Origin of the sequence: Streptomyces sp. NPDC005485 (assembly GCF_040606085.1) — a bacterium.
GTDB lineage: Bacteria > Actinomycetota > Actinomycetes > Streptomycetales > Streptomycetaceae > Streptomyces.
The window spans coordinates 56,926-111,614 of the sequence record NZ_JBEXDZ010000005.1 but is presented as its reverse complement, the minus strand read 5'-3'; the positions used below and the strand labels follow the sequence as shown (position 1 = coordinate 111,614).

General features: G+C 72.2%; 45 protein-coding genes and 1 tRNA gene (1 of these 46 running past the window's edge). 34 read left to right on the top strand and 12 right to left on the bottom strand.

The features are described 5' to 3' along the window. Both ABZS97_RS03820 and ABZS97_RS03815 read right to left on the bottom strand, forming a co-directional pair. Positions 1–200: hypothetical protein (locus ABZS97_RS03820; protein WP_356133163.1), on the bottom strand; the 200-nt coding region annotated here is incomplete at its 3' end. Further along, the gene (locus tag ABZS97_RS03815) at positions 201–431 is read right to left on the bottom strand and encodes a hypothetical protein (RefSeq protein ID WP_356133161.1); all 231 of its coding nucleotides are present in this window, start codon (positions 429–431) and stop codon (positions 201–203) included. A gap of 265 nt (positions 432–696) precedes the next feature. On the opposite strand from ABZS97_RS03815, the gene ABZS97_RS03810 reads away from it, so the two are divergent. The 6 genes from ABZS97_RS03810 to ABZS97_RS03785 all read left to right on the top strand — a co-directional run bounded on the left by ABZS97_RS03810 (position 697) and on the right by ABZS97_RS03785 (position 8,325). Continuing rightward, a complete protein-coding gene (locus tag ABZS97_RS03810; RefSeq protein WP_356133159.1) occupies positions 697–3,879 on the top strand; it encodes a beta-N-acetylglucosaminidase domain-containing protein in 3,183 nt (1,060 codons plus the stop codon). Positions 3,880–3,964: 85 nt separating this feature from the next. Then, on the top strand, positions 3,965–4,543 hold the full coding sequence (locus ABZS97_RS03805; RefSeq protein WP_356133157.1) for an RNA polymerase sigma factor: 579 nt from the start codon (positions 3,965–3,967) through the stop codon (positions 4,541–4,543). A 5-nt stretch (positions 4,544–4,548) separates the two neighbouring features. Beyond that, positions 4,549–5,505, top strand: a complete 957-nt coding sequence (locus tag ABZS97_RS03800; RefSeq protein ID WP_356133155.1) for a zf-HC2 domain-containing protein — start codon at positions 4,549–4,551, stop codon at positions 5,503–5,505. Next, positions 5,502–6,332, top strand: a complete 831-nt coding sequence (locus ABZS97_RS03795) for an ABC transporter ATP-binding protein (protein WP_356133153.1) — start codon at positions 5,502–5,504, stop codon at positions 6,330–6,332. Before ABZS97_RS03800 ends, ABZS97_RS03795 begins: the two co-directional genes overlap by 4 nt. Beyond that, complete coding sequence (locus ABZS97_RS03790; RefSeq protein ID WP_356133151.1) at positions 6,329–7,714, top strand: hypothetical protein; 1,386 nt, start codon at positions 6,329–6,331, stop codon at positions 7,712–7,714. The genes ABZS97_RS03795 and ABZS97_RS03790 overlap by 4 nt, the downstream gene beginning before the upstream one ends. Beyond that, positions 7,711–8,325 carry a hypothetical protein gene (locus tag ABZS97_RS03785; protein ID WP_356133149.1) on the top strand — a complete coding sequence of 205 codons (615 nt, stop codon included), beginning with the start codon at positions 7,711–7,713 and terminating at the stop codon, positions 8,323–8,325. The genes ABZS97_RS03790 and ABZS97_RS03785 overlap by 4 nt, the downstream gene beginning before the upstream one ends. A 56-nt stretch (positions 8,326–8,381) precedes the next feature. Here the strand turns inward: ABZS97_RS03785 and ABZS97_RS03780 are convergent, their stop codons facing one another. Then, positions 8,382–8,918: an HNH endonuclease gene (locus tag ABZS97_RS03780; protein ID WP_356133147.1), complete on the bottom strand. Its 537-nt coding sequence runs from the start codon at positions 8,916–8,918 to the stop codon at positions 8,382–8,384. A 280-nt stretch (positions 8,919–9,198) separates the two neighbouring features. On the opposite strand from ABZS97_RS03780, the gene ABZS97_RS03775 reads away from it, so the two are divergent. Continuing rightward, entirely contained in the window at positions 9,199–10,311 is a 1,113-nt protein-coding gene (locus tag ABZS97_RS03775; RefSeq protein ID WP_356133173.1) for a mechanosensitive ion channel family protein, read from the top strand. A gap of 76 nt (positions 10,312–10,387) precedes the next feature. On the opposite strand, the gene ABZS97_RS03770 is transcribed toward ABZS97_RS03775, so the two are convergent. Further along, positions 10,388–10,669: a DUF6355 family natural product biosynthesis protein gene (locus tag ABZS97_RS03770; protein ID WP_356133145.1), complete on the bottom strand. Its 282-nt coding sequence runs from the start codon at positions 10,667–10,669 to the stop codon at positions 10,388–10,390. A gap of 333 nt (positions 10,670–11,002) precedes the next feature. Here ABZS97_RS03770 and ABZS97_RS03765 point away from each other — a divergent pair, with 333 nt between their 5' ends. The 16 genes from ABZS97_RS03765 (at position 11,003) to ABZS97_RS03690 (ending at position 30,497) form a co-directional block, all read left to right on the top strand. Further along, positions 11,003–12,214: an ROK family transcriptional regulator gene (locus tag ABZS97_RS03765; protein ID WP_356133143.1), complete on the top strand. Its 1,212-nt coding sequence runs from the start codon at positions 11,003–11,005 to the stop codon at positions 12,212–12,214. An 82-nt stretch (positions 12,215–12,296) separates the two neighbouring features. Continuing rightward, on the top strand, positions 12,297–13,658 hold the full coding sequence (locus ABZS97_RS03760) for an ABC transporter substrate-binding protein (protein ID WP_356133141.1): 1,362 nt from the start codon (positions 12,297–12,299) through the stop codon (positions 13,656–13,658). A gap of 10 nt (positions 13,659–13,668) precedes the next feature. Further along, positions 13,669–14,637 (top strand): sugar ABC transporter permease, encoded by a 969-nt coding sequence (locus ABZS97_RS03755; protein ID WP_356133139.1) that lies wholly within the window; start codon positions 13,669–13,671, stop codon positions 14,635–14,637. A 2-nt stretch (positions 14,638–14,639) separates the two neighbouring features. Beyond that, positions 14,640–15,551, top strand: a complete 912-nt coding sequence (locus ABZS97_RS03750; protein ID WP_356133137.1) for a carbohydrate ABC transporter permease — start codon at positions 14,640–14,642, stop codon at positions 15,549–15,551. A gap of 8 nt (positions 15,552–15,559) precedes the next feature. Continuing rightward, on the top strand, positions 15,560–16,825 hold the full coding sequence (locus tag ABZS97_RS03745) for a 6-phospho-beta-glucosidase (RefSeq protein ID WP_356133135.1): 1,266 nt from the start codon (positions 15,560–15,562) through the stop codon (positions 16,823–16,825). Continuing rightward, a complete protein-coding gene (locus ABZS97_RS03740) occupies positions 16,816–17,802 on the top strand; it encodes a BadF/BadG/BcrA/BcrD ATPase family protein (protein WP_356133133.1) in 987 nt (328 codons plus the stop codon). The genes ABZS97_RS03745 and ABZS97_RS03740 overlap by 10 nt, the downstream gene beginning before the upstream one ends. A 193-nt stretch (positions 17,803–17,995) precedes the next feature. After that, on the top strand, positions 17,996–18,469 hold the full coding sequence (locus ABZS97_RS03735) for a DUF3995 domain-containing protein (RefSeq protein WP_356133131.1): 474 nt from the start codon (positions 17,996–17,998) through the stop codon (positions 18,467–18,469). Beyond that, complete coding sequence (locus tag ABZS97_RS03730) at positions 18,459–18,959, top strand: sigma-70 family RNA polymerase sigma factor (RefSeq protein ID WP_356133129.1); 501 nt, start codon at positions 18,459–18,461, stop codon at positions 18,957–18,959. Before ABZS97_RS03735 ends, ABZS97_RS03730 begins: the two co-directional genes overlap by 11 nt. Continuing rightward, on the top strand, positions 18,956–19,441 hold the full coding sequence (locus ABZS97_RS03725; protein WP_356133125.1) for a hypothetical protein: 486 nt from the start codon (positions 18,956–18,958) through the stop codon (positions 19,439–19,441). Before ABZS97_RS03730 ends, ABZS97_RS03725 begins: the two co-directional genes overlap by 4 nt. Before the next feature lie 282 nt (positions 19,442–19,723). Next, on the top strand, positions 19,724–21,178 hold the full coding sequence (locus ABZS97_RS03720) for a hypothetical protein (RefSeq protein WP_356133122.1): 1,455 nt from the start codon (positions 19,724–19,726) through the stop codon (positions 21,176–21,178). 14 nt (positions 21,179–21,192) lie between these two features. Beyond that, positions 21,193–22,218, top strand: a complete 1,026-nt coding sequence (locus ABZS97_RS03715; RefSeq protein WP_356133120.1) for a glutamate ABC transporter substrate-binding protein — start codon at positions 21,193–21,195, stop codon at positions 22,216–22,218. Between the two features lie 104 nt (positions 22,219–22,322). Then, on the top strand, positions 22,323–23,648 hold the full coding sequence (locus ABZS97_RS03710) for a hypothetical protein (RefSeq protein ID WP_356133116.1): 1,326 nt from the start codon (positions 22,323–22,325) through the stop codon (positions 23,646–23,648). Between the two features lie 19 nt (positions 23,649–23,667). Continuing rightward, positions 23,668–26,226 (top strand): tetratricopeptide repeat protein, encoded by a 2,559-nt coding sequence (locus tag ABZS97_RS03705; protein ID WP_356133113.1) that lies wholly within the window; start codon positions 23,668–23,670, stop codon positions 26,224–26,226. Beyond that, positions 26,227–27,642, top strand: a complete 1,416-nt coding sequence (locus ABZS97_RS03700) for a PP2C family serine/threonine-protein phosphatase (RefSeq protein WP_356133111.1) — start codon at positions 26,227–26,229, stop codon at positions 27,640–27,642. It abuts the gene before it with no gap. A 112-nt stretch (positions 27,643–27,754) separates the two neighbouring features. Next, positions 27,755–29,101 carry a VWA domain-containing protein gene (locus ABZS97_RS03695; protein WP_356133109.1) on the top strand — a complete coding sequence of 449 codons (1,347 nt, stop codon included), beginning with the start codon at positions 27,755–27,757 and terminating at the stop codon, positions 29,099–29,101. A gap of 73 nt (positions 29,102–29,174) precedes the next feature. Beyond that, positions 29,175–30,497, top strand: coding sequence for an FHA domain-containing protein (locus tag ABZS97_RS03690; protein WP_356133107.1), 1,323 nt, complete (start codon positions 29,175–29,177; stop codon positions 30,495–30,497). A 48-nt stretch (positions 30,498–30,545) separates the two neighbouring features. On the opposite strand, the gene ABZS97_RS03685 is transcribed toward ABZS97_RS03690, so the two are convergent. After that, on the bottom strand, positions 30,546–31,532 hold the full coding sequence (locus ABZS97_RS03685) for a methyltransferase domain-containing protein (protein WP_356133105.1): 987 nt from the start codon (positions 31,530–31,532) through the stop codon (positions 30,546–30,548). 126 nt (positions 31,533–31,658) lie between these two features. On the opposite strand from ABZS97_RS03685, the gene ABZS97_RS03680 reads away from it, so the two are divergent. From ABZS97_RS03680 to ABZS97_RS03665, 4 genes are all read left to right on the top strand, one after another. After that, the gene (locus ABZS97_RS03680; protein ID WP_356133103.1) at positions 31,659–32,063 is read left to right on the top strand and encodes a globin; all 405 of its coding nucleotides are present in this window, start codon (positions 31,659–31,661) and stop codon (positions 32,061–32,063) included. A gap of 218 nt (positions 32,064–32,281) precedes the next feature. Beyond that, on the top strand, positions 32,282–35,587 hold the full coding sequence (locus ABZS97_RS03675) for an FtsX-like permease family protein (RefSeq protein WP_356133099.1): 3,306 nt from the start codon (positions 32,282–32,284) through the stop codon (positions 35,585–35,587). A 1-nt stretch (position 35,588) separates the two neighbouring features. Then, positions 35,589–38,315 carry an FtsX-like permease family protein gene (locus ABZS97_RS03670; RefSeq protein WP_356133097.1) on the top strand — a complete coding sequence of 909 codons (2,727 nt, stop codon included), beginning with the start codon at positions 35,589–35,591 and terminating at the stop codon, positions 38,313–38,315. Between the two features lie 265 nt (positions 38,316–38,580). Next, positions 38,581–39,543, top strand: a complete 963-nt coding sequence (locus tag ABZS97_RS03665) for an ABC transporter ATP-binding protein (RefSeq protein WP_356133095.1) — start codon at positions 38,581–38,583, stop codon at positions 39,541–39,543. A 64-nt stretch (positions 39,544–39,607) separates the two neighbouring features. Here the strand turns inward: ABZS97_RS03665 and ABZS97_RS03660 are convergent, their stop codons facing one another. Genes ABZS97_RS03660 through ettA form a run of 3 tightly spaced genes read right to left on the bottom strand, consistent with a single transcriptional unit; the run spans position 39,608 to position 42,410 of the window. Beyond that, complete coding sequence (locus tag ABZS97_RS03660) at positions 39,608–40,333, bottom strand: hypothetical protein (RefSeq protein WP_356133093.1); 726 nt, start codon at positions 40,331–40,333, stop codon at positions 39,608–39,610. Beyond that, a complete protein-coding gene (locus ABZS97_RS03655; RefSeq protein ID WP_356133091.1) occupies positions 40,330–40,743 on the bottom strand; it encodes a thioesterase family protein in 414 nt (137 codons plus the stop codon). Before ABZS97_RS03655 ends, ABZS97_RS03660 begins: the two co-directional genes overlap by 4 nt. A 2-nt stretch (positions 40,744–40,745) precedes the next feature. Then, positions 40,746–42,410, bottom strand: a complete 1,665-nt coding sequence (gene ettA / locus ABZS97_RS03650) for an energy-dependent translational throttle protein EttA (RefSeq protein WP_356133089.1) — start codon at positions 42,408–42,410, stop codon at positions 40,746–40,748. 354 nt (positions 42,411–42,764) lie between these two features. Here ettA and ABZS97_RS03645 point away from each other — a divergent pair, with 354 nt between their 5' ends. From ABZS97_RS03645 to gntA, 3 genes are all read left to right on the top strand, one after another. Then, entirely contained in the window at positions 42,765–43,235 is a 471-nt protein-coding gene (locus tag ABZS97_RS03645) for a VOC family protein (RefSeq protein ID WP_356133087.1), read from the top strand. Positions 43,236–43,469: 234 nt separating this feature from the next. Then, positions 43,470–44,324 carry an enoyl-ACP reductase FabI gene (gene fabI, locus ABZS97_RS03640; RefSeq protein ID WP_356133085.1) on the top strand — a complete coding sequence of 285 codons (855 nt, stop codon included), beginning with the start codon at positions 43,470–43,472 and terminating at the stop codon, positions 44,322–44,324. Between the two features lie 61 nt (positions 44,325–44,385). Beyond that, the gene (gene gntA / locus ABZS97_RS03635; RefSeq protein WP_356133083.1) at positions 44,386–45,633 is read left to right on the top strand and encodes a guanitoxin biosynthesis heme-dependent pre-guanitoxin N-hydroxylase GntA; all 1,248 of its coding nucleotides are present in this window, start codon (positions 44,386–44,388) and stop codon (positions 45,631–45,633) included. A gap of 122 nt (positions 45,634–45,755) precedes the next feature. Here gntA and ABZS97_RS03630 read toward each other — a convergent pair. Continuing rightward, positions 45,756–45,831 (bottom strand) — tRNA-Arg (locus ABZS97_RS03630). A gap of 309 nt (positions 45,832–46,140) precedes the next feature. Between ABZS97_RS03630 and ABZS97_RS03625 the strand changes: the two genes are divergently transcribed. From ABZS97_RS03625 to ABZS97_RS03610, 4 genes are all read left to right on the top strand, one after another. Next, the gene (locus tag ABZS97_RS03625; protein WP_356133080.1) at positions 46,141–47,748 is read left to right on the top strand and encodes a dynamin family protein; all 1,608 of its coding nucleotides are present in this window, start codon (positions 46,141–46,143) and stop codon (positions 47,746–47,748) included. 5 nt (positions 47,749–47,753) lie between these two features. After that, on the top strand, positions 47,754–49,916 hold the full coding sequence (locus tag ABZS97_RS03620; protein WP_356133078.1) for a YfjP family GTPase: 2,163 nt from the start codon (positions 47,754–47,756) through the stop codon (positions 49,914–49,916). Positions 49,917–50,161: 245 nt separating this feature from the next. Then, entirely contained in the window at positions 50,162–50,671 is a 510-nt protein-coding gene (locus ABZS97_RS03615; RefSeq protein ID WP_356133076.1) for a single-stranded DNA-binding protein, read from the top strand. 353 nt (positions 50,672–51,024) lie between these two features. Then, positions 51,025–52,434 (top strand): Cys-Gln thioester bond-forming surface protein, encoded by a 1,410-nt coding sequence (locus tag ABZS97_RS03610; protein ID WP_356133074.1) that lies wholly within the window; start codon positions 51,025–51,027, stop codon positions 52,432–52,434. Positions 52,435–52,613: 179 nt separating this feature from the next. Here the strand turns inward: ABZS97_RS03610 and ABZS97_RS03605 are convergent, their stop codons facing one another. The 3 genes from ABZS97_RS03605 to ABZS97_RS03595 form a co-directional block, all read right to left on the bottom strand. Then, the gene (locus ABZS97_RS03605) at positions 52,614–53,396 is read right to left on the bottom strand and encodes a YcnI family protein (RefSeq protein WP_356133072.1); all 783 of its coding nucleotides are present in this window, start codon (positions 53,394–53,396) and stop codon (positions 52,614–52,616) included. 29 nt (positions 53,397–53,425) lie between these two features. Then, entirely contained in the window at positions 53,426–54,055 is a 630-nt protein-coding gene (locus ABZS97_RS03600) for a hypothetical protein (protein ID WP_356133070.1), read from the bottom strand. A 114-nt stretch (positions 54,056–54,169) separates the two neighbouring features. Then, positions 54,170–54,689 carry the 3' portion of a DUF2087 domain-containing protein gene (locus ABZS97_RS03595; protein ID WP_356133067.1) on the bottom strand. 74 nt of this gene lie beyond the right edge of the window, so 520 of the gene's 594 nt are visible here — the last part of the coding sequence; its start codon lies off the right edge, out of view; the stop codon is at positions 54,170–54,172.

Here is a 54,689-nt window from a genome sequence, read left to right as displayed (position 1 = left end):
GTCGGCGGCAGCCGCCGGTCGCGGACCTGTGCCTCGGGGGCGGCGTGGGCGGCGCGGAGGGCCTCCGGGGTGCTCGCGTCGACGCCGAGCGCCGCCAGGGCCGCGACGACCGCGGCGTCCGAGGCCGCGACGGTGCGGCCCGGGGACGGGCTGTAGGAGGTGGCGACGCCGTGCAGGTCGGCGAGCCGGGACAGCGGCATCTACACCCCCGAGGCGGTACCGGTCGACGTGGGCTCGCTGGTCAGGGGTGCCGTGTCGGCGAGCGGCGGCTCGCTGGTGAGGGGTTCCGCGTCCGGCAGGGGCGGCTCGCTGGTCAGCGGGGCCTCGGCGCTGCTGCCCTCGGCGCTGAAGACGCAGAAATGCGGTTCGGCGGACGGCTCCGCCGAGGGTTTGGAGAGGGCTGTCAGGAGCAGGTGCGCGGATGCGGCCACGGGGGCCTCCTTGATGTCGTACGGCTTCGAGCGGGTTACCGCAGCCCTACCCAGCGAGCGCATCCGCAGACGCACGGGAACGCAATCACCGAACAACATGGCACTGGTCACACCTTGTGCAGGCTAGGGCAATTGCCGCACAACGGCTACTCCCCCCGGCATCGTCACCTCCTCCCGTTGACACCTCCACCGCGTGAATGGTGGGGTCGTGGCCGCCCTGACAGAGCCGTGGGGGCCGAGTCGAGCAGCGACGAGGAGGGGGCCGGTGCAGCTCCGGCGTGGGACGGCGGCGGAACGAGGCACGCAAGGCGGACGGCTGCCCGGGCAGCCGCGGCGCGGACGGGGTGCGGTCGCCCTCGCGATCGCCGTCGTCGCGGGCACGCTGGGCGCGGCTCCCGCCGTCGTCGCGGCGCCGCACGCGCCGCCGGCCTCCGCGGACGACCGGACGCCGGCCGCGGCCACGCTGCCCGCGGTCTGGCCCCGGCCCCAGTCGCTGCGCGCGGGCTCCGCCCCGGTCGCGGTCCCGGACGAGGTCGTCCTGCTGACCGACGAAACGAGGGGCGCGGTGACCGACCCGTACGCCCTCAACGCGCTGCGTGCGCTGCTGCGCGCTGCGGGTGCGCGGAGGATCACCACGGCGCACGCGGGGGACACGCTCCCCGCCGGCGCGCTGGTGGTGCGTGCGGGGACCGAGGCGGAGTCGGGACCGGGGCCGGGGGCGGAGACAGGGCCGGGGGCAGGGTCCGACGGCACCAAGGGCGCGGGCCGGGCGTACGGGTTCGGCGGGCATGCCGGGAGCGCGGCCGCCGACGGTTCGCACGCTCTTGGTGCGCGCGCGGCCACCCCGTGGGACGAGGCGCTCACCGCGCTCGGGGCCGCACCCCGCGCGGACCTCCCCTCCGGCGGCTACCGGCTGGCGGTCGGCCGCTTCGAGGGCCATGACACGGTCGCTCTCGCGGGCGTCGGCGAGGACGGCCTGTTCCACGCGGTGCAGACGCTCCGTCAGCTGACGGGCCCCGCCGGGCGGATCGCGGGAGCCGTCGTGCGCGACTGGCCCGGCACCGCCGTGCGCGGCACCACCGAGGGCTTCTACGGCACCCCGTGGACCCGCGAACAGCGCCTGGCACAGCTCGACTTCATGGGCCGCACCAAGCAGAACCGCTATGTGTACGCCCCCGGAGACGATCTCTACCGCCAGCAGCGCTGGCGCGAGGTGTACCCGGACCGGCAGCGGGCGGATTTCCGGACGTTGACGGAGCGGGCGCGCCGCAATCACGTCACCCTGGCCTGGGCGGTGGCCCCCGGGCAGGCGATGTGCTTCTCGTCGGACGCCGACGTGCGCGCCCTGACCCGCAAGCTCGACGCGATGTGGGCGCTCGGATTCAGGGCCTTCCAGCTCCAGTTCCAGGACGTCAGCTACAGCGAGTGGCACTGCGACGCGGACGCCGGGACGTTCGGCTCCGGCTCCGAGGCGGCCGCGAAGGCGCAGGCGCGCGTGGCGAACGAGGTGGCCCGGCAGCTCGCCGAACGGCACCCGGACGCGGCCGCGTTGTCGCTGATGCCGACCGAGTACTTCCAGGACGGTTCGACCGACTACCGGCGGGCGCTCGCGAGCGCGCTGGACGAGCGTGTCGAGGTCGCGTGGACGGGCGTGGGTGTCGTGCCGCGGACCATCACGGGAAGCGAACTCGCCCGCGCCCGGGCGGCGTTCGGCGGGCACCGGCTCGTCACCATGGACAACTACCCGGTCAACGACTACGCGCAGGACCGCGTCTTCCTCGGCCCCTACACGGGCCGTGAACCCGCCGTCGCGACCGGCTCGGCGGCACTGCTCGCCAACGGGATGGAGCAGGCCGCGGCCTCCCGCATCCCGCTGTTCACCGCCGCCGACTTCGCCTGGAACCCTCGCAACTACCGCCCCGAGGAGTCCTGGAAGGCGGCGATCGACGACCTCGCGGCCGGAGACAGGCGCCGCGAGGAGGCGCTGTCCGCGCTGGCCGGCAACGACGCCTCGTCGGTCCTCGACGGCGACGAGTCGGCGTATCTGCGTCCGCTCCTCGCCGCGTTCTGGCAGGCGCGCACGACGACGGACAAGGCGGCGAACGCGCGGGCGGAGCAGCGGCTGCGTGCCGCGTTCACGGTGCTGCGCGAGATCCCCGAGCGACTGTCCGGAAGCTCCCTGGCCTCCGAAGTGGCGCCCTGGACCGAGAAGTTGGCGCGCTACGGCGAGGTGGGCGAGACGGCACTGGCCATGTTGCGCGCCCAGTCGGACGGCGACGCCACGGCGGCCTGGGCGGCATACCGCGCCCTCGACAGGGCCCGCGCCGAACTCGCGGCGAGCCGGGTGACGGTCGGCAAGGGGGTCCTCGGCCCCTTCCTGTCCAAAGCCCGGACGGCGTACGAGAGTTGGGCGGGCCTCGACCACGAGCCGGCCGCCGAACCCGGTGCGGGCGCTGAACCCGGTCCGGGCGCCGAGCCCGGTCCTGGCGCGAACGCCGGCGACGGCCGCACCGTGCGCCTCCCCCGCGCCCGCACGCTCAGCACGGTGACCGTTCTCACCGAGCCCGGCACCCCCGGCTCGGTCGAGGCGCACGTACCCGGCGAGGGCTGGCGCCTGCTCGGCGCGCTCTCCACGGGCGGCGCGACCGAACTCCCCTGCCGGCTCCGGGCGGACGCCCTGCGCGTGAGCGGTGCGGTGCCCTCGCGCGTACGCCATCTCGTGCCGTGGTACGCCGACTCCCCCGGCGCCGCACTGGAGTTGGCGCGCGCCGAGGCGGACGTCGAGATCGGCGGCAGCGGGCGGGTGACGGCCAGGCTGACATCGCTGCGGCCCGCCGACACGCACGGGAAGCTGACGGTGCGGGCACCCAAGGGCATCGAGGTGCACGTCCCCAGGAAGTCGACTCTCCCTCGCGGTACGGCCGTTGACGTTCCGGTGGAGGTCTCCGTCCCCGCCGGGACGCCCTCGGGGGAGTACGAGATCACGCTCGCCTTCGGTGACGCGGTGCGCACGGTGACCGTCCGGGCCTTCCCGCGCACGACGGGCCCCGATCTCGCGCTGGGCGGACAAACGTCCTCCTCGGGTGACGAGACGCCGGACTTCCCGGCGCGGGCGGCGAACGACGGGGATCCGGGAACCCGTTGGTCCTCCCCCGTCGAGGATGGCGCCTGGTGGCAGGTGCGGCTCAACGAGCCGGTCGTGCCGGTCCGCCTCGGCCAGGTCGTCCTGCACTGGCAGGACGCCCACCCCTCCGCGTACCGCATCCAGGTCTCCGCCGACGGCCGCACCTGGCGCACCGCGGCGACGGTCCGGGACGGCCGCGGCGGCCGTGAGTCCGTCCGGTTCGACGAGCGCGACGTCCGCTACGTACGGGTGCAGGGGGACAAGCGGGCGACGCGGTTCGGGTATTCGCTGTGGTCGGTGGAGGCGTACGCCGTGGCGGAGTGAGCCGCGTCCCGTCCTTTGCGAGCGGCTCTTGTGAACCGATGGCCACAAGGTGATCGATAGACGGGGTGTGAGACTGTTCCGCCCCATGAGGGGCCACCGGGAGGACGCTACGGACGCGGCGCTGCTGCGGGCCGTCGCGCACGGGGACTCGGCGGCGATGGCCGCGCTGTACGACCGGCACGCCGGGTGGCTGCATGTGCGGCTGACCCGGCGCTGCGGGGACCCCGACGTCGTGCGGGAGGTGCTGCAGGACACCTTCGTGACCGTGTGGCGGTCGGCCGCCTCGTACCGCGGGACCGAGGCCGGCGGCTGGCTGTGGACGATCGCCGCGCGGCGCCTGGTGGACGCTCGGCGGGTGCAGGAGCGGGTGGAGCGGGTGGAGCGGGTGGAGCGGGTGGAGTACGCGGCGCCGGCACCGTCCGCCGAGGAACGCGTTCTGGCGGGCCTGGAGTACGGGGACGTCGGCACCGCCCTGGACCGCATCTCGCCCGAGCTGCGCGAGGTGCTGCGCGCCACCGTCGTCGACGGGCTGACCACCCGCGAGGCCGCCCGCCTCCTCGGCATCCCCGAGGGCACCGTCAAGACCCGCGCCATGCGCGCCCGCGCCGAGCTCCGCGCGGCCCTCGCCCAGCTCGACCCGTCCCCGCTGGGAGGCCTGGCATGAGCAGCATGAGCCGTAGCAACGACAGGAACGGCACGAAGGGCACGACCGGTGGGGCGAGCTGGCACGCCCCGGACGACCTCGTCGCCCGCTACGCGGACGGTTCCCTTCCGGATGCGGACGCCTGGTCCCTGGAGAAGCACCTGGAGAGCTGCGGAAACTGCGCCGCCCGGGTCTCCCGAGCGGCCCGCGAGGGCGCGGCGGGGGTCGTCCTGGCGGAGGTGCGCGACACGGTCCTGGACGCGGTGGGAGCGGCGGCGCCGGCACCGACCCACCGCACGGCGCGGGCTCGAGCCGTCGGGGGCCGGTTCGGCCGGATCCTGTGGGCCGCCGGGCCCGCGATGCGCGGGGCCTGGACCGGGGCCGTGGTCCTGGTCGCCGTGGGAGCGGTGGCACTGGCGTACGTGGCCGGGTTCGGCGGCGCGAAGCCGCTGCTGCTGGCGCTCGCGCCCGCGATGCCCCTGGCGGGGGTCGCCCTGTCGTACGGGCGCCACGCCGATCCGTTGCACGAGATCACCGCCGCGTCACCGTCGAGCGGGCTGCGCCTGCTGCTGACCCGGACCGCCGCCGTGCTGGCGCTGAGCGTGCCGCTGCTCACGGTCGCCGGGCTGCTGCTGCCGGCCGCCCCGCCCCGGCTGCCGGAGGCCCCGGCGGCGGCCGCCTGGCTGCTGCCCGGGCTCGCCCTGACGCTGGGCTCGCTGCTGCTGTCCGGGTACGTGGGCTGCCGTATCGGCACGGCGGTGGTCGGCGGGGGCTGGCTGCTCGCGCTGGCGGCGCCCGTCCTGACCGCCACCGGGACCGGCCTGGCCTCCTCCAGCGCCGGTCTGACGGCCCGTCTCACGCATCAACTCGACCTCTACTTCACCGGCGCCGCACCCCAGGGAGGCTGGGCGGCCGCAGCCGTGCTGTGCGCCCTCCTCCTCGCCGCGCGCCGCACCGCGTACGACCGTCTGGAGACGATGTGACCAGCACCGCGACCGCACCCCCTTCCATCCGTCTCTCCAAGCTGACCGTCCGCCACCGCAGGACCACCGCCCTGAACGCCGTGGACCTGGACTTCGCCCCGGGTGTGCACGGCCTGCTCGGGCCCAACGGCGCCGGCAAGACCTCCCTGATCCGGGTCCTGGCGACGGTCGCGGCGCCCTCCGAGGGCCGGGTCGAGATGCTCGGCGGCGATCTGCGCGGCCACCGGGAGCGCAGCGCCGTACGCCGTGAACTCGGCTATCTGCCCCAGGACTTCGGGTACTACCCGGGCTTCACCGTGCGGGAGTTCGTCGCGTACGTGGCGTGGCTGAAGGAGCTGCCTGCCGCCGCCACCCCGGCCGCGGTCGAGCGGGCCGTGGACCGCGTCGGGCTCGCCGACCGTATCGACGCCAAGGTCAGGACGCTGTCCGGCGGCATGGTCCGCCGCGTCGGCATCGCGCAGGCCATCGTGAACGACCCGCGCATCCTGCTCCTCGACGAGCCCACCGCGGGCCTGGACCCGGAGCAGCGCGTCGAGTTCCGCGCACTCCTCCGCGACCTGGGCAGGTCCTCGACCGTGCTCGTCTCCACCCACCTGGTGGAGGACGTGGCCGCCGCCTGTACGGAGGTGACCCTGATCGAGTCCGGCCGGGTCGCCTACCGGGGCACCCCCGCGTCACTCGCCGCCCTCGGCGTGGACGGCGACGAGAGCGACGGCAACGCCTTCGAGCGCGGCTACACCGCGGCCCTGCGCGGCCACCGCGCCGCCGTGTCCGGCTTCTCGGGCCCCTCGGGCCGGTCCCACCGGGCGACGGGAGCCGCCCGATGAGCGCACAGACCCTGCAAACACCGCCCGGCAACGCCCCCGTGGCCCCTCGGACCACCCCCGCGCGCCGCCCTCCCCTGCGCGCCGAGGCGCTGCGCGGCTTCGCCCCCTGGGCCGGTGCGGCGTTCCTCGTGGCGCTCGTCTGGGGGCTCGTGTTCACGGCCGATCAGTGGCAGGGCAGTTGGGGGGAGACCTCCGGCCGTCTGGCCATAGGTGCCGGTCTGATCGGCGCTCCGTTCGCGCTCGCGGCGGGGGCCTGGCAGGGCGGCCGGGAGCACCGGCGGGGAATGACGGAGCTGCGTGCCTCGGTCTCCCGGACACCGCTGGCGCAGTTGTCGACCGCCGCCCTGCCGCTCGCGGGCTGGCTGGTGACGGCGTACCTGGCCGCGGTCGCCGGGGCGTTGCTCGCCTGTGCGCCGTACGCCTCGGCAGGCGCCCCCGAGCCGACCGTCTTCGCCGGAACCGCGATCGCGCTCGCCGCCTGCTCGCTGCTCGGCCATGTGATCGGGCGGGTCGCGCCCTGGCGGCTGACGGCTCCGGCGCTCGCGCTGGCCGCGTTCGTCCTGTTCGGGATGCTCAACGGCGCACAGTCCGCCCTTCGCTATCTCGCCCTCGCCTTCGTGCGCGGCTCCCACGACGACCTCCACCTGTGGTGGTACCCGCTCGCACTGGCCGTGTGGACGACCGGTCTCGCCGTCGCGGCGGCCCTGGCGCATGCCGCCCGCCGCCGGGCCACCGCGCTGCTGCCGCTCACGGCGGCGCTGGGCGCCGCCGTCCTGCTGGTCCAGACGGGCGACGGCCTGGTGCAGGAAAACCCGCTCGCTCGTCACCAGGTGTGCGACGACTCCACCACCCCGCGCGTCTGCGTCAACGCCACCTACCCGGGCATGCTGCCGGAGGTCGCCGACGCCCTGTCCGGTCTCACCGGCCGACTGAGGGGCGTACGGAATCTTCCGGTCCGTTTCGAGGACCGGCCGGGCGAGCCGCACCGGGACGAGGCGCAGCTGCCGATGCTCACGCCGTTCGGCTGGAGCGCCGTACGCGCCAGGGTGACCGATCCGGAGCAGTACACCTGGGAGGCGGCCCTCGCGCTCGTGCGCCAGGACTGCGACGGGGTGCCGTCCGCGGAGCGGGTCAGGACCGCGGACGCCGCGATGGTGCGCTGGCTGGCTCCGCGCCACCTCGACAAGGAGTTGCACGACCAGTCGGTGGCGAGCGCACGGCAGCGCGGGGACGACAAGGAGCTCGCGCGGCTCCGCGCCGAGGACAAGGCCTACGAGCACCTCACCGCCATGTCCGACGACCAGCGTCGTACCTGGCTGAGCACGTACTTCGCCACGGCCCGGGACTGCGACCCGGACCCCAAGGAGGTCCCGGCCCTGTGAGCACCCCTTCGACCCCACTCGCGCTGTACGGCCGCTCCCGCGGTGTCCCGGCCACGCTGGCCGCGCTCGGCTGCGCCGCGCTGCTCACCCTGTGGATGGCGAGCCGCCCGGACTTCTACCTCGACCCGGACCGCAGGGTTCCGCTGCTCTCGCTGGCTCCCCTGCTGGCCTCGGCCGCGATCGGCGTCAGCCTCCACTCCCACACCCGCGACCTGGACGACACCGCCGTACGCCCGTGGTGGCCGCGGCGGCTGACCCACCTCCTGCTGCTCACCGCGCTCGCGGCGACGGCGCTGGCCCTCGCCCTCCCGGGGAACTCGCAGGTGTTCGGCGCAGCGGGGATGGTCCGCAACACGCTGGGGGCGACCGGCCTGACGGCCCTCTCGGCGGTGCTGTGCGGCGCGCGGGTGAGCTGGCTGCCGACGACGTTGTACTTCAGTGCCGTGTACTTCTCGGCTTCGGCGCCGCGCATGAGGGCCCGCACGGCCCTGACCTGGCCTCTCCAGTCGGGGCCGCAGCTCGGGGCCTGGGCCGTCGCCCTGGCACTCTTCGTGATCGGCACGGCACTGTACGCGGGTCGCGGCGCCCGCCCCGAAGGGCCCCGCGCCTGACGGAAGGCGTGGGGCCTTTCGGAACGGGGCCGGCAGGTACGTAAAAGCCCGGATCGTCAGGCGGAAATGCCGTCGATCCGGGCCATCGCATCCTCCGCGCCGTACGGCTGCAGGTACGGCAGCCAGCGCGGGTCCCTATGCCCGGTTCCGATGATGCGCCATGCGAGCCCCGACGGCGGGGCGGGTTTATGGCGCAGGCGCCAGCCGATCTCGACCAGGTGACGGTCGGCCTTGGTGTGGTTGCAGCGGCGGCACGACGCCACCACGTTGTCCCAGGCGTGCTGACCCCCGCGACTGCGCGGGATGACGTGGTCGACGCTGGTTGCGACGCCACCGCAGTACATGCACCGGCCGCCGTCGCGGGCGAAGAGCGCCCGACGGGTCAGCGGGACGGGCCCCCGGTAAGGGACCCGCACGAACCTCTTCAGCCGGACCACGCTGGGTGCGGGGACAGTAACGGTTGCGCTGTGCAGGAAGGCGCCGGACTCCTCAAGAGAGACGGCTTTGTTCTCAAGGACGAGGACGAGCGCACGGCGGAGCGGTACGACGCCGAGGGGCTCGTACGACGCGTTGAGGACCAGGACATGCGGCACGGATGCCTCCTTGTACGCCGGCGGCGCGTGGCTCGCGCCGGGACGATCTGTAGTCAGTCTCCCCTCATGCCTGGTGGAAGCGCCACCATGTCCCGGTAACGGGCTGGGAGTGTTTTCGACCACACCTTCTACATCCCCGGGACCACATCCTGTTCATCCCCAGGTGAGCACAGTCTCTCCCTCGAACACGGCAACGATCCACACACAATGCCCCGATAGTGTGGTGGGCCTGCCCGACCGGTGCCCCTCTTGTGTCCCTGCCGCGGGCGGACCGCTACGCCTGGAGGTACCTGCTGTGTTCTCGACCGTCCTGTCGGCCCTGCCGGCCGTCGATCCCTCGCCGTCCCCCTCGGCGACCTCGACGGAGCCGGTGACGCCGACGCTCCAGGACGCCCAGGAAAGCGCGACCAACGCCGCGAGCTGGGTCCAGCAGAACTGGTCCACGTGGCTCGCGATCGGTCTGCGGGTTCTGCTGATCCTGGTGATCGCGGCGGTCCTGAGAGTGGCGGTACGGCGCGCCATCACCAAGCTGATAGACCGGATGAACCGCACGGCCCAGGCGGTCGACGGCACCGCGCTCGGCGGTCTGCTGGTGAACGTGGAGCGGCGCCGGCAGCGCTCGCAGGCCATAGGTTCGGTCCTGCGCTCGGTGGCGTCCTTCCTGATCATGGGCACCGCGGCGCTGATGGTGCTGGCCACCTTCGAGATCAACCTCGCCCCGCTGCTGGCCTCCGCGGGGGTCGCGGGCGTGGCCATCGGTTTCGGCGCGCGCAACCTGGTGACGGACTTCCTCTCCGGTGTCTTCATGATCCTGGAGGACCAGTACGGCGTCGGGGACTCCATCGACGCGGGCGTCGCCTCCGGCGAGGTCATCGAGGTCGGCCTGCGCGTCACCAAGCTGCGCGGCGACAACGGCGAGATCTGGTACGTCCGCAACGGCGAGGTCAAGCGCATCGGCAACCTCTCCCAGGGCTGGGCCACGGCGGGCGTCGACGTGACCGTGAAGTCCTCCGAGGACCTGGACCGGGTCAAGGCCACGCTCGACCAGGTCGCCGAGGACATGAGCAAGGCCGAGCCGTGGAACGAGCTGCTCTGGGGCCCGATCGAGGTGCTGGGCCTGGACAGCGTGCTGATCGACTCGATGGTCGTACGCGTCTCGGCGAAGACCATGCCGGGCAAGTCGGTGGGCGTCGAGCGCGAGCTGCGCTGGCGTATCAAGCGTGCCTTCGACGCCGCCGACATCCGTCTCGTCGGCGGCCTCCCGGCCCAGCCGGAGGACGAGATCCCGGACCCGACGGCGACCGTCGCGGCCCCCTCGGTGTACTCCAACTCCGCGTCCCCGCAGGCTGAGGCGGCCACCCCGCTCGCTCCGCAGCGGCCGGCGGTGCGGTAGCGCTGAGGACTCGTCCTCGACTCGTACGACGAAGGGGGCGCCCGGAACTCTCCGGGCGCCCCCTTCCTGTGCGCTGTCAGCAGGTGCGGCCGGTGTAGTGCGCACCCTGGATCTTCGAGGCGGAGCCGAGCCAGGACCTGCCGGGGCCGACGCACGTCTCGTAGTCCGGGCCCCAGGCGACTTCCACCTTGATGACCACGTTCGAGCGGTCGGATGTGCAGTGGTTGTAGAAGGCGTCGGACCCCGTCTCGTAGAAGCCGCACGGGTCGGCAGCCGCCGGCGTGGCGGTGACGACACCCGCGGCGGCGCTCGCCAGGACGGCGGCCAGGGCGATCGGAATGAGACGACGAACCCGCACGGGCAGCTCCTCCAGTGAAGGCCCACTGCACCCATGAAGGTGGACATGTGGGCCATTTGCATTTTTGTGCACCCTACGGGGCGATTTCATGCGGAAACGATTCACTGGATCACTGGTCACACTCACGTGTCCCTGCGCACCAGGCGGAGCGGCGCAGCCCGGCGTCGCGCGCATAACGACTTGATTGCCCCCGTGGCCGGTATTGACGCCCCCGAGGCCACGGGCCTACGTTCCTCTCATCAATAGGAAACTTTCCTAACAGTGATCACGGGATGGACACCTCCACCCCGTCACTGGAAAGCTGGCCAGTTGGAAAGGCAGGTGTCGACACGCATGGCTGGATCCGCCGGTACGCCGGGCACTCCGCGCGTCCTGCGCGCCATGAACGACCGCGCCGCGCTCGATCTCCTGCTGGAGCACGGCCCGCTGTCCCGTACGCGGATCGGGAAGCTCACCGGACTGTCGAAGCCGACCGCCTCGCAGCTGCTGGCCCGGCTGGAGGCCGCCGGGCTCGTACTGATGACGGGGACCAGCGAGGGACGGCCGGGGCCCAACGCCCAGTTGTACGTGGTCAATCCGGGTGCCGCCCACGCGGCGGGGCTGGATGTGACCCCCGAGCGCATCCTCGCCGCCGTCGCGGACGTCACCGGCCGCACCGTCGGCGAGTACGAACTCCCCACCCCCAAAAAGCGTTCCGCCCCCTCCGTCGTACGCCAGGTCACCGACGCCCTCGACGGAGCGGTGAAGGCGGCGGGGCTGGCGAGGGACGACATCCACCGGGTGGTCATCGGCACCCCGGGCGCCTTCGACCCGGGCACCGGCCGCCTGCGGTACGCCTCGCACCTGCCCGGATGGCACTCCCCCAGCCTGCTCGACGAACTCGCGGCCGCACTGCCGATGCCGGTCGAGTACGAGAACGACGTGAACCTCGTCGCCATCGCCGAGCAGCGGCTCGGCGCGGCCCGCGGCCACGACGACTTCGTGCTGCTGTGGAACGAGGGCGGTCTCGGCGCCGCCCTGGTCCTCGGCGGCCGGCTGCACCGCGGCTGGACCGGCGGCGCCGGCGAGGTCGGCTTCCTGCCGGTGCCGGGCGCGCCCCTCGTCCGCCATGTGACCAAGGCCAACAGCGGCGGCTACCAGGAGCTGGCCGGCTCGCAGGCCATCCCCAAACTCGCCCGCGAACTCGGCATCGAGGACCTGCCCACCGGTCCCTACGCCGAGGCCGCCGCGGCGATCGTCGCCGAGGCCGCCGAGCGCAACGAAGGACCGCACCGCCGGCTCCTGGAGACGTACGCGACCGGCGTCGCCACCGGTCTCGCCTCGCTCGTCTCCGTGCTCGACCCCGAACTCGTCGTCCTCAGCGGCGCCTCGCTCTCCGCCGGCGGAGAGACGCTGCGCGCTCTGGTCCAGGACGAGCTGGAGGAGCTGGCCGCGTCCCGGCCGCGCCTCGTCGTCGGCGACGTACCCGAACACCCCGTGCTGCGCGGCGCGTTGGAAAGCGCGCTGGCGGCCACCCGTGACGAGGTCTTCGACACCTCGCGCTGAGCCCACCCCTCTCACCTTCACCTCAGCCCACACCACCTCACCCTCACCACCGTGCCCTGCCATGCCTTTGGGAGACCCCGTCATGCCCGAAAAGTCTTGGAAAGTCGTACCCGAAGTGTCCCGGAGGGCGGCTGCCGCTCTCGCCGCCTGCGCCTGCCTCGCGCTCCTCACCACCGCCTGTACCGGCCAGTCCGACTCCGGCGCCAGTGACGACGCGTCCAAGGACACGACGATCAACTTCTGGCACGCGTGGAGCGCGCCCGGCGAGGTCAAGGCCGTGCAGTCGCTGGTCGACGGCTTCGAGAAGGCGCACCCCAACATCCATGTGAACGTCGTCGGCAACATGACCGACGACAAGATCAACCAGTCGCTTCGGACCGGTGGCGAAAAGGCCCCCGACGTCATTTCGTCGTTCACCACGAACAACGTCGGCAGGTTCTGCTCCTCCGGGGCGCTCGTCGACCTCAACCCCTTCTTCAAGAAGGCGGACATCGACCCGGAGAAGACGTTCCCGAAGACGATGAACGAGTACACCCAGTTCGAAGGCAACCGCTGCACGGTGCCGCTGCTGGGCGACGCGTACGGGCTCTACTACAACAAGACCGCCTTCAAGAAGGCCGGCATCGCGCACCCGCCGAAGACATGGTCCGAATTCACGGCCGACGCCAAGAAGCTGACCATCCCTCAGGGCGACAGTTTCAAGCAGCTCGGATTCATGCCGAACTACCACGGCTGGGAGTCGACGACCGAGCACTACTTCGGGCAGTTCTCGCCGACGTACTTCGACAAGAACGGAAAGTCGAACGTCGCCGACGACCCCGCCTTCACGGCCGGTTTCACCCTCCAGAAGAAGCTCGTCGACGAACTCGGCGGCTACAAGAAGCTGGAGACCTACCGCTCCAAGCTCGGTGACGAGTGGGGCTCCAAGCACCCCTTCCACACCGGCCAGGTCGCCATGCAGCTCGACGGCGAGTGGCGGCTCGGGATGGCCGAGGAGGCCAAGCCCGGCTTCGAGATAGGCGTCGCCCCGCTGCCCGTACCGGACGACCAGGCGGGCCAGTACGGCAAGGGCTACATCACCGGCACCATCGCCGGTATCGCCGCCACCAGCAAGAAGCAGAACGCGGCGTGGGAGCTGGTGAAGTACATGACCACCAACACGGACGCGGTGGTCGGCTTCGCCAACGACATCCACAACGTGCCCTCGACGCTGGCGGCCCTCAAGTCGCCGAAGCTGAAGTACGACCCGCGCTTCAAGACGTTCCTGGACATCGCCGCCAACCCCCAGTCCACGACAACTCCCGCGTCCATCAACGGCGGTGTGTACCTCGTGACCCTCCAGCAGTTCGGATACGACTACGAGAGCGGCAAGGCAACGGATCTGAAGGCAGGTCTGAAGAAGACCGCCGCGCAGATCGACACGGACATCGCGCAGGCGAAGTAGCGGTACGGCCATGAGCACCCTCACCCTCGACGAGAAGCACCGCCGGGCCGGCCTCGCGACGAAACACCGGAAGCAAGCACTGCGGACCGCCGCTTTCATGTCGCCGTGGCTGATCGGCTTCGCGGTCTTCTTCGCCTATCCGCTGCTCTCGACCATCTACTTCTCGTTCATGCACTACGACGGCTTCAAACCGCCGACGTGGAGCGGGACGAAGAACTGGACCTACGTCTTCGAGCACTATCCGCTGTTCTGGCCCGCGATGCGCAACACCCTGTGGCTGGTCGTCGTCGTGGTCACCCTGCGGGTCGCCTTCGGGCTCGGCATCGGACTGCTGATCACGAAGATCAAGACGGGGACGGGCATCTTCCGGACCCTCTTCTACCTGCCCTACCTCGCCCCGCCCGTCGCCGCCACGATGTCGTTCGCCTTCCTCCTCAACCCCGGTACGGGGCCGGTCAATTCATTCCTGGAGAAAATCGGCATCCCGGCCCCCGGCTGGTTCAACGACCCCACCTGGTCCAAGCCGGCCCTCACCCTGCTCTTCCTGTGGGGCATCGGCGACCTGATGGTCATCTTCATGGCCGCGCTGCTCGACGTGCCCCGGGAGCAGTACGAGGCAGCCGAGCTGGACGGCGCGTCGGCCTGGCAGCGGTTCCGGTACGTCACCCTGCCGAACATCTCGCCGATCATCATGTTCGCCGTGGTCACCGGCGTGATCCAGGCCATGCAGTGCTACACCCAGCCACTGATCGCAGGGAAGGTCGCGTCGGGCGTGATCCAGGGCGCCGGTACGCAGTTCGAGCCCGGCTACCCGGACAAGTCGACCCTCACCCTCCCCCAACTCGTCTACAACCTCGGCTTCCAGCGCTTCGACTACGGCTCCGCCTGTGTGATCGCGCTCGTGCTCTTCGTCCTGTCGATGGCGTTCACCGCGTTCCTGATGCGGCGCCGGGGCGGCCTCATCCAGGCAGGTGACTGACCATGACCCAAGTACAGCAAGTACGACAAGTACGGGACGAGCCCGTGGAGTTGAAGACGCCGGTCACCCCGGCCGAGCGCACCGCCCGCCGCCGGGCCCTGCTGGAATGGGTCGCGATCCACTCCCTGGGCCTCGCCGCCGCGCTCTTCTTCGTCCTGCCCTTCGTCTTCGTCCTCCTCACCTCACTGATGAGCGACAGCCAGGCGCTCAGCCGCGACCTGATCCCGCACACCTGGGAGTGGGGCAACTACAAGAAGGTCTTCGACACTCCGGGCTTCCTCACCTGGTGGAAGAACACACTGATCTACGCGGGCCTCGGCACCGCCCTGACCGTCGTGTCGTCGATCCCCGTGGCGTACGCGCTCGCCAAGTTCCGCTTCCGGGGCCGCAACCTGTCGCTCATGCTGGTCATCTCGATGATGATGCTGCCGCCCCAGGTGATCATCATCCCGATGTACCTCTTCTGGGCGAAGCAGTTGGACCTGTCCGGCACGCTGTGGCCGCTGATCATCCCGATGGCGTTCGGGGACGCGTTCTCCATCTTCCTGCTCCGTCAGTTCCTGATGACCATCCCGAACGAGTACCTCGACGCGGCGCGGGTCGACGGCTGCGGGGAACTGAAGACACTGCTGAAGGTCGTCCTGCCGATGGCGAAGCCGGGCATCGCCGCCGTGGCGCTCTTCCAGTTCTTCAGCGCCTGGAACGACTACTTCGGACCGCAGATCTACGCCTCCGAGAACACCAGCGCCTGGACACTGAGTTACGGCCTGGAGTCGTTCAAGGGCGCGCACCACACCGACTGGAATCTCACCATGGCCGCGACCGTGCTGGTCATGGCCCCTGTGATCCTCGTGTTCTTCTTCGCGCAGAAGGCGTTCGTCGAGGGTGTCACGCTGACCGGAGTGAAGGGCTGACGCTGACTATGAAACTGGCAGTAGTGGGCGGGGGGTCCACGTACACCCCTGAACTCATCGACGGCTTCGCCCGGTTGCGGGACACCCTGCCGATCGGGGAACTGGTGCTCGTCGACCCGGCCGCCGAGCGGCTGGAGCTGGTGGGCGGGCTCGCCCGGCGGATCTTCGCCAAGCAGGGACACCCCGGCCGGATCGTCACCACCTCCGACCTGGACGCCGGCGTGGAGGGCGCCGACGCGGTACTGCTGCAACTGCGCGTCGGCGGCCAGGCCGCACGGCAGGAGGACGAGACATGGCCGCTGGAGTGCGGCTGCGTCGGGCAGGAGACGACGGGCGCGGGCGGCCTCGCCAAGGCACTGCGCACGGTACCGGTGGTGCTGGACATCGCCGAACGGGTCCACCGTACGAACCCGGACGCCTGGATCATCGACTTCACCAACCCGGTCGGGATCGTCACCCGCGCGCTGCTCCAGGCCGGGCACAAGGCCGTCGGACTGTGCAACGTGGCGATCGGCTTCCAGCGGAAGTTCGCCGGGATGCTCGGCGTCGCGCCCGTCGACATCCACCTCGATCATGTGGGCCTCAACCACCTCACCTGGGAAACAGGTGTGCGTCTCGGCGGTCCCGAGGGCGAGAACGTCCTGCCCAAGCTCCTCGCGGAGCACGGCGACGCCATCGCCGGCGACCTGCGCCTGCCGCGCACCGTCGTCGACCGCCTCGGCGTGGTCCCCTCGTACTACCTGCGCTACTACTACGCACACGACGAGGTCGTACGCGAACTCGGCACCAAACCGTCCCGGGCCGCCGAAGTCGCCGAGATGGAGCGGCAGTTGCTGAAGATGTACGGCGACCCGGCCCTCGACGAGAAGCCGGAGCTGCTCGCCAAGCGCGGCGGCGCGTACTACTCGGAGGCCGCCGTGGATCTCGCGGCCTCGCTGCTCGGCGGGGGAGGCAGCCCCTACCAGGTGGTCAACACGTACAACCGGGGCACGCTGCCCTTCCTGCCGGACGACGCCGTCATCGAGGTGCAGGCGGCCGTCGGGCACAAGGGCGCGACCCCGCTCGCCGTCCCGCCGGTGGACCCGCTGTACGCAGGCCTGATGGCGAACGTCACGGCCTACGAGGACCTGGCGCTCGAAGCCGCCCTGCGCGGCGGCCGCGACCGGGTGTTCCGGGCGCTGCTCGCCCACCCGCTGATCGGCCAGTACGCGTACGCCGACGATCTCACCGACCGGCTGATCGCCCACAACCGGGAGCACCTCGCGTGGGCGTGACGGCAGGTGTCCTCGCCATCGACGCGGGCAACAGCAAGACCGACGTCGCCGTGGTGACCGCCGCGGGGGATGTCGTGGGCACGGCGCGCGGCGGCGGGTTCCGGCCCCCGACGGTCGGCATCGGGGCGGCGGTGGACTCGCTCGCCGAGACCGTCGGGCAGGCCTTCGCCCAGGCGGGCGTCACCTCGGTGGCCCATGTGTCGGCGTGTCTGGCCAACGCCGATCTCCCCGTGGAGGAGGAGCAGTTGGCCGCCGCGCTGCACGCGCGCGCGTGGGGGTCGTCCGTGGAGGTGCGCAACGACACCTTCGCGATCCTGCGGGCCGGGATCGCCGAGCCGCGCGGGGTCGCCGTGGTGTGCGGGGCCGGCATCAACTGCGTCGGCATGCGGCCCGACGGGCGCACCGCGCGCTTCCCGGCGATCGGCCGCATCTCCGGTGACTGGGGCGGCGGTTGGGGCCTGGCGGAGGAGGCCCTGTGGTTCGCCGCGCGGGCCGAGGACGGGCGGGGCGGACCCACCGAGCTGGCCCGCACTCTGCCGGCGCACTTCGGGCTCGACTCCATGTACGCGCTGATCGAGGCGCTGCACCTGGAGCACATCGAGCACTCCCGGCGGCACGAGCTCACCCCGGTGCTGTTCGCCACCGCCGCGGACGGCGACCCGGTGGCCCGCGCGATCGTCGACCGGCTCGCCGACGAGGTGGTCGCCATGGCCACGGTCGCCCTCACCCGTCTCGGCCTCCTGGACGAGGAGACCCCGGTCCTCCTCGGCGGCAGCATCCTCGCCGCCCGCCACCCCCAACTCGACGACCGCATCCACGACCTCCTCACCGACCGAGCCCCCAAGGCGGTCCCCCAGGTGGTCACAGCCAGCCCGGTCCTGGGCGCGATCCTGCTGGGCCTGGACCACACCTCGGCCCCGGAGGAGGTGCACACGCGCGTGCGAACGCATTACGAGACCACCCCGTCCGGCGCTTGAGGACGAGCGTTTCAGCCCGTCCGGCGTTTGAGGACAAGCCCGTCCAGGGCGAACGGGGGTCCGGGGGCGGAGCCCCCGGGTACGGGACGGGTAGGGGCGGAGGGGGCGAAAGAAGATCGGTGTCGGGGGGAACGAATCGCGCGCCCCCCTCCTCTGGAGGGTGTCGATTCACCGCACCCTCCAGGAGGCCACCATGCCCAGCCGCCCAAAACACCGCGCCGCCACCCTCCTCGCCTCGGTCCTCACCACGGACGCAGCGCTCCACCTCTACTGGGCGACCGGCGCCACCTGGCCCGCCGCCGACGAGAAGAGCCTGTCGTACGCGGTGCTCGGCATGGAGGCCCCGTTCACACCCCCCGTCGTGCTGCCGCTCGCCGCCCTCCTGACTGCGGCGAGCGGCATCGTCGTGGCCCAGTCACGCCGCCCGCACCGGCTGCTGCGTCTAGGCACCCTCGCGGTGGCGGCAGGCCTGTCCCTGCGGGCCCTGGCAGGCGTCTACTGGCTCTTTGCGCAGGACACCGGGACGGCGTTCTACTGGCTCAACCTCGGGCTCTACACCCCGCTGTGCGCGGTGCTGTGCGCGGCCGCGCTCAAGGTCGCCCGCCCACAGCTCCCCTCCCTCCGGGAGGGCAAGGCCCGCTGGGAAGATGCCGTACGTGTCCGATGAGGAAACGGTCCGCCGGGTGCGCGCCGCGCAGCGCGGTGACACCCTCGCCATGGCCGAGCTGCTGGACGAACTGGCCCCCTACGTAGGCCGTATCTGCGGCCCCATCGCCCTGGACCAGGGGCCGGACGCCGCACAGGAGACGCTGGTCGCGGTGTTCCGGTCGCTGCGCTCCCTGAAGAACCCCGCCGCGCTGCGCGGCTGGGTCCGGGCCATCGCGGTGCGCGAGGCGGTCCGGCTGGCCCGGCGCACCGCCCGCGCGGTGCCTGCCGACCTGAGCACCCTGCCCGCGCGCGGGGACCCCCAACTCGGCGCCGACATCAGGGACGTACTGGACCGCCTCTCCCCCGAGCACCGGGCCGTGCTGGTCCTGCGCGACGTGGAGGGCCTCGGCGAGCGGGCCGCTGCCGAGCTGCTCGACATCGGGGTCGGCACCGTCAAGTCCCGGCTGCACCGGGCGCGCGACACCTTCCGGAAGGCGTGGACCTCATGACCGAAGCGACCGGACCCGGCACAACCGGCGCATGGCCGACCGCCGACCCGGACCCCGTACGCCGGCTGCGCGCGCTCGCCGCCGGCATCCGCGGAGCCCAGGTCACCGAGGGCTGGGTGGCCGCCCCGTACGACCGCGTCCAGGCCCTGCTGGGCGATCTGGAGGGCGGGTTCGCACTCGTCGTCCCCGACATGCGGGGGCTGCGCGTCGTACGGCGACACGGGGAGAGCGGGGAGGGAGTCGAGGCGCTGGCCCGCAGCCGGTACGGTCCGCGGGCCCGGCTGCGCGGGGTGCAACGGCCGGGCTGGTGCTGGCTGCAGAGCCGGTTCCTGCTGATCGGCGTCGCCGCGGCCCCGGAAGGCGAGGGCACGCGGGTGGCGTTCACCGGAGGCGTGCGGGTGCCGGGGCGCGCGGCCCTGGTCCCGCTGGGCGTACGGCGTGAGGGACGGCGGAGTCTGCGGCGGCTGACCGACCTGCTGTGAACCGCCCGGCTCCCGGAGGGAACCGAACAGATCCCGATCGCGTATTCATGGGAAGGGGGGTGGTGCGGGGAGCTTTGTGCTGCGCTTCCGTCCCGGTGGTGTGCCGCGCGAAAGTCGGGCGGTGTGCCGCGCATGCGAAGGATGTGCTGCAATCCGAACAAGATCCAGTCAAGGCCTGTGCGGATGTCAGTCCCGGCGGCAATACTTGCCGCCGTGCACCTCCATCCGTGCTTCTCGCGCACACGGTCGAGGTGACCGACGGATGACCATGGGGGAGGTCAGGTGACACACCCGCCGAAGGGCAACAGCGCGGCGCCGCCCGGCTGGGGCGCGCCCACGCTGCCGGCCGTGCCGCCGCAGTCCGGGCCTCCGGTGCCGCCGCCCGGCCCCGCCGTGCCCGAGCCGAGGCCCCCACGCCGTACGGCGTTCGCGGAGGGCGTCGACCAGCTGCGCGCCGCGGCGACGACGGAGCCCGGCCGGCTGCGGATCATCGGCGCCGTCCTCGCCCTGCTGGTCATCGCGTTCGGCGCGGTCACCGCCTGGCAGATGACGGACCGTTCGGCCGCCGCGGACGACGTGCTGCACAGCAGCCAGCCGCTGAGCGCCGGCGCCGCGGACATCTACCGCTCGCTGGCCGACGCCAACACCGCGGCCTCCAGCGGCTTCCTCGCGGGCGGCCAGGAGACGGCGGAGTCCCGCACGCAGTACGAGCAGGACATCAGGACGGCCGCGGACGGGCTGATCACCGCGGCCGCCAACTCCGAGCCCGGCTCCCCGTCCGCGGACACCATCGCCAAGCTCAACAAGCTGCTGCCGGAGTACAAGGGCCTCGTCGAGCGCGCCCGCGCCAACAACCGCCAGGGCTACCCGCTGGGCGGCGCCTACCTGCGGTACGCGGACGACAAGATGCGCAGCGAGATGCTCCCCGCCGCCGAGGAGCTCTACAAGCGCGAGAACCAGCGGCTGAGTTCGGACTACGCCGACGCGAGGCCCTACCCGTGGGCAGCGATCGCCCTGGGCGTCGTCGCGCTCGGCGGCCTGGCCTGGGCCCAGCGGCGCAACTACCGCCGTACGAACCGGGTGCTGAACCAGGGAATGGCCGCCGCGACGGCCGCGTCCGCGGTGGTCCTGCTGTGGCTGGTCGTCGGGCACAGCGTCGCCCGCGCGGGGCTCGACGAGTCCTACGACCACGGCGTCCGCTCGCTGCACGTCCTCAACGACGCGCGCATCGCCTCGCTCAAGGCCCGGGGCAACGAGAACCTGACGCTGGTCAGCCGGGGTGCGGAGACCGTCGAGGTCAAGAAGGACGTCTTCGAGGACAAGTTCGACGTCGACTTCAAGAAGCAGATGAGCGCCCTCACCACGGGCCTGGCCGAGGCCGCGGGCCTCGCCGACGACAAGGACGGCGCGGACCCGGTGAAGGCCGCCACCGCCAACATGAAGGTGTGGAAGTCCCGTCACACGGAGGCCCGCAGGGCCGACGACTCGGGCGACTACCAGGGCGCTCTGGACAAGGTCATCGGAACCAAGGCGCAGAAGCCGACGAGTGAGTGCTTCGGCGGCGTGGACACGAACCTCGCGCTGGCGATCAAGCACGAGCAGGGTGAGTTCAAGCAGGCGGCGGGCGACGGCCGGGGCGCGATGACCGGCCTCGCGCTGGGTGCGGTGGTGCTGGCCGTGCTGGCCGCCGCGGGCGCGGTGCTGGGCATCGGGCGCAGGCTGTCGGAGTACCGGTGAGAGGGGGAGCGACAATGACGGCACGACGCCTGAGGGCAAGCCTGAAGGGCTGGGGCGGCGTGGGTGCGATGGCTGTCGCCTGCGCTCTCACCGCCGTGTTCGCGCTGGTGCTGCCGCTGTGCGGCGGCAAGAGCGGCGACGGCAGCACGGGCATCGGTGGCCCGGGAGTCGCGCAGGGCACGCAGGCGCGGGCCTCGGCGTGCACGAGCACGAATGCGCAGGACCAGAGCCTGAACCCGTCGGGCGACGAGAGCGGCAGGACGGTCGCCGCCATCAAGAAGCGCGGCTATCTGTCGGTGGGCGTCGACCAGAACAGCTACCGCTGGGGCTACCGCGACCCCAACAGCACCAAGAAGGGCAGCGACCTGGAGGGCTTCGACATCGATCTGGCCCACCGGATCGCCCAGGACATCCTCGGCAGCCCGGACAAGATCCGCTTCCACGCCATCCCCACCAACCAGCGCATCCCGGCGATCCAGAGCGGCCAGGTCGACATGGTGGTCCGCAGCATGACGATCACCTGCAAGCGTCTGGACGACGTCAAGTTCTCCGCGCCCTACTTCCTGACCGGGCAGCAGGTCCTCGCACCGAAGAAGTCGGACATCACGGGGTACGACAAGTCGCTGTCGGAGCAGCGGATCTGCTCGGCGGACGGCTCGACGGCGTACGAGAAGCTGAAGGCCGACAAGGACGGGGGCGGCGTCACCGCCTCCGCCGACATATCCACCACGGTCCCGAACCAACTCGACTGCCTGGTGAGGCTGCAGCTCGGCGAGGTCGACGCCGTGGTTACCGACGGCGCGCTCGCCGCGAGCCAGGCCGCACAGGACCCGACGGTCGAGCTCAAAGGCAACCGCTTCACCACCGAGTACTACGGCGTGGCGATGAACAAGACGGCGGACGATCTGGTACGCCGGGTCAACCAGGTCCTCGTCGACTACCGCAAGAGCGGCTGGCGCGCCTCGTACGACAAGTGGCTGTCCCCGACGCTGGGCGCGGACTCCGAGTCGGCGCACCCGCCCACGGCGAAGTACAAGTGACGGAAACGACCGCAAGCGACCGAAGCAGCCCTCCAGCAACACCGAAGCAGCGTCACAGCAAAACCTGAGCAACTACGGGCAACCAGAGCAGTGAGAGGTGATCGATGGGCGTCACGGGACCCCCCGGGCCGGTGATGGACCGGGACGAGGTGGACCGTGCGCTGGCGCGGCTCGGCGCGGAGCACGAGGCGATCGAGACGTCGCTCCTCGCCCTGCAGGACCACGCGGGCCGCAGACTCCTCGAAGGCGCCGAGCTCACGGGCACGACCAAGGAGCGCTGGACGTCGGCGGAGGCGTCGATCACGCTGCTGTGGGCGTACTTCGACGCGTACACGGACGCGCTGCGCTCGGCGCGGGAGATCCGTTCGCGCCGCCGCTGGTCGAGCCGTGAGGACCTGGCGGAGCTCACCGAGCTGCTGCGCGGCGAGAGCGTCACGGTCGCCGGCAGCGCCACGGCCACGGCGAACGCGCCGACACTCGCGGGCACGGGCAAGCTCAGCGAGCGCTTCTCGCTGGTCGCGCTCGTGGAGCGGATGAACGAGCTGTACGCGTCCTCGCTCGACATGGTCGTCACCGCGGACACCGTGTGGTCCGCGCTGCCCGCCCGGATCGATTTACTGGCCGCGGAGCTCCAGCGCACCCGGCGGCTCGCGCACTCCGTGGGCGTGCGCCCCGGCGAGCACCCGGCGGGCGACGACCTCGAACAGATCACCCACACCCTGACGGTCCTGCGGGAACAGGTGGTGTCCGACCCGCTGGCCTACTGGCTTCCCGCGCAGGGGAGTTCGGCTCCCGGCGGCGGACGTCCGGACACCACGACGTACGACCGCGAGGCGCGCGCCCTGGAGGACGTGCGCCGGGAGATCGACGCGGTGCTCACCGTCCGCCAGGACGCGGAGGCCCGCCTCGTGAAGCTGCGCGACGTGCTCAGCCGCGCGGACCGCACGCTCGCGGAGGCGCGCAGCGCCCGCGGCGAGGTCCTCGCGAAGATCGCCGCGTCCGAGGTGCCCGCCGTCAGCGGTCCGCCGACCGCGCTGCAGGAGCAGCTGGCGACGGCCGCGGAGTACCGCAGACACGCCCAGTGGCACCGGCTCTCCCCGCTTCTGGAGGCACTGGAGGAGCGGGCCGAGGACGAACTGCTGCGCGCCCGCGAGTCGTTGACCGCGGTCACCGCGCCGCTGGCGGTCCGCGCGGAGCTGCGCGGCCGCCTCGACGCGTACAAGGCGAAGGTCGCCCGGCACGGGCTCGCGGAGGACCCGTTCCTCATCGAGCGTTACGACGCGGCGCGGCGCATGCTGTGGAGCGCGCCCTGCGACCTGCGTGTCGCGGCGGAGGCCGTCCTGCGCTACCAGCGGGCGGCCGCCGATCTGCTCAGCCCACGGGTGCCCGACCAGGGCGGGCCCAACGACCGGAGGGGGCCGGACGCGTGAGCGTGAGAGGTGATGGAGAGTGAGTCAGCAGCCTGTCGGTCAGCAGCAGCGCAAGTGCCAGCGGCCCGGTTGCTCGGGGTCGTACGAGGACGTGGGCGGCGGCGAGCTGTACTGCGACACGTGCGGTCTGGCGCCGGTCGTCTCGACCAACGGGAGCCTGAGTTCGCCGCCCACCGGGATCACCGCCGGCGGCAGGGGTTCGCGCGGGTCCAACAGCAGTAGTGCGCGCAGCAGTTCGCGTGCCAGCTCGCGGACGTCGTCGCGGTCCTCGCAGTCCCGGCGCTCGGTCTCGGGGCGCCTGTCGCGCTCGCTGTCGGGCTCGTCCACGGGCCGCTCGGTGTCCGTGCGCAGCTCCGGCGCGGCCTCCGGCACCTCGGGGCGCAGCCGGCTCGGCGTCGGGCTGGTGCAGGTACCGGACGTGCCGCGGCCCGACCCGCGCGGAATGGTCCAGGACAACCCGGAGGTGCCCGAGCGCAAGCGGTTCTGCTCGCGCTCCGACTGCGGGGCCCCGGTGGGGCGTTCGCGCGGTGAGCGGCCCGGGCGCACCGAGGGGTTCTGCACCAAGTGCGGTCATCCGTACTCGTTCGTACCGAAGCTGGGCACGGGTGACGTCGTGCACGGCCAGTACGAGGTCGTGGGCTGTCTGGCGCACGGCGGCCTCGGCTGGGTCTACCTCGCCGTGGACCGGGCCGTGTCCGACCGCTGGGTGGTCCTCAAGGGCCTCCTCGACACGGGCGACCAGGACGCGATGGCGGCGGCGATCTCCGAGCGGCGCTTCCTCGCGGAGATCGAGCACTCCAACATCGTCCGGATCTACAACTTCGTCGAGCACCTCGACCAGCGCACCGGCTCCCTCGACGGTTACATCGTCATGGAGTACGTCGGCGGCAAGTCCCTCAAGGAGATCGCCAACGACCGCCGTGCGCCGGACGGCAAGCGGGATCCGCTGCCGGTCGAGCAGGCGTGCGCGTACGGCATCGAGGCGCTTGAGGCGCTCGGCCATCTGCACAGCCGCAACCTGCTGTACTGCGACTTCAAGGTCGACAACGCGATCCAGACCGAGGACCAGCTCAAGCTGATCGACATGGGCGCGGTGCGCAGGATGGACGACGACGAGTCGGCCATCTACGGCACGGTGGGCTACCAGGCGCCCGAGGTCGCCGAGGTCGGCCCGTCGGTCGCCTCCGACCTCTACACGGTCGCGCGCACCCTCGCCGTCCTCACCTTCGACTTCCAGGGCTACACGAACGTGTTCGTGGACTCCCTGCCCGACCCCGACAACATCGAGGTCTTCCGCCAGTACGAGTCGTTCTACCGGCTTCTCGTCCGCGCCACCGACCCCGACCCGGCCCGCCGGTTCGCCTCCGCGCAGGAGATGGCGGAGCAGCTGACGGGCGTTCTGCGCGAGGTCGTCTCGCTGCAGACGGGCCGCGCACGCCCGGCGCTGTCGACGCTGTTCGGGCCCGAACTGAAGGTCACGGACACGGAGTTGTTCGGGCGACTGGACGGAGATGTGTCGCGGCTCGGGGCTCGGGTGCCACCCGTACGGGTGAAGGGCGGGAAGAAGGGCGCGCCGGCAGCGGCCGGGGCGAACGGGACGCCGGTGCTGCCGCCGAGCCCCGCGGCCACCCTGGTCAAGCCCGTCCAGGCCGCCGCCACCGCGCTCGCACTGCCCATCCCGCACGTCGACCCGTCCGACCCCAACGCCGGTTTCCTGGCGGGGCTGATGGCCTCGGCGCCCGCGGAGCTGATCACGGCGCTGCACGCGGCCCCGACCGGCTCGCTGGAGCTGCGGCTGCGCGAGCTGCGGGCCCGGCTGGAGATGGGCGAACTGACCAGCGCGGCCAGGGCGATCGAGGCCCTGGAGAAGGACCACCCCGACGACTGGCGGGTGGTCTGGTACCGGGGCGTGGCGGCGCTGGCCACCGGGGAGCACGAGGTCGCGGCGCTGTCCTTCGACGCGATCTACGACGCCTTCCCCGGCGAGCCCGCGCCGAAGCTGGCCCTCGGCCTGTGCGCGGAGGTCCTCGGGCAGCTGGACAACGCCGCGGAGTACTACCGCCTGGTGTGGTCGACCGACCCGAGCTATGTGAGCGCGGCGTTCGGCCTGGCCCGCGTGCAGCTCGCGGCGGGCGACCGCCGTGGCGCCGTACGCACGCTGGAGTCCGTGCCGGAGTCGTCGATCCACTACACGGCGGCGCGGGTCGCGGCCGTGCGGGCGCGGCTGCGGCAGCGGATGGCGCAGGAGGCGGCCGCCGCGCCGTTCCTGGACGATCTGACCGCCGCCGCGGGTCAGGTCGAGGCGCTGGACGGATACGGTCTGGATGCGGTGCGACGCGAGCAGTTGTCGACGGAAGTCCTTGGCTGCGCCCTGGACTGGGTACTCTCCGGTAGCCAGGGTTCCGCTCCGGCTTCCGGCGGCGGACATGTGCTGCTCGGCAGCGCACTGGACGAGCGAGGTCTCCGCTTCGGTCTGGAGCGCTCGTACCGGACGCTGGCCCGGCTCGCGCGGGGCGGCGAGGAGAGGATCGACCTGGTGGAACGTGCAAACCGTTACCGCCCCCGGACGTGGGTGTGATTGATGTCGCAGATGCCCCAGCCGACGGCCCTTTCGCGGTGCCCCAGTTGCGAGGAGCCGCTGGAGGCGGGTGACCGTTTCTGCGGTGCGTGCGGGTTCGACCTGTCGGCGGTGCCCGCACCGCCGGCCGACAGCCCGACGATCACCATGAACGGCACTGCGCCGCGGCCCCCTTCGGCCACCCCGTCCGTGGACTGGCCCGTCGCCCCCGAGGTGGACTCCTCCGACACACCCGCGCCGGTGCACCTGCCGACGGACCTGCGGGGCACCGAGTCGGGCGGGTCCGAACTCCCGCACGCCGTCGGCGCGTCGGGGGCCGGGCAGGAGCCGGTGGCGGGCCCGTCGGGCGTGCGGTTCGACCGGCCCGCGGAGCCGGACGAGTACCCGCTGGCAGCTCCGCAGCAGCCTGCCGCGCCGGCGGCGGCACCCGCCGTCGCGCCGACCGTGTCAGCGGCTCCCGCCGACCCGCGGACCGCCGACCTGGCCACGCCCGCCCCGGGCACGAAGCTGTGCGTCGCCTGCCGTTCGGGCAACGTGGACAGCGACGGCTACTGCGAGAACTGCGGACACGCGCAGCCACGCGAACGCGACCACATGGAGCAGGAGTTGGGGGCGGTCGCCGCGGTCAGCGACCGCGGTCTGCGCCACCATCGCAACGAGGACGCCTTCACGATCTCCTCGACCGCGCTGCCCGACGGCTCGCCCGCGGTCGTCGCGATCGTCTGCGACGGCGTCTCCTCGGCGACCCGGCCCGACGAGGCCTCCCTCGCCGCGTCCCGCGCGGCGGGCGAGGCCCTCCTCGACGCCCTGCCCCTGGGCACCCACCCGCAGCAGGCCATGCACGACGCGATCATCGCGGCCTCCCACGCGGTCAACTCGCTGGCGGACGCGCCCGGTTCGGACGCCGAGCACCTCCCGCACGTGAACGCGCCCGCCTGCACCCTGGTCGGCGCCGTCGTCACCCCCACCCTGCTGATCATCGGCTGGGTCGGCGACAGCCGCGCCTACTGGGTCCCCGTCGACCGCAGCTCACCCCCGGCCCGGCTCACCGAGGACGACTCGTGGGCGGCGCAGATGGTGGCCGCGGGACTGATGAACGAGGCGGAGGCGTACGCCGACGAGCGCGCCCACGCCATCACGGGCTGGCTCGGCGCGGACGCGTACGAACTCGAACCCCACACCGCTTCCTTCAAGCCGGACCGGCCGGGTGTGGTGGTGGTGTGCACCGACGGGCTGTGGAACTACGCGGAGGCAGCCGAGGACATGGCCGAGGTCGTGCCCCTCGACGCCGCGCTGCGGCCCCTGCACAGCGCCCAGGTCCTGGTCGGTCACGCACTGGACGGCGGGGGCCACGACAACGTAACAGTGGCCATCGTGCCGTTCCCCGCCCCGTCGCAGGGGGCAGGATCCGCCTGAGGCCGCGCCACGGGGAGCGGGCTTGGACCGGAGGGGACCGGTCCGCATCCAGTCATCACCCGCGCCGTACGGTTCGTACGGCGCGGGAGTCCTGAGGGGGATCAGAGTAGGCATGGCCAATTTCTCCAAGTCGAACGTGCCCCAGTTCTCGGTGGACGTGTACCAGAACGAGTACCTGCCCGAGGGCGGCCGCGAGGTCAACGCGATCGTCACGGTGAGCGCGACGGGCGGCGGCACCATCGGCAGCGCCGTCGCCGCGCCGCACCTGTACACGGCGGGCCAGGGCCCGGACGCGGCCGTGGCGATCATGGTCGACTGTTCGGGTTCGATGGACTACCCGCCGACGAAGATGCGGGGCGCGCGGGACGCGACGGCCGCCGCGATCGACTCCGTACGCGACGGGGTGCACTTCGCGGTGATCGGCGGCACGCACATCGCCAAGGAGGTCTATCCCGGCGGCGGCCGGGTCGCGGTCGCCGACGACCGGACCCGGGACCAGGCCAAGCAGGCGCTGCGCCGGCTGAGCGCGGGCGGCGGCACGGCGATCGGCACCTGGCTGCGGCTCGCCGACCGCCTGCTGTCCTCGGCGGAGGTGTCGATCCGGCACGGCATCGTGCTCACCGACGGCCGCAACGAGCACGAGTCGCCGGAGGACCTGAAGGCCGCCCTCGACGCCTGCGCCGGGCGCTTCACCTGCGACGCGCGGGGTGTCGGTACGGACTGGGAGGTCAAGGAGGTCACCGGGATCGCCTCGGCGCTGCTCGGCACCGCCGACATCGTCGCCGACCCGGCCGCCCTGTCCGCCGACTTCACGCAGATGATGGAGACGGCGATGGGCAAGGAGGTCGCCGACGTCGCGCTGCGGCTGTGGACACCGGTCGGTACCGCCATCAAGTTCGTCAAGCAGGTCGCGCCCACCGTCGAGGAGTTGACGGACCGGCGCACCGAGGCCGGCCCGCGCGCCGGCGACTACCCCACCGGCTCGTGGGGCGACGAGTCGCGTGACTACCACGTGTGCGTCGAGGTCCCCTCGGCCGGAGTCGGCCAGGAGATGCTGGCCGCCCGGATCTCGCTGGTGATCCCGCAGGGCGACGGAAGCGTCCAGAACCTGGGCGCGCAGGGGCTCGTACGGGCGGTGTGGACCGACGACATGTCGGCCTCCACGTCGATCAATCCGCAGGTCGCGCACTACACAGGCCAGGCGGAACTGGCACAAGTCATCCAACAGGGCCTGGATCTCCGCAAATCGGGAGATGCCGACGGAGCAACGGCCAAGTTGGGACGTGCCGTTCAACTCGCCAGCGCCTCCGGGAATGCCGATACTGCGAAACTGCTTGCGAAGGTGGTGGACGTGGTCGATGCCGCGGCAGGTACTGTGCGATTGAAGGCAAAGGTCGAAGAGGCCGACGAGATGACGCTTGAGACACGGTCCACAAAGACTGTTCGTGTAAAGAAGTAGCGAGCCCGGTTCCCGCGGGGAGCCGGAGATATCCGGTCAGATCGACCGGAAAAGGAGAGGGGGAAGCGCCGACATGCCGACCTGCCCGAACGGACACCAGTCGGGTTCCGACGACTGGTGCGAGGTCTGCGGTCACCGCATGGCCGGTGCCGTGCCTCCGCCACCTCCGCCCCCCGGCGCGGGATACGGCTATCCGCCGCCCGGCTCGCCTCCCCCGCCGCCCGGCCAGGGCCGCCCGCACCTGTCCGCCGTACCGGACCCCGCGCCGGAGCTCTGCCCGCAGTGCCGCACGCCCCGTGAGGGCGGCGCGCCGTTCTGCGAGGAGTGCCGGTGGAACTTCCTGACGAACACGGCGACCTCGTACACCCCGGCCGCCCCGCGACCGCAGGCCCCGGCCCCCGGCGCGCCGAACCCGGCGCTCCAGTTCCAGCAGCAGGCGCCTGGCCGGCCCGGCACGGGCCAGGATCCGTTCGAGTACCAGGGCTCGCGCCCCTCGCAGGTCAACCGTCCCGCGGAGCCGATCCCGCCGTACGGCCAGGACCCGAACGGCTACGGCCAGGACCCGTCCCGGCCCGGCCCCCCGCCCTTCCCCGGCGACCCCTCGGCCTTCGGCGGCGACCCGTCGCGTCCGGTCCCGCCGCCGCCCGGGCCCACGCCCGGCGGCTACGACGGTCCCGGTGGTCCGGGTGGCTACGGCGGTCCCGCCGGCCCCGGGGGCTACGGCGGCCCCGAGGCTCCGCAGGGCTTCCAGCAGCAGGGTCCGCCGGCCCCTCCCGGGTACCCCCAGGAGACCGGCCGTCCGGGGCCCGGCGGCCCGCCGCCGTTCGGCGCCGGTGACGACGACTGGGTGCTCCCCCCGCCGTCCGGCGGTGCGCCCGGTGGTCCCGGCCCCGGTCAGGGCCCCGGCCCGGGCCAGGGCGGTGGCTACGGCTACCCGCAGCCCGGCGCGACCCAGGCCCCGCCCGGCTACCAGCAGCAGCAACAGCAGCCGCTGACCTGGTCCGCGACGATCGGCCCCGACCGCGAGTACTTCATGGCGATGATGCAGCGCTCGGGCCCCGAGGCCGCGGGGCTCAACCTGCCCGCGTACTCCCCGGAGCAGCAGCGCCCGCTCACCGGAAACCAGATCACCATCGGCCGCCGACGGCACTCCACCGGCGACATCCCCGACATCGATCTGTCGGTGCCGCCGGAGGACCCGGGTGTCTCGCACCAGCACGCGGTCCTGGTCCAGCAGCCGGACGGCAGCTGGGCGGTCGTCGACCAGAACTCCACGAACGGGACCACGGTCAACGGCGGCGAGGAGCCCATCCAGCCGTTCGTTCCGGTACCGCTCCAGGACGGCGACCGTGTGCACGTCGGCGCCTGGACGACGATCACTGTCCGGCGCGGCTGACCAACCGCAAGCGGCGGCTCGTACGGGATACACGCGCTCGTACGGGATTCACGGCAGCGGCCAGGCGTACGGCCCCTCGGGGTCGTCCAGCCATGCCCACACGCGCTCGTCGCTGACCGTGATCCCGTACCGCTCGCGGCCCGGCTCCTCCTCGCGCTGCCACAGGGCGTACGCGTCGTGGGGGTCGAGGTTCCCCGCGGTCAGGGTGAGCAGGAAGCGGAACCGTTCGTGGCTCGTGGCTCCGCTGGGCAGCCCGCCCAGGTGCTGGGGCTCCGGGCCGGGGCCGGTGGCACCGCGCAGCGGCACGAAATAGGCGGGCGTCTGCAGGAAACGCCCCTCGGCGTGCCCGGCGTCCGTCACGCGCAGCGCGATCAGCCCGGTGGCGAGCGGCGCGAGGATGCGGGCACCCGGGCGGCACTGCGCGAGCCAGGGCCGCGGGACCGAGTTCATCGTGCAGGTGGCCATGATCCGGTCGAAGGGGGCGCGCTCCGGGACACCGCGGGCGCCGTCCCCGGTGACGACGGTCGGCCGGTGGCCCGCGGACTCCAGGTGCCTGCGCGCCGACTCGGTGATCTCGGAGTCGAGGTCGACCGTGGTGACGAGCGCGTCGCCGATCCGGTGGGCGAGCAGTGCCGCGTTGTAGCCGGTCCCGGCGCCGATCTCCAGGACGGCGTGACCCTCCTCGATCCCCATTTCGACCAGCATCTTCGCCATCAGCGAGGGCTGACTGCTGGAGGAGATCAGCTCGCCGTCGCGCACCCGGGTGGCCAGCGGGGCGTCGGCGTACGCCCCGCGCAGCCAGCGCTCGCGCCGGCGACAGTCGGGGTCCTCGCCCCACAGCCGCTCGAAGCCGCCGCGGACACCCACGTAGTAGTACGGCACGAAGAGGTGGCGCGGGACCGCCTCGAACGCCTCCCGCCAGGCCGGGTCCGCGTCCCAGGCCCCGCTCGCCTCGATCTCACGCACCAGCTCCGCCCGCGCCCGGGTGGCGAGGTCGGCAAGACCGGCAGGGCCGGCGAGGTCGTGCGTGTCCATAGGTCCACTGTGCTGCCGTGCGGGCCGCGAGGCGAGCGCCGGGGCCGGACGATCCGGAATCTCCCCTTCAGAACGGGTGGTCCTAAGCCTTGAGTCCTCGGTCACCCCGTCTGAGACCATGGACGGGTGAAAGAGATTCGGCGCGGCACGCTTCAGGAGCAGACCTTCTACGAGCAGGTCGGCGGCGAGGAGACCTTCCGCCGCCTGGTGCACCGTTTCTACGAGGGCGTCGCCGAGGACCCGCTGCTGAAGCCCATGTACCCCGAGGAGGACCTGGGCCCGGCCGAGGAGCGCCTCACGCTGTTCCTGATCCAGTACTGGGGCGGGCCGACGACGTACAGCGAGAACCGCGGCCACCCGCGGCTGCGCATGCGGCACGCGCCCTTCGCCGTGGACCGGGCCGCGCACGACGCCTGGCTGAAGCACATGCGCGTCGCCGTCGAGGAGCTCGGCCTCTCCGAGGAGCACGAGCACACGCTGTGGAACTACCTGACGTACGCGGCGGCTTCGATGGTGAACACGGAGAGCTGAGTCCGTTGGGCCGAGGCGAGTGGGTTCGATGAGCTGAGGCCGGCGAGGGCCGGCGGGATCAGCTCGTCGGGTCGACGTATGAGTTCCGGTGGCCGGATTCCGGTCGTACGGCGCCGGATTCCGATCACAATCCGGTCAAGCCCTGCCCACAAGCGCTTACCCGCGGCGCCCCTCCTCTGACAGCATCGCCCGCAGATCGAACGACGGCGGGGGGCCGGGTGACGGGGTTCGTACTACTGCGTGCGCGGGCGCACCGCCTGCTGCTCGCTGCCGCGCTCCTCACCGTCCTGCTGACGACGTCCGTCCTCGCGACGCTCACGGCGTACTCCGGCGCGATCGGCGACGCGTCCCTGCGCCACTCGCTCCTGGACGAACACAACGCCGTCGACACCTCGCTGATCGTCAAGGCCGACATCTCCGCGCGGCAGCAGGGGGCCGCCGACAAAGCCGTACGCGAAGGGGCCCGGAAGACCTTCGCAGGGCTTCCGGTGACCCTGCGGACCCTGGTGCGCTCGGGCCCGTACGCGCTGCCGCGTTCGCTGCGGGGTCCCGGCGCGGCCTCCACGGGCGACCCCGATCTGACGCACTTCGCCGCGCTCGACCGCGGCCAGGTGCGGGTCACCGTGGGCCGGCTGCCACGGGGTCCGGGCGGCCCGGTCATCGAGGTGGCGCTGCCCGAGACCGCCGCCGCGCGCCTCGGTCTGAAGCCCGGCGCGCGGCTCACGCTCGTCGACCGGCTCGACGGCCCGAAGGTGCGCGTCCTGATCACCGGCCTGTACCGGCCCACCCGGAACGCCTCCCCCTACTGGCAGTTGGACGAGCTGGGCGGCCGCGGGATCAACAAGGTCTCCTTCACGACGTACGGGCCGCTGCTCGCCGATCCCGCCGTGCTCGGCGGCAAGGGCGGCGGCGCAGGCGCCCGGGTGAGCGCCGGGGAGACCGGGTGGCTGGCGACCGCCGACTTCTCGGCGCTGAGCACCGGCCGGATCGGGGCGCTGCGGGACGCGGCCCGCACGGGCACCGCCTCCCTGCGCAAGGTGCCCGCACTGAGCGGGACCACGGCGGTGACGACCGCGCTGCCCGAGGTGCTGGACCGCGTGGAGCGTTCGCTGCTCGTCTCCCGTTCGACGCTGCTGATCGTCGCGCTGCAGCTCGGACTGCTCGCGGGGTACGCCCTGTTGCTCGTCGCCCGGCTGCTGAGCGCCGAACGCGCGGGCGAGACACGGGTGTTGAGGGCCCGGGGTGGTTCGCGCGGCCGGGTCGCCGGGTTCGCGGCGCTGGAGGCACTGCTGCTCGCCATCCCCGCGGCGGCCTGCGCTCCGCTGCTCGCCGGCCCGCTGACCCGGGTGCTCGCCGGCCAGGGCGCGCTGGCGCGGATCGGGCTGCGGCTGGACTCCTCGGTGGGGCGCGGCGGGGTGTGGCTGGTCGCCGCGTGTGTGGCGCTGGGGTGCGCCCTCGCGGTGACGGTGCCTGCGCTGACGTCCTCCGACTCGGCGGAGGGGCGGGCCCGTTCGCTGCCCGCTCCGGTGCGCGCGGGCGCGGACGTCGGCCTGCTGGTGATCGCGGGCGTCGCGTACTGGCAGCTGAACCGGCGGGACTCCGGCACCGTGAGCGCCGACCTCTCCGGCACGCTCGGCATCGACCCGCTCCTCGTCTCGGCGCCCGCGCTGGCGCTGCTCGCCGGGACCGTGCTGACGCTGCGGCTGCTGCCGCCGGTGGCCCGGCTCGCCGAGCGGCGTGCGGCCAGTGGACGGGGGCTGCCCGCGGCGCTGGCGGGGTGGCAGTTCAGCCGCCGCCCGATGCGCGGCGCGGGCCCGGTACTGCTGCTGGTGCTGGCCGTCGCCCTGGGCATGCTCACCATCGGCCAGGGCGCGTCCTGGAACCGCTCGCAGGACGACCAGGCCGACTTCCGCGCCGGTACGTCGGTTCGCGTACTCCCCAACGGGGCAGGCGAGTTGGGCCAGTCCGGCGTCTTCGCCGCGGTCCCGGGCGTGCGCGAGGCCGCCCCCGCCGTCCGTACGACACTGCCGCTGTCCGGGGACCGGACGGCGACGGCGCTGGCGCTGGACACGGCGCACGCGGCGGACGGGGTGCTGCTGCGGAGCGACCTGGCCGACGGGCCCGTCCGGCCGCTGATTGCCGGGCTCGCCCCGAACCGCGCCGCCATCGGCGCGGCTCTCCCGAAGGGCACCACACTTCTGCGCGCGACCCTGCGGATCCGCAGCGACACCGCGGGCATCGACGCCGACGCGGACGTCGCGGTCACGCTTCTGGACCGCTACGGCACGCCGTACCGCATCCCCGCCGGTCAACTCCCCGTCGACGGGCGGGCCCACACCCTCACCGTCGACCTCGCGAAGGCCGCCGACGCCCCGACGGGCCGCGCCGCCGAGCCGCTGACCTTCACCGGGATCCAGCTCGACGTGATGCAGCCCGTCGACAGTGCCGAGCAACAGCGGTTGTCCGTAGAACAGTTGAGCGCGGTCGGGACCGACGGATCCGCACGGAAGCTGTCCCTGCCGGGGACCTGGAAAGCGGCGTCCAGCGTCAACGCCACGTCGGGGTCGCCGTTCGCCGACAGCCGGCCCACCCGTCCGCGGGTGACGAAGACGCCGGAAGGGTCGCGTGCGCCGCTCACCGTGACCTACGGCACCGGGTACGTCGCGCGCGACCAAGCCTGGGAGGCTGCGTCCTTGACGGTCCGTCTGCAGGCGGCCCAGCCGCCGGTGCCCGAGATCACCGCGATCGCGACCGACCGGTTCCTGACGTCGGCGGGGGCCCGCACCGGGCAGCGCGTGGACGTGCCGTTCGGCGGCTATCGCGTGACGGTCCGGATCACCCACAGCATCCGGGCACTTCCCACGACGGCGGGGACCGGGCAGGGAGACGGTGGGGCTCTGCTGGTCGATCTCCCGTCCGTGAACCGGGTGTTGGAGGCTCGGTACGGGGAGAGCGCCGCGCCCACGGAGTGGTGGCTGCGGGCGGCGCCGGGCGATGCGGCACGGGTCGCGTCCGTCCTGCGGGCGCGGCCCGACATCGAACCCTCGCAGGTCGTGGTGCGCGACGAGATGGCCGACCGGCTTCGCGACGACCCGTTCGGGGCGGGTCCCGAGGCCGCGTTCGCCGCTGCGGCCCTGGTCGCGGCGGCGCTGGCCGCGGTCGGCTTCGCGGTGAGCACGGCGGGATCGCTGCGGGAGCGCGGCGCCGAGTTCGCGGTGCTGCGCGCGCTGGGCGCCCCCCGCCGCCAGCTGGCCCGGCTGATCGCCGCGGAACAGGCGGTGCTGGTGGCGCTGGCGCTGCTGGTGGGGGTCGCCCTGGGTGCGGTACTGACGCGTGCGGTCGTCCCCTTCATCGTCCTGACCTCCGACGCCACCCAGCCGACCCCGAAGGTCCTGGTCGAACTCCCGCTCTCCCAGGCCGCCTTGCTCCTGACGGCCGTGGCCCTGACCCCGCTCGCCGTGACGGCGTTCCTGGCCCTGCACCGCCCGGACCCGGCGGACTCGCTGCGAGCGGGGGGTGAATGACATGACACCGGTCGCCCCGTGGGTTCGCACCCGGCTGCGCGCGGCCCCCGGTGCCGCGTTCGCCCTCACGCTGCTCGTGGCGTTGACCGCCGCACTGGCCGCCGCGTTTCCACGGGCCGTCGACCGGTATGAGGACGCCGGGCTGCGACAGGCCGTCGAGGAGGCCACACCTCGACGGACCACCGTGCAGCTGTGGGCACCGGAACCCGGTCCCATCCTCCCGCAGCGGCAGCGAGAGCAGGCCCTGACGCCGGACATCCTCCGGGCGCAGTACGCGAAGGCGCTGAAGACCGCCGAACGCCCCCTGACCCCCGACCGCGACCAGTCCTCGTACGGCGTCCGCAACACCGAGGCCCTGGCCGTGCCCGACCCTTGGCTGCCCCGGCCCAGCGGTCTGCCCGCACGCGTCGCGCTCGCCGCGCAGAACGGCCTCGCCGACCACGCCCGGCTCCGCGCGGGGCGCCTGCCGCGCGCGGCCGCGACGGCGACCGCGCAGACGGACCGGGTGGAAGCCGCCGTCACCGCCGAGACGGCCAAGGCCCTGAGGATCAGGGTCGGTTCGGTGATCCACGTGCCCGCCGCCAGGCATTCGTCTCTCGTCGTGACGGTCACCGGCATCCTCGATCCGCGCGAGCCCGAGGGCGCGTACTGGACGACGCAGCCGCTGCTGCGCAAGCCCTCCCTGGTCCGGGAGCCGGACCAGAACGGCGAGCCGGACACCTACTGGGAGGGCGCCCTGCTGCTGCCCCCTGCCGCGGCGCCTGCCATGCTCGGCACGGACGGACACCCCGTGCGCTACTGGCAGTTGGCCCCCGCGACCGCCGCCCTCACCGCGCACGACCTGTCCCGCATGAACTCCGCGATCGCCGCGCTCGAAGCAGGTCCGGGGCTGGCGAAGGTCCGCGCGTTCACCGATCGCTCCGCGGACGCGAGCACCGACCTCGACGACGTCGTGACGGAGTACGCGCACCTGCGGTCCGGCATCGCCCCGCTGGTCGCCGTCGCCGCGTCCGGCACGGCCACGGTCGCCGCCGTCGTCCTGCTGATGGCGGGCGGCCTCGCCGCGGACCGCCGCCGCAGCGAACTCGCCCTGCTGCGCGCCCGCGGCGGTTCCCTGCGCGGCGTCACGGGCCGGCTGCTGGCCGAGACGTCGGTGCTCGCCGTCCCGGCGGGCGCCCTGGGCCTCGGCGCGGCGCTGCTCGCGGTCCCCGCCGGCCGCCGCACGTACGCGGTGGCGGCCGCCGTCGCCGTCACGGCCCTCGCCTGCGCCGCCCTGCCCGTGCGGGCCGCGGTCAAGCACCAGGTGGTCCAACTCCACGGTGCACGCGAGGACTTGACCGTCGTACGCCCTTCACGGCGCCGCACGGTCGCGGAGCTCACCCTGCTGGTGCTGGCGTCGGGAGCGGTGTTCGCGCTGCGCAGCCGTGGCACGGACACGCAGGACAGCAACGAATTCGTCGCGCTGGCACCGGTGTTGGTGGGCATCATCGCCGCGCTGGTGCTGGTGCGGCTCTATCCGCTGCCGCTGCGTCGGCTCGCCCGACCGGCGGGCCGGCTGCGCGGCGCGGTCGGCCATCTGTCGCTGGCCCGCGCGGGCCGCACCTCCGTCTCCACCGTGCTGCCCCTCCTCGCCCTGCTCACCGCCCTCACCACCGCCGCGTTCGGCGGCTCGGTCCTCGCCGGCGTCGCCGACACCCGCGACCGCGCCGCCCTGCTCACCACGGGCGCCGACGCCCGCATCGAGGCGACCCGGCCCCTGCCGGACAGGCTGGCGACGGAGATCCGGGACAGTGGCTCCGGGGTCCGCGAGGTCACACCGGTGAGCATCGCGTACCAGGCGAAGCCGGAGGACGGCGAGCAGACGGTGCCGCTCGCGGGGGCCGACCCGGAGGCGTACGCGCGACTGGCGGCGTCGACCGGGCTCGGCGCGTTCCCCGCGGCCGAGTTGAAGCACCCCGCCCACGCGCCGCTGCCCGCCCTCGCCTCCCCCGCCGTGGCCGACCGCTACGGCACGCGGCCCTTCCCGGTGCGCCTGGAGGACGGCAGCCACGTCACCGTACGGATCGCCCTCGTGCGCGGTCTCACCCCGGCGGTGTCCGGCACCGACTTCCTGGTCGTCGACCGCGCCGGCCTCGGCACCCGCCCCGCCCGCCCCACGGCGCTCCTCGTCACCGGCGATCACCTCGACGGGGGCGCCCTGCGCAGGGCCGCGGGCGTGGGGGCGGACGTACGCCTGCGGTCTGAGGCGCGGGCGGCTTACGTCGACTCGCCGCTCCAGTCCGGCGCCGAGCGCGTCTACGCGGCGGCCGTCGCCGCGGGCGCCGGGTACGCCGTACTCGCCCTGCTCCTCGCCCTGGTCCGCGCGGCCCCCGAACGCACCGCGCTGCTCGCCCGGCTGCGCACCATGGGCCTCACCCGCGCCCAGGGCCGCCGCCTCCTCGTCCTCGAAGCCCTCCCCCAAGCTCTGCTCGCCGCGGCAGGCGGTGCGCTGACCGGCTGGGCCGCCATCCGCCTCCTCTCCCCCGGCATCGACCTCACGACGATCGCCCTGGCAGCAGCCACGACCGACGCACCCCCGGGGTCCACCGAACTGCGCACGGACACCCTGTCCCTGCTGCTCCCCGCCCTCTCGGTACTCGTCCTCGCCACGGGCATAGCGGCAGGACAGGCGTGGTGGACGGGGAGACGGGGGTCGGTCAAGGAACTGAGAGCGGGGGATTCACGGTGAGGGGTGGGGAGTTGACGGGCCCGAGGGGCCGGAAGCCGCGCGGGTTCATGGGGGCGGCTGCGCGGTTGACGGGACCGGCGGGGCCGAAGGCACGGGGATTGGCCGTGCCGGGCGGGCAGTCGACGGGACTGGCGGAGCCGGCGGAGCCGACAGCCACGGTGACAGCCGCGCAGTCGACGGAAACGGCCGAGCCGGGAACCCGGGGACTCGCGATGTCGAGTACGGCGGTTGCCAACTCACGATCACGACCTGCGGGAGTCACGTCATGACCGCCACGAACCCCACCTTCGCCGACCTGGCCGAGCGCGCCGCGGCGCACCGGGACCGCCCCGCCTACGGCCACGACGCCCTCATCACCTGCGACCGGCTGGTGCGGATCTTCTCGGCGGACGGTGTGGAGGTGCAGGCCCTCCAGGGACTCGATCTCCTGGTCCGGGAGGGCGAGTTGATGGCGCTGGTGGGCGCGTCGGGCAGCGGCAAGTCGACGCTGATGAACATCCTGGCCGGCCTGGACACCCCCACCGCGGGAGCGGCCCGGGTGGCGGGCCGCGACCTGCTGACCATGGGCGCGAAGGACCGCCTCCGCTACCGCCGCGAGGTCGTCGGCTTCGTCTGGCAGCAGACGGCCCGCAACCTCCTGCCCTATCTGACGGCCGCCCAGAACGTCGCCCTGCCGATGCAGCTGGCCGGCTCCCGGGGCCTCCGCGCCCGCCGCCGCGAGCAGGCCGAACGTTCCCTGGAACTCCTGGAGTTGATGGGCATCGCGGATTGCCGCAACCGGCGCCCGCACCAGCTGTCCGGCGGCCAGCAGCAGCGCGTCGCGATCGCCGTGGCACTCGCCAACGCCCCCGCCGTCCTCCTCGCCGACGAACCCACCGGCGAACTCGACTCCCACACCGCCGAGCACATCTTCGCCGCCTTCCGCACGGCGAACGAGCACCTCGGCACCACGATCGTGATCGTCACCCACGACCAGGCCGTCGCGGGCGAGGTCCGCCGTACGGTGGCGATCCGCGACGGCCGCACCTCCACGGAAGTCCTGCGCCGCACCGAGGTCGACGCCGCCACCGGCCAGGAGGCGGTGGTGGCCCGCGAGTACGCCATGCTCGACCGCGCGGGCCGTCTGCAGCTCCCCGCCGAGTACACCCGCGCCCTGGGCATGCGCGACCGGGTGGCCCTGGAACTGGAGGAGGACCACATCCAGGTGTGGCCCGACGCCACGGACTGAGCCCGGACGGACCGCGTCACAACGGGCGGAGGCGAGGTCGGCCCCTCCCCGTCCCCTGGGAGGTTCAGCGAACGCTGACGTCCAGCGCCCCAAGTCCCGCTCTGCGTACGGCGATCGACCCGTACGGCGTACGCAGCCGGAGCCACGCGCCCGACGAGTACAGCCCGACCGGGCTCTCACCGGGTGCGAGGTGGTGGGCCCGGTCCGCGGGCCGCAGGAATCCCAGCGACTGCGCGGCATGCGCGGCCCGCACCGGAAGGCCGGTGTCACCGATGGTCCGGGACCAGATCTCCCGCCCGATCCGGTCGAGTTCGGCGCGAGTACGGCCTTCGGGGGCCAACTCCTCGGTCCGGGACCGGAATTCGGCGACCGCCGCGGCAACCATCGCGCGGACCGCGTCCGGCGCGGGCAACCCGGTCACCTGCTGCCAGCCGCCGCGGGGCGGCAGGACACCGGCCCACGGAGGTCCGGTGACGGGCGACGGAACGATGAGCGTGGCCGCCGACTCGTCCATCGATTCAAGGAGTTCACCCGCGGAGACGGTGACGTCGAGCGTGACGTCGAGCCCGTCCTCGTACGGCTTGGCGAGCCGCGCCGTGCGGATGGCGAGGACCTCGAACGACGGCGGCCGCCCGAACACCGCGAGCGCGGTCCCGGACGCCTGGAGGCGTACGGCGGCGGCGCGGTCGTAGTGGATCAGCCGGCCCAGGAAGGCGGCGAGGTCCGCCGCCTCCCTTTCGTCGGCGAGGTGCAGTGCGGTCGCGCCGCGCACACCCTGCGTACCGGTCATGCCGCGACGGCCTCGTCGTCCTGGTCGTCCCGGTACTCCTCCAGGAAGTCGCGCTCCTCGGAGGTGATCCGGCGCGGCCGCTGCGCCTCGAAGTCGAACGGCACTATGACCGTCGAGGCGGTGACGTACACCTGGTCCGGGTCCTTCACCTCGTAGGTGATGGTGAAGGACGCGGCCCTGATCTGTGTGATCCACAGCTCGATGTCCACCGGCGCGTGCCGGTGGACCAACTGCCGCTTGTAGTCGATCTCATGGCGAGCCACCACGGACCCCTGCTGGAAATCCTTGTCCGGGCGGAACAGGAAGTCGATCCGCGCCTCCTCCAGATAGCGGAGGAAGACCACGTTGTTGACGTGGCCGTACGCGTCCATGTCCGCCCAGCGCAGCGGGCAGCGGTAGGTGTGCCGCAAGGTCAGCCCCGGGTCAGCTTCTTGTAGGTGGCACGGTGCGGGCGCGCCGCGTCGGCACCGAGTCGCTCGACCTTGTTCTTCTCGTACGACTCGAAGTTGCCCTCGAACCAGAACCACTTGGACTCACCCTCGTAGGCGAGGATGTGCGTGGCGACCCGGTCCAGGAACCAGCGGTCGTGGGAGACGACCACGGCGGCACCGGGGAACTCGAGCAGCGCGTTCTCGAGCGAGGACAGCGTCTCGACGTCCAGGTCGTTCGTCGGCTCGTCGAGGAGCAGCAGGTTGCCGCCCTGCTTGAGGGTGAGCGCGAGGTTGAGACGGTTGCGCTCACCGCCGGAGAGGACGCCGGCGGGCTTCTGCTGGTCCGGACCCTTGAACCCGAAGGCGGAGACGTAGGCCCGCGAGGGCATCTCCACCTGACCCACGTTGATGTAGTCGAGCTCGTCGCTCACGACGGCCCACAGGGTCTTCTTCGGGTCGATGTTCTCGCGGCTCTGGTCGACGTACGAGATCTTGACGGTCTCGCCGACCTTGATCGAACCGGAGTCGGGCTCTTCCAGACCCTGGATCATCTTGAAGAGTGTGGTCTTGCCGGCGCCGTTCGGGCCGATCACCCCGACGATGCCGTTGCGCGGCAGCGTGAACGAGAGATCGTCGATGAGCACCTTGTCGCCGAAGGCCTTGGAGAGCTTGTCGACCTCGACGACGATGGAGCCCAGACGCGGGCCCGGCGGGATCTGGATCTCCTCGAAGTCCAGCTTCCGCATCTTGTCGGCCTCGGCAGCCATCTCCTCGTAACGGGCGAGGCGGGCCTTGGACTTGACCTGACGGCCCTTGGCGTTGGAGCGGACCCACTCCAGCTCTTCCTTGAGGCGCTTGGCGCGCTTCGCGTCCTTCTGGCCCTCGACCTTGAGGCGGGAGGCCTTCTTCTCCAGGTAGGTGGAGTAGTTGCCCTCGTAGGGGTGGGCGCGGCCGCGGTCCAGCTCCAGGATCCATTCCGCGACGTTGTCGAGGAAGTACCGGTCGTGGGTGACGGCGACGACGGTGCCGGGGTACTTCGCGAGGTGCTGCTCCAGCCACTGCACGGACTCGGCGTCCAGGTGGTTGGTGGGCTCGTCGAGAAGCAGCAGGTCGGGCGCTTCGAGGAGCAGCTTGCACAGCGCGACGCGGCGGCGCTCACCACCGGAGAGGTTGGTGACGGGCCAGTCGCCGGGAGGGCAGCCGAGGGCGTCCATGGCCTGCTCCAGCTGGGTGTCCAGGTCCCACGCGTTGGCGTGGTCCAGGTCCTCCTGGAGCTTGCCCATCTCGTCCATGAGCGCGTCGGAGTAGTCGGTCGCCATCAGCTCGGCGACCTCGTTGAACCGGTGCAGCTTGCCCATGATCTCGGCGGCGCCGTCCTGCACGTTCTGCAGCACGGTCTTGGACTCGTCGAGCGGCGGCTCCTGGAGGAGCATGCCGACCGTGTAGCCGGGGGACAGGAACGCGTCACCGTTGGACGGCTGCTCCAGCCCAGCCATGATCTTGAGAACGGTGGACTTACCAGCACCGTTCGGACCGACCACACCGATCTTGGCGCCCGGCATGAAGTTCAAGGTGACGTCGTCGAGGATCACCTTGTCGCCGTGCGCCTTGCGCGTCTTGCGCATGGTGTAAATGAACTCAGCCAAGAGAAACCGTCCGGACGCTTGAAATCGGCAGTGGGCAGATACACCCCATCTTGCCTGAGGTCCAGCCTCGGGTGGTAACCCATATGGCCGGGGAGCTGTGACCTGGGGTTTCGCGACTGGCGACTGGGGGCCAACTGTCACTGACGGTCGCCGTCGAGTGACCTCGGGGGGCGTCGGACGGCCCAGCGCAGCGTGTGGTCTCGACTTCCTCCGCCAGGAAGCGCAGCTACGAAGGGCCAGGGAGGCCATAGGAGTCCGCTGTTCGGGGAGTCGGCGAAGAGCCACCGATGAGTTTCGCCGGGCGGGCCGGTCTACCAGGACGTACGCCATCGAGCCACTGACCGGAGGCCCACCATGACCACTCCCGCGCACGCCGGCCGCATGCTGTTCCTGAACATTCCCGTAGCGGACCTGGAGCGCAGCAAGGCGTTCTTCGCCCAGCTGGGATTCAGCTTCAACCCGAAGTTCACCGACGAGACCGCCGCCTGCATGCTGGTCGGCGAGCACGCCTTCGTCATGTTGCTCAGCCGCGAGAAGTTCGCGGAGTTCACGAAACTGCCGATGGCCGATCCCACCACGCACACGCTGGCGCTCTACTGCTTCAGCGTGTCATCCCGCGACGAGGTCGACGCGGTCAGCGCCGCCGCCCTCGCGGCGGGCGGCTCCGAGGCGGACGGTGCCGAGGACTACGGCTTCATGTACTCACGCAGCTTCTTCGACCTCGACGGCCACGGCTGGCAGGTCATGTGGATGGACCCGGCGGCGGTGGAGCAGGGCCCCGAGGCGTTCGCGGCCTCCGTGCAGGACACCGACGCCACGGCCTGACCGACCAGGGCACCGTCGGTCATGCGGCGGACTCCAAAGGAGTGACCTCTTCGTAGATCCTCATGATCCTTCCGTACCGGAGCGGCCCCTTCGAGGGAAGGTCAGTCGGCGTTCGAGCCGCTCCCGATGAGCTGTGGCCGGGGACCGGCCAGGGAGGCCGTCACGGAGTCGGGGGACGCGAACCGGCGGCGGCCCTGCCGGCCAAACGGACTCGTCTGTCTGGAGGGGAACGGCATGGCTGCGCGAACCGGCCTGCTCGAAGGTGGGCTGCTCGAAGGGAAGACCGTCCTGGTCACGGGCGTCCTCACGGACCGCTCGATCGCGTTTCACGTGGCCCGCACCGCGCAGGAGCAGGGAGCCGAGGTGGTCCTCACGGGCTACGGCCGACTGTCCCTGGTGGAGCGGATCGCGCGGCGGCTGCCGCGGCCCGCCCCGGTCCTCGAACTGGACGTCACCGACGACGACCACCTGGCCACCCTGGAGAACCGGCTCCGGGAGCATGTCGACCGTATCGACGGCGTACTCCACGCGGTGGCCTTCGCACCGCCGGGAGCGCTGGGGGGCAACTTCCTGAGCACGTCGCGAAGCGAGGCCGCGCACGCGTTCGAGGTGTCCGCGGTCTCCCTCCAGGCCCTGACCGCCGCGCTGCTGCCCCTCATGCCGAGGGGAGCGTCGGTGGTCGGCCTGGACTTCGACGCCCGTCAGGTGTGGGCGGGCTACGACTGGATGGGCGTCGCGAAGGCGGGCCTGGAGTCCTGCGCACGGTATCTCGCGGCCTATCTCGGGGTGCGGGGCATCCGGGTCAACCTCGTCGCCGCGGGCCCGCTGCACACCCCTGCGGGCCGCGCGAGCTACGGGCCGTCCGCGGACCCTGCCGAAGCCGCGGCGGAGTGGGACGCACGGGCGCCCCTGGGCTGGCAACCCACGGACTTCACGCCGGTGAGCAAGGCCTGTGTGGCTCTGCTGTCGGACTGGTTCCCGTCGACCACCGGCGAGATCGTGCACGTCGACGGCGGATCGCATGCGGTCGGGGACGGGGTCGTACGCACCGCGGCCGGCCAGGTGCACGCGCGCGTGGGCGGGGGCTGAGATGGCCACTGACCTCCCCGGAGCAGCACCCCACACGCCACACACACCTCACGTGTCTCATATGCCTCACACGCTCGACACCAAGATCCCCGCCGCAGCGAGCCCGCCGGACCCGGCCGCCCTGGACCCGGCGGTCCCGGCGGACCCTGCGGACCCGGCGGGCCCAGCCGTCCTGGACCAGGCGGACCCAGCCGTCCTGGGCCCGGTCGAAATAACCCGGGACCGCATCCGCGAGTTCGCCGACGCGATAGGCGATCCGAACCCCGCGTACCGCGTACCGGCGGCGGCGCGCGCGCTGGGCCACCCGGATGTGATCGCGCCGCCCACCTTCGCCGTACGCCTGGCGGGCCAGGCGGAGGCGAACGTCCTGAGGCAGCGCCGTAGCGACGCCGCATACGACTACACGGCGGCCATTCACCTCTCCCAGGACTTCCGCCACTTCCGCCCGATCCGACACGGGGACGTGCTCACCGCCCGGGCCCGGATCCTCCAGGAACAGCCGGCCCTGAACGGCAGCCTGCTGTCGATGGAGGTGGCGATCGCGACCCAGGACGGTGAGCCCGTCACCCGGTCGGTCAGCCGATTCCTGTCGCGCCGGCCTGCGCAGGACGACCGCCGACAGGATGCGGAAGCGGCGCGGAGAGCGCAGGCGGCCCTTACGGAGTTCATCGGTCGCGACGACTTCGTCTGCCTGGGTGCCAAGGCGGCCCTGAAGCGCGACACGATCGTCCACCGGCACTGCGGAGAGCTCGGCGGCACGGCGGGCGTCATCAACCACCTGGAAGGAGTACGGGAGTTCCTGAGGTCCTTCGAGCCCGGCCCGCGGAGCTTCTCGTCGTTCGTCGCGACGTTCGACGGCTTGGCGGACACCTCCGAGGAGGCCTTCGAGCAGGCGGTCTGGCGGCACTTGCAGGGCATGCACGACCGGGACAGCGTGCAACACGGATGGACCGGCCAGTACGACTCCGACCCCGCGTCCCCCTACTTCGCCTTCTCCGTGTCCGGCCACCCCTTCTTCGTGGTGGGCCTGCACCCGGGAGCGTCCCGCCCGAGCCGCCGCCTCGAACTGCCGGCGCTGGTCTTCAACTCCCACCTGCAGTTCAACGCCATGGGCCTCAGGTTCTTCAAGCTCCGCAAGAAGATCAGGGCCCGCGAACAGGAGTTCCACGGCGCGATGAACCCCAGCCTGGCCACCTACCGGGACGAAGCCCGCCACTACAGCGGCCGTATGACAGCCCCGGAATGGACCTGCCCCTTCACCGCCCGAACTCCACCGGGCCCCGACTCCCGCGCAAACGGAGCCCATTGACTCCCCTGCCCCGCCGACCACTTGCGCCCGTTACGTTTCCGGACAACTTTCGGACCGCGACCGACGGCAGCCAAACACCCCTGAACAGCAAAAAAGGCCCTCCCCGAAGGAAGGGCACTCAGTGGCGCCCCCGGCAGGACTCGAACCTGCGGCCAAGCGCTTAGAAGGCGCCTGCTCTATCCACTGAGCTACGGGGGCCGGGTGTGGTGGCCTGTGTCCTGGTGCCCGGGTGTGGGCTGATCCGTGACCTTGCCGGGACAAGGATAGGGCTCCCGCGTCCTTGCCCTTGGTGCTTCTCCTCCGTGGCTCGATGTGGAGGTTCGGTGAAGCGGTCCTGATAATCGCAGGCAGGTACGAATCGTGCACCGCTTTTGGCGTCTCGCGCATCGGGTGTTGTGCACTCGTTATGCCTGCGCCCCAGTCGTCCCTTCCGTCCCCTGTGTCCTGTCGGCGCGCAGACATACTCATATGCTTCAGAAAGCCTCCAAAATTGGGCATTCTTCGCATGTGGTGACCTTGGACGTACGGCCTCAGCTGCTCGACGCACTTTCCGCCTTGCGCGACCGTGTCGCCGCCGCACGCTTTCCGCTGCCCCTGGCAGGCGCTCCACGCGCGCGTGCCAACCGCGACGAACTCCTCGCACAACTCGACGACTATTTGGTGCCCCGGCTGAGGGAGCCCGAAGCCCCCCTGCTGGCCGTGATCGGCGGCTCCACCGGCGCCGGGAAGTCGACGCTGGTCAACTCCCTTGTGGGGCGGCGGGTCAGCGAGGCGGGGGTGCTGCGGCCCACGACACGAACACCGGTGCTGGTGTGCCACCCGGAGGACCATCACTGGTTCAGCGGGATGCGGGTGCTGCCGCACCTCACGCGCGTGTGGATGCCCCATCAGGAGCCGGGTGACGACCTGCCCGCGCTCACCGACCGCGGCGAACGCGTACTGCGGATCGAGACCGCCGACACCCTGCCCCGCGGCCTCGCCCTCCTTGACGCGCCCGACATCGACTCCCTGGTGGCCGACAACCGGGTACTGGCCGCCGAACTGATCTGCGCTGCCGACATCTGGGTGATGGTCACCACGGCCGCGCGGTACGCCGATGCCGTGCCGTGGCACCTGCTGCGTACGGCCAAGGAGCACAAGGCGACCCTGATCACCGTGCTCGACCGGGTGCCCCACCAGGTGGTGTCGGAGGTGTCCCGGCAGTACGGCGCCCTGCTCGCCAAGGCCGGACTCGGCGAGGTACCCCGCTTCACCGTGCCCGAGCTGCCCGAGTCCGCCTGGGGCGGCGGGCTGCTGCCCGCGACCGCGGTCGCGCCGTTGCGTACCTGGCTCATGCACCAGACGCAGGACCCAGGAGCCCGGCACGAGGCGATGGCCCGTACCGCGCACGGGGTCCTCGACTCGCTGCGCACGCGGATGCCCGAACTGGCCGGCGCCGCGGCCGCGCAGTACGCGGCGGCCCTGCGGCTCACCGCCGCCGTGGACAGCGCGTACGACAGCGAGCACGCGCGCGTGAAGGCGCGTCTGCAGGCCGGGGCCGTGCTCTCCGGAGACGCGCTGAAGCGGTGGCGCGCCTACCCGCTCGACTGCTCCGCCCGTGAACTGCTCGACGCGCTCGTCGAGAGCCTGAGCGCGCTGCTGCTGTGCTCCGTCACGGCGGCCGACGAGCGCGTGGACGAGGCCTGGCGGCGCGAACCGGCGGCAGGCGCGCCGGAGCTGACCGGCCATGAGCCGACGTCCGAGAGCGCCGAGCACCGGATCGGGATGGCCGTACGGCGCTGGCGGCGCGTCCTTGAGGAGTACGCCGAGGAAGAGGTCCGCGACCTCGACAAGGGCTCCGCTCCGGACACCGAGGTGGTCGCCGCGCTGGTGGCCACCGCCCTCCTGGGCGGGCGCAGGGCGCGCAGCGCGGGCGAGGGGCTCGCGGAACGCATCGGCGCGCACGGCGCCCTGCGGCTGCGCGACCGAGGGGGCCGGCTGCTCACCGACTACCTCGACAAGACCCTGCACACCGAGCGCGAGCGCCGCCTCGCCCCGCTCGACGCACTCGACGTGCACGCAGAACCCCAGGCCGAACTCATCGCCGCGCTGTCCGTACTGCAGAAGGAGAGGTGACCGCGGTGACTGCCGTCACTGACCGCACGGATCACGCCGACCACACCGGAGGAGACTCCCCGGGAGCCGACTCCCCCGGGGACGGCCGCCTCAGGGACGACTCCCCGGGCGGCGCGCCCTCCGACGCCGAGCGCGCCGAGGACACCCGCCTTCAAGCCGAGGACACACCTCTTCAAGAGGCGGACTCCGAAGAGGCCCACTCCGAAGGGATCAGCTCCGAGGACGCCGACGACCGCGAAGGCGACGAGCACGCGCGCGTGGAGACCGATTCCGCGGAATCCGCCGAATCGTCTGGAACGGCTGCAACGGCTGCAACGGCTGCAACGGCTGCAACGGCTGCAACGGCCGGGTCCACCGAGCCCGCCCACCCTGTCCAGCTCGCCGAACCACCCACCCCCGCAGCGTCAGAACCCGATCCGTCGCCGCAGGACTCCCCGCCCCGCGCGGAGCCCGAGTCCGAGTCCGCCTGGGACGACGGACTCATCGCGCGCCGCGTCTCCGAGACGGCCACCTCCACGGAGGCCGTGCAGAGCGTGGCCGTGGACACCAGGCCCTCCGCCGCGCAGGTCGTGCCCCCTCTCGCGTACGACGGCCCTCTGAGGTCACGGCTCGACGCGCTGCGCGAGTTGGTGGGGCTGTCCCGCACGCGGCTCGACAGCAGGACGCTCGCCGAGGCGGGCCAGGTCCTCGACGAGGCGGCGGCGCGGCGCAGGCTCTCGGGCCAGCACACGGTGGTCGCCATCGCGGGAGCCACGGGCAGCGGCAAGTCGCAGCTCTTCAACACGCTCGCGGGGGTGGCGATTTCGGAGACGGGGGTGCGCAGGCCGACGACCGCCGCACCCATCGCGTGCAGTTGGAGCGACGGCGCCGCGACCCTCATCGACCGACTCGGCATCCCGGGACGGCTGCGCAGGCGTCCGCTTCAGAGCGCCGAGGCGGAGGCGCAGCTGCGCGGGCTGGTCCTGGTCGACCTGCCCGACCACGACTCGGCGGCCGCCCAGCACCGCGAGCAGGTGGACCGCATCCTGGCGCTCGTTGACGCGGTCATCTGGGTCGTGGATCCCGAGAAGTACGCGGACGCCATCCTCCACGAGCGCTATCTGCGGCCCATGGCGGGCCACGCGGAGGTCACCTTCGTAGTCCTCAACCAGGTGGACCGGCTGCCGGGTGAGGCCGCCGATCAGGTCCTCGACGATCTGCGCAGGCTGCTCGACGAGGACGGCATCGCGCTCGGGGAGTACGGCGAGCCGGGCGCGACCGTACTCGCACTGTCCGCGCTCACCGGGGACGGCGTCGGCGAACTGCGCGAGTCGCTCGGCCAGTTCCTGGCCGAGCGGGGGGCGGCGGCGCGCCGTATCTCCGCCGACCTGGACGCCGCCGCGATGCGCCTGAGGCCCGTCTACGCGACCGGGCGCCGGACAGGGCTCAGCGAGGAGGCCCGCGGCGAGTTCGCGGACCGGCTCGCGGACGCCGTGGGCGCCACCGCGGCGGGCGAGGCGTCCGAGCGCGCGTGGCTGCGCAACGCCAACCGCGCGTGCGGCACCCCCTGGTTGCGGCTGTGGCGGTGGTACGAGGACCGGCGTGAACCTCCGACGGGTCGCCTGGCCGTGCGGGCGCCCGAGGACGAGGAGGCCACAGCGCGACAGCGCGTCGAGCAGGCCGTGCGTACGGTGGCGGACCGTGCGGCTCGTGGTCTCCCGGCCCCCTGGGCGCAGGCGGTGCGCGAGGCGGCCGTACGCGGGGCGCAGGGGCTGCCCGAGGCGCTGGACGAGATGGCGGCGCGCGCCACGACACCGGTGGGGCGGCCGCCGCGGCCCGGCTGGTGGCCGGTCGCCGTCCTCGCGCAGGCGTCGATGACGATCCTGCAAGTCGTCGGCGGGCTGTGGCTGGTGGCGCAGATCATCGGTTTCATGTCGCCGAATCTCGGGGTCCCGGTGCTGCTGATGGTGACGGGCATCATCGGCGGTCCGGTGGTCGAGTGGAGCAGCAGGATGGCGGCGCGCGGGCCCGCTCGGCGGTACGGGCTGGAGGCGGAACGACGGCTGCGCGAGGCCGCGGCCGGCTGCGGGAGGGCACGGGTACTGGATCCGGTGGCGGCGGAACTTCTGCGGTACCGGGAGGTGCGCGAGCAGTACGGGCGGGTCATGGGGGTGTCCACGCCTGTCTGACGAGTCGGGACGGGTCAGCCGCGCCACCCACACGGGTGGCGCGGTTTTCCACAACCGGCCGGTAGCCCACAGCGCTCAGCGGGCACGGCCCGGCGGAGGCAGTCTGAACTCGCGGCGATCGCAGCGGATGCAGGCACGAGATGCACTCGATGCGCAGATGTGCTGGTGCGCAGATACGCCGATGCGCCGATGCGCTCGCCGCGAGAGCACGGGACAGACGCAGCCGTACGGGAGAGGGGTCCGCGATGAACGAGACGATGGTGTGCGTGGTGGGGAACGTGGCTACGCAGCCGGTGTACAAGGAACTGGCGAACGGAGCGTCGGCGAGGTTCCGGCTGGCGGTCACGGCGCGGTACTGGGACCGCGAGAAGAACACGTGGACGGACGGCCACACCAACTTCTTCACGGTGTGGGCCAGGCGGTCGCTCGCCACGAACGTGGGGGCGTCGGTGTCCGTGGGCGATCCGGTGGTCGTGCACGGACGGCTGAAGGTCCGCACCGAGCTGCGCGACGGCCAGAGTTGGACGTCGGCCGACGTGGACGCGGTGTCGATCGGACACGACCTGTCGCGGGGTACGTCGGCGTTCCGGCGAGCGTCCAAGGGGGATACGGCGGTGGCCTCGCCGGCCCGGCCGGAGCCGAGTTGGGAGACGTACCCGCCGACTCAGCAACCCGACCCTGCATCCCAATCGGACCCCGGCTCCCCACCGCATCCTGCGGCCCAACAGGAGCCGGAGCCAGCCGGGGTGACGTGACGTCAGAAGCAGGTCTCCGCACAGCAGAATCATGAACTCGACTGGTGCGCACGGCAGTCGACATGACCTCATGACGTCATGCGAGCACCTGCCGCACAGGCCGAGTGAACCCTGAGCGAACTGCGGCTTATCGGCGAATACGTTCCGAACGATCCCCCATGGATTTGTCGATAAGCGCAGCTCACAGGCGTGCCGAGCGATAACGATTCCGGCTCGGATCGGTTATCCGATGGCATGACTGGGGAGTGTGGTGCGCCGTTTCCTTAGGATGCCGGGCATAGCTCACGGGGCTTCTGATTCTGCTGGCGGGACCATCCCCCCATGTCAACGGGTCCTGCTCGAAGGGGAATTCTGTGTTTTCTTCGTTCTCTGCGTTGTCCGCGCGCAGGCGGTTGGCCGCCCGCCTCGCCGCCGCGACGTTGGCGTCCGGGCTCGTGACCGCCGGTGCACTGGCCACCGCGGGCACAGCCGTCGCCGACGAGACACCGCAGAACCTGGGCGGCGCGACCGCGACCATAGGCGGTCTGAAGACGTACGGCGCCGCCGTGATCCATGACGGCGGCGCGGACCAGCAGGTCTCGGCGGGGCTGTTCGAGATGTCCGTCGACAACGGCGGCACGCTGCAGACCTACTGCATCGACATCCACAACCCGACGCAGAAGGACGCCAAGTACCAGGAGACCCCCTGGAGCGGCACGTCGCTGAACGGCAACGCGGACGCGGGCAAGATCCGCTGGATTCTGCAGAACTCCTATCCGCAGGTGAACGACCTCGCCGCGCTGGCCCGGAAGGCGGGCGCGAGCGGACTCACCGAGCAGGACGCGGCGGCCGGCACCCAGGTCGCCATCTGGCGGTACTCGGACGGCGCCGACGTCGACGCGGTGAGCCCGCAGGCGGAGAAGCTCGCGGACTATCTGCAGAAGAGCGCGCGGAGTCTCGCCGAGCCCAAGGCCTCACTGACCCTCGACCCGCCCGCGGTCTCCGGTCACGCCGGCGGGAAGCTGGGCCCGGTCAGGGTTCGCACCAACGCGGACAGCGTGACGGTGACGCCGCCCGCGGATGCCATGGCCGACGGAGTGAGGATCGTCGACAGGAACGGCAAGGCGATCACTTCCGCCGTGAACGGCAGTGCCCTGTACTTCGACATACCGAAGGACAGCGCCGACGGTTCCGCCGCGCTGACCGTGCAGGCGTCGACGACCGTGCCGGTCGGCCGTGCCTTCGCCTCGGAGACCCGCAGCCAGACGCAGATCCTCGCGGGCTCCAGTGAGTCGACTGTCTCCGCGACGGCGACCGCCACCTGGGCCGACAAGGGTGCGATACCCGCGCTCTCGGCCGAGAAGAACTGCGCCAAGAACGGCGTGGACATCACGGCGGCCAATGAGGGCGACGCGGCGTTCACCTTCGAGCTGATGGGGATCGAGCACACCATCGAGGCCGGCAGGTCCCAGACGGTGACGATCCCGCTGCAGGAGGACCAGGCGTACGACTTCACGATCAAGGGGCCGGACGGGTTCGAGAAGCGGTTCAAGGGCGTACTGGACTGCCGGACGCAGGGCAGCGCGGGCGGCGACGCGACCCAGACCCTCAGCGAGCCGAGCCCGGCGACCGTGGGCGGCACCGCCACGGGCGACACCAACCTCGCCGAGACCGGCGGTTCCAGCGCGACGCCGATCATCGCGGGCGTAGCCATCGGCCTGGTCGTCCTCGGCGGCGCGGCAGTGCTCTTCGTCCGCACGAAGAAGGCGCCCACGCAGGACTGACACCCCCAGGACCGGCGTGTCAGGGATTCAGGCAGGAGTGACGGAACCGAGCGGCACCGCACCACTGCACCTTGGCAACTCAACAGTGAGCGACCGCAGGTGGCTCCGTGAGCACGCGGCCCCGGCCCGCCCCTCAGGGCGTCCGGGGCCGCGCTCCTCCCGAGACCGGGAACGCCCCGCTAGGAGCGGGCGCCTCGACCTCGCGCGATGGCGATCCCGGCCGCGATCAGACCGAGAACACCCACGACGAGGCCGGCGATGCCGAGGCCACGAGCCGTCGAGTCGCTGTCCGAATCGCTGCTCGCAGCATCGCTCTTGGCCGCCGGGCTGGAACCCGAGGCGGAGTCGGACGACGAGGCGGTACCCGAACCGGAGGACTCGTCAGAGGTGCCCCCTCCGTCCTCGGCGGAATCGGCGGACTTGGCGGTGAGCTTGAGAACCGGTGCCGGGTTCTCCGGCTCCTCCCCGCCCTTCGTCTCCTCCTCGATCCAGCGGGCGACCTTGCCGTCCGAGTAGGTCTGCAGCGTCTTGAACGTCAACTCATCGGTGTTGTCCGGAAGTTGACCGAAGGCGACGTTGAAGTCCTGGTACTCGCCGTGCCGGATCCGCCCGCCGGTCCAGGTGATCTCCGAGACGGCGTCGGTGATGGTGCCGTCGTCGGTCTTGACGGGGGTCTTGAGCTTCTTGGTCGTCACCTTCGCCGTCCAGCCCTCTTCGGGCGTGACGAGCACGCCGAGGACGGGGTGGTCCGTCGGCAGGAAGACTTGCACCTTCGTGGTGCTGGCGGTGTCCTCCTCGTTCGGGACGCGGAAGGTCAGGACGCCGTCCGTGGCGCCCTTGGCGTAGCTGCCGGGGTGGACCGTCACGTGCGCGAAGGCCGCGCCCGCGGCGGCCAGGACGCCGGCCGTGGTGAGGGCGGCGACGAGACCGGCCCGGCGCAGGGTGGTGCGTGTCGGGGACATCAGGGAACTCCGTACTGGTGTGAAGGCGGTCAGGGCGTGTACGGGATCCCTGCCGGCGGCCCCCTCCGGGAGACGGCGTGCCGCAGCAGCACCTGCTGGAACGGCCGCAGAGCGACCACACCTCGGCAGGCGCCACCCGGCACGAGGGGTTGGGGCGGCGCCGTCCGCACCCGCCACCAGGCCGCGAGCCCCGGCACGAGCACCGCTGCCCGCCGCAGCAGCGACCAGAGTGCGGCCTCGCCGCGCCGCAGCCACCAGGTCGCGAGGAGTGCGGCCGCCACATGACCGGCGGTGGCGTGGGCCACCAAGGCGTGCGGGTGTGCCATGTGTGCGCGCACCGTGTGTCCGTGAGACATATGCGCCTGCGCCATGGACGCCCCGTGCATGACCATGGGGGTGCGCATGCGCGACTCGGCGGCCTCGAAGGCGAGGTGCAGCCCGGCCTGGGCGGCCAGCATGCCGCAGCCGATGCCCATGAGCGAGCGTTCCCGGCCGCCCAGCAGGACACCGGCCGCGAAGACGGGAAGGAACCCGGCAGCGTCCACCCACAACGGCGGCGCCTGCCCCGACGCCAGAGCGTGGCCCCCGGCAGCCAGCAGCACACACAGCACGGCGAACACCGCCGCGCGCAGGCTCCGTACCGCCGGTGACGCACTCATGGAGCCCAGATACTCCCACGCGAAGCGAACAGCTGTCGCAACTTCCCCGGGAGCCGACAGGAACGGGCGGGGCCCGTGCGTCTCCTCGGCCGACAGCCCGGGCCGCCCCAGCGCTCAGGCCGCGGCGGCGGGCCGCCAGTAGAAGCCGTACTGCCGCTGCAGGTGATGCAGATCCACCAGGTACCGCCGCAGCGTCACATGGTCGACCGGCGCGTCCTCGCACCAGGCGCGCAGCTTGTCGTTGACGGTGCGCTCCGGGTACTCGACGCCCGGCTCGAACGTCTGCTCGGCGATGTACCGGAGGACGACCAGCTTGCGCTGCCACCGGGCGGGCAGCCGCACAAGACGGCCCTCGCGCACGAAGGTCCGCAGGACCATTTCGGTCTGCTCGTCACCGTAGCCGTAGCCCTCCGGGCCATGTGCACCCTTCGCGCCCTCCCTGCGCTCCGCGTTCTCCGCCGAAGGCTGCGCGGCATTATTCCGGGCCAGCTCGCGCAGGTGCCCATACGCGACGCCCAGTCTCCCGTCGGCCTCCACCTTGACGACCTGCCGGTCCTGGAGCTTCCGCAGGGCCTCCGCTGCCTCCCTCGGGGACAGCCCGGAGCGCTCGGCGGCCTTCTCCGGCGTGTCGGCG

Coding starts and splice junctions, on each gene's coding strand:
- ABZS97_RS03805 (WP_356133157.1), top strand. CDS start 3,965: ATGAGGGGCCACCGGGAGGACGCTACGGACGCGGCGCTGCTGCGGGCC.
- ABZS97_RS03800 (WP_356133155.1), top strand. CDS start 4,549: ATGAGCCGTAGCAACGACAGGAACGGCACGAAGGGCACGACCGGTGGG.
- ABZS97_RS03790 (WP_356133151.1), top strand. CDS start 6,329: ATGAGCGCACAGACCCTGCAAACACCGCCCGGCAACGCCCCCGTGGCC.
- ABZS97_RS03765 (WP_356133143.1), top strand. CDS start 11,003: ATGGCTGGATCCGCCGGTACGCCGGGCACTCCGCGCGTCCTGCGCGCC.
- ABZS97_RS03760 (WP_356133141.1), top strand. CDS start 12,297: ATGCCCGAAAAGTCTTGGAAAGTCGTACCCGAAGTGTCCCGGAGGGCG.
- ABZS97_RS03755 (WP_356133139.1), top strand. CDS start 13,669: ATGAGCACCCTCACCCTCGACGAGAAGCACCGCCGGGCCGGCCTCGCG.
- ABZS97_RS03750 (WP_356133137.1), top strand. CDS start 14,640: ATGACCCAAGTACAGCAAGTACGACAAGTACGGGACGAGCCCGTGGAG.
- ABZS97_RS03745 (WP_356133135.1), top strand. CDS start 15,560: ATGAAACTGGCAGTAGTGGGCGGGGGGTCCACGTACACCCCTGAACTC.
- ABZS97_RS03735 (WP_356133131.1), top strand. CDS start 17,996: ATGCCCAGCCGCCCAAAACACCGCGCCGCCACCCTCCTCGCCTCGGTC.
- ABZS97_RS03725 (WP_356133125.1), top strand. CDS start 18,956: ATGACCGAAGCGACCGGACCCGGCACAACCGGCGCATGGCCGACCGCC.
- ABZS97_RS03715 (WP_356133120.1), top strand. CDS start 21,193: ATGACGGCACGACGCCTGAGGGCAAGCCTGAAGGGCTGGGGCGGCGTG.
- ABZS97_RS03710 (WP_356133116.1), top strand. CDS start 22,323: ATGGGCGTCACGGGACCCCCCGGGCCGGTGATGGACCGGGACGAGGTG.
- ABZS97_RS03695 (WP_356133109.1), top strand. CDS start 27,755: ATGGCCAATTTCTCCAAGTCGAACGTGCCCCAGTTCTCGGTGGACGTG.
- ABZS97_RS03690 (WP_356133107.1), top strand. CDS start 29,175: ATGCCGACCTGCCCGAACGGACACCAGTCGGGTTCCGACGACTGGTGC.
- ABZS97_RS03685 (WP_356133105.1), bottom strand. CDS start 31,532: ATGGACACGCACGACCTCGCCGGCCCTGCCGGTCTTGCCGACCTCGCC.
- ABZS97_RS03670 (WP_356133097.1), top strand. CDS start 35,589: ATGACACCGGTCGCCCCGTGGGTTCGCACCCGGCTGCGCGCGGCCCCC.
- ABZS97_RS03665 (WP_356133095.1), top strand. CDS start 38,581: ATGACCGCCACGAACCCCACCTTCGCCGACCTGGCCGAGCGCGCCGCG.
- ABZS97_RS03660 (WP_356133093.1), bottom strand. CDS start 40,333: ATGACCGGTACGCAGGGTGTGCGCGGCGCGACCGCACTGCACCTCGCC.
- ABZS97_RS03645 (WP_356133087.1), top strand. CDS start 42,765: ATGACCACTCCCGCGCACGCCGGCCGCATGCTGTTCCTGAACATTCCC.
- fabI (WP_356133085.1), top strand. CDS start 43,470: ATGGCTGCGCGAACCGGCCTGCTCGAAGGTGGGCTGCTCGAAGGGAAG.
- gntA (WP_356133083.1), top strand. CDS start 44,386: ATGCCTCACACGCTCGACACCAAGATCCCCGCCGCAGCGAGCCCGCCG.
- ABZS97_RS03615 (WP_356133076.1), top strand. CDS start 50,162: ATGAACGAGACGATGGTGTGCGTGGTGGGGAACGTGGCTACGCAGCCG.
- ABZS97_RS03605 (WP_356133072.1), bottom strand. CDS start 53,396: ATGTCCCCGACACGCACCACCCTGCGCCGGGCCGGTCTCGTCGCCGCC.
- ABZS97_RS03600 (WP_356133070.1), bottom strand. CDS start 54,055: ATGAGTGCGTCACCGGCGGTACGGAGCCTGCGCGCGGCGGTGTTCGCC.